This is a genomic window from Lentilactobacillus parakefiri (genome assembly GCF_002157585.1).
Lineage (GTDB): Bacteria > Bacillota > Bacilli > Lactobacillales > Lactobacillaceae > Lentilactobacillus > Lentilactobacillus parakefiri.
Window position 1 is genome coordinate 1 of the sequence record NZ_BDGB01000044.1, and the last position, 57,671, is coordinate 57,671.

General features: G+C 43.9%; 51 protein-coding genes (1 of these 51 running past the window's edge). 29 read left to right on the forward strand and 22 right to left on the reverse strand.

Annotation, left to right across the window (positions count from 1 at the left end):
• Positions 1–159: 159 nt before the first annotated feature.
• The gene (locus LPKJCM_RS04070) at positions 160–348 is read right to left on the reverse strand and encodes a hypothetical protein (RefSeq protein WP_057962577.1); all 189 of its coding nucleotides are present in this window, start codon (positions 346–348) and stop codon (positions 160–162) included.
• Between the two features lie 515 nt (positions 349–863).
• Here LPKJCM_RS04070 and abc-f point away from each other — a divergent pair.
• Together abc-f and LPKJCM_RS04080 are read left to right on the forward strand one after the other, a co-directional pair.
• On the forward strand, positions 864–2,378 hold the full coding sequence (gene abc-f, locus LPKJCM_RS04075; protein WP_057962576.1) for a ribosomal protection-like ABC-F family protein: 1,515 nt from the start codon (positions 864–866) through the stop codon (positions 2,376–2,378).
• Positions 2,379–2,445: 67 nt separating this feature from the next.
• Positions 2,446–3,183 carry an SGNH/GDSL hydrolase family protein gene (locus tag LPKJCM_RS04080; protein WP_057962575.1) on the forward strand — a complete coding sequence of 246 codons (738 nt, stop codon included), beginning with the start codon at positions 2,446–2,448 and terminating at the stop codon, positions 3,181–3,183.
• 159 nt (positions 3,184–3,342) lie between these two features.
• On the opposite strand, the gene LPKJCM_RS04085 is transcribed toward LPKJCM_RS04080, so the two are convergent.
• The 4 genes from LPKJCM_RS04085 to LPKJCM_RS04100 all read right to left on the reverse strand — a co-directional run bounded on the left by LPKJCM_RS04085 (position 3,343) and on the right by LPKJCM_RS04100 (position 6,979).
• Positions 3,343–3,891, reverse strand: a complete 549-nt coding sequence (locus LPKJCM_RS04085; RefSeq protein WP_057962574.1) for an RBBP9/YdeN family alpha/beta hydrolase — start codon at positions 3,889–3,891, stop codon at positions 3,343–3,345.
• Positions 3,892–3,927: 36 nt separating this feature from the next.
• On the reverse strand, positions 3,928–4,587 hold the full coding sequence (gene tenA, locus LPKJCM_RS04090) for a thiaminase II (RefSeq protein ID WP_057962573.1): 660 nt from the start codon (positions 4,585–4,587) through the stop codon (positions 3,928–3,930).
• 143 nt (positions 4,588–4,730) lie between these two features.
• Entirely contained in the window at positions 4,731–5,561 is an 831-nt protein-coding gene (locus LPKJCM_RS04095; RefSeq protein WP_057962572.1) for a DNA/RNA non-specific endonuclease, read from the reverse strand.
• A gap of 464 nt (positions 5,562–6,025) precedes the next feature.
• Entirely contained in the window at positions 6,026–6,979 is a 954-nt protein-coding gene (locus LPKJCM_RS04100) for an aldo/keto reductase (RefSeq protein ID WP_057962571.1), read from the reverse strand.
• Between the two features lie 116 nt (positions 6,980–7,095).
• On the opposite strand from LPKJCM_RS04100, the gene LPKJCM_RS04105 reads away from it, so the two are divergent.
• Both LPKJCM_RS04105 and LPKJCM_RS04110 read left to right on the forward strand, forming a co-directional pair.
• The gene (locus LPKJCM_RS04105; RefSeq protein ID WP_057962570.1) at positions 7,096–7,707 is read left to right on the forward strand and encodes a DedA family protein; all 612 of its coding nucleotides are present in this window, start codon (positions 7,096–7,098) and stop codon (positions 7,705–7,707) included.
• Positions 7,708–8,146: 439 nt separating this feature from the next.
• Positions 8,147–10,966 (forward strand): cation-translocating P-type ATPase, encoded by a 2,820-nt coding sequence (locus tag LPKJCM_RS04110; protein ID WP_057962569.1) that lies wholly within the window; start codon positions 8,147–8,149, stop codon positions 10,964–10,966.
• A gap of 83 nt (positions 10,967–11,049) precedes the next feature.
• Here LPKJCM_RS04110 and greA read toward each other — a convergent pair whose 3' ends face one another.
• Positions 11,050–11,517: a transcription elongation factor GreA gene (greA, locus tag LPKJCM_RS04115; protein WP_057962568.1), complete on the reverse strand. Its 468-nt coding sequence runs from the start codon at positions 11,515–11,517 to the stop codon at positions 11,050–11,052.
• A gap of 297 nt (positions 11,518–11,814) precedes the next feature.
• Between greA and LPKJCM_RS04120 the strand changes: the two genes are divergently transcribed.
• The 3 genes from LPKJCM_RS04120 to LPKJCM_RS04130 all read left to right on the forward strand — a co-directional run bounded on the left by LPKJCM_RS04120 (position 11,815) and on the right by LPKJCM_RS04130 (position 14,348).
• Positions 11,815–12,165, forward strand: a complete 351-nt coding sequence (locus tag LPKJCM_RS04120; RefSeq protein ID WP_057962567.1) for an aggregation-promoting factor C-terminal-like domain-containing protein — start codon at positions 11,815–11,817, stop codon at positions 12,163–12,165.
• A gap of 140 nt (positions 12,166–12,305) precedes the next feature.
• Positions 12,306–12,761, forward strand: coding sequence for a hypothetical protein (locus tag LPKJCM_RS04125; RefSeq protein WP_057962566.1), 456 nt, complete (start codon positions 12,306–12,308; stop codon positions 12,759–12,761).
• Between the two features lie 282 nt (positions 12,762–13,043).
• A complete protein-coding gene (locus LPKJCM_RS04130) occupies positions 13,044–14,348 on the forward strand; it encodes a nucleobase:cation symporter-2 family protein (RefSeq protein ID WP_057962565.1) in 1,305 nt (434 codons plus the stop codon).
• 73 nt (positions 14,349–14,421) lie between these two features.
• On the opposite strand, the gene LPKJCM_RS13455 is transcribed toward LPKJCM_RS04130, so the two are convergent.
• Together LPKJCM_RS13455 and LPKJCM_RS13460 are read right to left on the reverse strand one after the other, a co-directional pair.
• Complete coding sequence (locus LPKJCM_RS13455; protein WP_225364109.1) at positions 14,422–14,946, reverse strand: LysR family transcriptional regulator substrate-binding protein; 525 nt, start codon at positions 14,944–14,946, stop codon at positions 14,422–14,424.
• An 18-nt stretch (positions 14,947–14,964) separates the two neighbouring features.
• Positions 14,965–15,354 (reverse strand): LysR family transcriptional regulator, encoded by a 390-nt coding sequence (locus LPKJCM_RS13460; RefSeq protein ID WP_225364110.1) that lies wholly within the window; start codon positions 15,352–15,354, stop codon positions 14,965–14,967.
• Positions 15,355–15,701: 347 nt separating this feature from the next.
• Here LPKJCM_RS13460 and LPKJCM_RS04140 point away from each other — a divergent pair, with 347 nt between their 5' ends.
• Both LPKJCM_RS04140 and LPKJCM_RS04145 read left to right on the forward strand, forming a co-directional pair.
• A complete protein-coding gene (locus LPKJCM_RS04140) occupies positions 15,702–18,017 on the forward strand; it encodes a glycoside hydrolase family 65 protein (protein WP_057962563.1) in 2,316 nt (771 codons plus the stop codon).
• A 180-nt stretch (positions 18,018–18,197) separates the two neighbouring features.
• The gene (locus tag LPKJCM_RS04145; RefSeq protein WP_057962562.1) at positions 18,198–18,686 is read left to right on the forward strand and encodes an arginine repressor; all 489 of its coding nucleotides are present in this window, start codon (positions 18,198–18,200) and stop codon (positions 18,684–18,686) included.
• A 90-nt stretch (positions 18,687–18,776) separates the two neighbouring features.
• Here the strand turns inward: LPKJCM_RS04145 and LPKJCM_RS04150 are convergent, their stop codons facing one another.
• Entirely contained in the window at positions 18,777–21,878 is a 3,102-nt protein-coding gene (locus LPKJCM_RS04150; RefSeq protein ID WP_057962561.1) for a YfhO family protein, read from the reverse strand.
• Between the two features lie 542 nt (positions 21,879–22,420).
• On the opposite strand from LPKJCM_RS04150, the gene arcA reads away from it, so the two are divergent.
• From arcA to arcD, 5 genes are all read left to right on the forward strand, one after another.
• A complete protein-coding gene (gene arcA, locus LPKJCM_RS04155) occupies positions 22,421–23,653 on the forward strand; it encodes an arginine deiminase (protein ID WP_014939465.1) in 1,233 nt (410 codons plus the stop codon).
• 243 nt (positions 23,654–23,896) lie between these two features.
• Positions 23,897–24,928: an ornithine carbamoyltransferase gene (gene argF, locus LPKJCM_RS04160; protein ID WP_057962560.1), complete on the forward strand. Its 1,032-nt coding sequence runs from the start codon at positions 23,897–23,899 to the stop codon at positions 24,926–24,928.
• 123 nt (positions 24,929–25,051) lie between these two features.
• The gene (gene arcC / locus LPKJCM_RS04165; protein WP_057962559.1) at positions 25,052–25,993 is read left to right on the forward strand and encodes a carbamate kinase; all 942 of its coding nucleotides are present in this window, start codon (positions 25,052–25,054) and stop codon (positions 25,991–25,993) included.
• Between the two features lie 119 nt (positions 25,994–26,112).
• Complete coding sequence (locus LPKJCM_RS04170; protein ID WP_057962558.1) at positions 26,113–26,814, forward strand: Crp/Fnr family transcriptional regulator; 702 nt, start codon at positions 26,113–26,115, stop codon at positions 26,812–26,814.
• 28 nt (positions 26,815–26,842) lie between these two features.
• Positions 26,843–28,270 carry an arginine-ornithine antiporter gene (gene arcD / locus LPKJCM_RS04175; protein ID WP_057962557.1) on the forward strand — a complete coding sequence of 476 codons (1,428 nt, stop codon included), beginning with the start codon at positions 26,843–26,845 and terminating at the stop codon, positions 28,268–28,270.
• Positions 28,271–28,399: 129 nt separating this feature from the next.
• Here arcD and LPKJCM_RS04180 read toward each other — a convergent pair whose 3' ends face one another.
• The gene (locus LPKJCM_RS04180) at positions 28,400–29,179 is read right to left on the reverse strand and encodes a sulfite exporter TauE/SafE family protein (RefSeq protein WP_057962556.1); all 780 of its coding nucleotides are present in this window, start codon (positions 29,177–29,179) and stop codon (positions 28,400–28,402) included.
• Positions 29,180–29,328: 149 nt separating this feature from the next.
• Between LPKJCM_RS04180 and LPKJCM_RS04185 the strand changes: the two genes are divergently transcribed.
• On the forward strand, positions 29,329–29,985 hold the full coding sequence (locus tag LPKJCM_RS04185; RefSeq protein ID WP_057962555.1) for an HAD hydrolase-like protein: 657 nt from the start codon (positions 29,329–29,331) through the stop codon (positions 29,983–29,985).
• A gap of 112 nt (positions 29,986–30,097) precedes the next feature.
• Here LPKJCM_RS04185 and LPKJCM_RS04190 read toward each other — a convergent pair whose 3' ends face one another.
• Positions 30,098–30,436 carry a DsrE family protein gene (locus LPKJCM_RS04190; protein ID WP_057962554.1) on the reverse strand — a complete coding sequence of 113 codons (339 nt, stop codon included), beginning with the start codon at positions 30,434–30,436 and terminating at the stop codon, positions 30,098–30,100.
• 2 nt (positions 30,437–30,438) lie between these two features.
• The gene (locus tag LPKJCM_RS04195) at positions 30,439–31,857 is read right to left on the reverse strand and encodes a DUF2252 domain-containing protein (RefSeq protein WP_057962553.1); all 1,419 of its coding nucleotides are present in this window, start codon (positions 31,855–31,857) and stop codon (positions 30,439–30,441) included.
• A gap of 144 nt (positions 31,858–32,001) precedes the next feature.
• Here LPKJCM_RS04195 and LPKJCM_RS04200 point away from each other — a divergent pair, with 144 nt between their 5' ends.
• Entirely contained in the window at positions 32,002–32,577 is a 576-nt protein-coding gene (locus LPKJCM_RS04200) for a methylated-DNA--[protein]-cysteine S-methyltransferase (RefSeq protein ID WP_057962552.1), read from the forward strand.
• Here the strand turns inward: LPKJCM_RS04200 and LPKJCM_RS04205 are convergent.
• Positions 32,549–33,400, reverse strand: coding sequence for a hypothetical protein (locus LPKJCM_RS04205; RefSeq protein ID WP_057962551.1), 852 nt, complete (start codon positions 33,398–33,400; stop codon positions 32,549–32,551). The two genes, LPKJCM_RS04200 and LPKJCM_RS04205, sit on opposite strands and share 29 nt — an antisense overlap.
• A gap of 390 nt (positions 33,401–33,790) precedes the next feature.
• A complete protein-coding gene (locus LPKJCM_RS04210) occupies positions 33,791–34,198 on the reverse strand; it encodes a helix-turn-helix domain-containing protein (protein ID WP_057962550.1) in 408 nt (135 codons plus the stop codon).
• 123 nt (positions 34,199–34,321) lie between these two features.
• On the opposite strand from LPKJCM_RS04210, the gene LPKJCM_RS04215 reads away from it, so the two are divergent.
• Together LPKJCM_RS04215 and rny are read left to right on the forward strand one after the other, a co-directional pair.
• Positions 34,322–35,266: an alpha/beta hydrolase gene (locus LPKJCM_RS04215; RefSeq protein ID WP_057962549.1), complete on the forward strand. Its 945-nt coding sequence runs from the start codon at positions 34,322–34,324 to the stop codon at positions 35,264–35,266.
• 78 nt (positions 35,267–35,344) lie between these two features.
• Positions 35,345–36,943, forward strand: a complete 1,599-nt coding sequence (rny, locus tag LPKJCM_RS04220; protein ID WP_057962548.1) for a ribonuclease Y — start codon at positions 35,345–35,347, stop codon at positions 36,941–36,943.
• Positions 36,944–37,047: 104 nt separating this feature from the next.
• Here rny and LPKJCM_RS04225 read toward each other — a convergent pair whose 3' ends face one another.
• Positions 37,048–37,626 carry a hypothetical protein gene (locus LPKJCM_RS04225; protein ID WP_057962547.1) on the reverse strand — a complete coding sequence of 193 codons (579 nt, stop codon included), beginning with the start codon at positions 37,624–37,626 and terminating at the stop codon, positions 37,048–37,050.
• Positions 37,627–38,263: 637 nt separating this feature from the next.
• On the opposite strand from LPKJCM_RS04225, the gene LPKJCM_RS04230 reads away from it, so the two are divergent.
• The gene (locus LPKJCM_RS04230) at positions 38,264–38,722 is read left to right on the forward strand and encodes a helix-turn-helix domain-containing protein (RefSeq protein ID WP_057962546.1); all 459 of its coding nucleotides are present in this window, start codon (positions 38,264–38,266) and stop codon (positions 38,720–38,722) included.
• Here the strand turns inward: LPKJCM_RS04230 and LPKJCM_RS13880 are convergent, their stop codons facing one another.
• The 3 genes from LPKJCM_RS13880 to LPKJCM_RS04240 all read right to left on the reverse strand — a co-directional run bounded on the left by LPKJCM_RS13880 (position 38,723) and on the right by LPKJCM_RS04240 (position 42,950).
• Positions 38,723–38,971 (reverse strand): DUF5626 family protein, encoded by a 249-nt coding sequence (locus LPKJCM_RS13880; protein WP_225364111.1) that lies wholly within the window; start codon positions 38,969–38,971, stop codon positions 38,723–38,725. It abuts the gene before it with no gap.
• A gap of 343 nt (positions 38,972–39,314) precedes the next feature.
• Entirely contained in the window at positions 39,315–40,877 is a 1,563-nt protein-coding gene (locus LPKJCM_RS04235) for a bifunctional metallophosphatase/5'-nucleotidase (protein WP_057962545.1), read from the reverse strand.
• 81 nt (positions 40,878–40,958) lie between these two features.
• Positions 40,959–42,950 (reverse strand): cation:proton antiporter, encoded by a 1,992-nt coding sequence (locus LPKJCM_RS04240; RefSeq protein ID WP_057962544.1) that lies wholly within the window; start codon positions 42,948–42,950, stop codon positions 40,959–40,961.
• A gap of 192 nt (positions 42,951–43,142) precedes the next feature.
• On the opposite strand from LPKJCM_RS04240, the gene spx reads away from it, so the two are divergent.
• The 5 genes from spx to LPKJCM_RS04260 all read left to right on the forward strand — a co-directional run bounded on the left by spx (position 43,143) and on the right by LPKJCM_RS04260 (position 46,612).
• Positions 43,143–43,538 (forward strand): transcriptional regulator Spx, encoded by a 396-nt coding sequence (spx, locus tag LPKJCM_RS04245; protein ID WP_013727307.1) that lies wholly within the window; start codon positions 43,143–43,145, stop codon positions 43,536–43,538.
• 298 nt (positions 43,539–43,836) lie between these two features.
• Positions 43,837–44,631 carry a Cof-type HAD-IIB family hydrolase gene (locus LPKJCM_RS04250; RefSeq protein ID WP_057962584.1) on the forward strand — a complete coding sequence of 265 codons (795 nt, stop codon included), beginning with the start codon at positions 43,837–43,839 and terminating at the stop codon, positions 44,629–44,631.
• A gap of 20 nt (positions 44,632–44,651) precedes the next feature.
• Positions 44,652–45,296 carry a TMEM175 family protein gene (locus tag LPKJCM_RS04255; RefSeq protein WP_225364112.1) on the forward strand — a complete coding sequence of 215 codons (645 nt, stop codon included), beginning with the start codon at positions 44,652–44,654 and terminating at the stop codon, positions 45,294–45,296.
• 80 nt (positions 45,297–45,376) lie between these two features.
• Positions 45,377–45,502, forward strand: coding sequence for a hypothetical protein (locus LPKJCM_RS13730; protein ID WP_263851663.1), 126 nt, complete (start codon positions 45,377–45,379; stop codon positions 45,500–45,502).
• A gap of 39 nt (positions 45,503–45,541) precedes the next feature.
• Positions 45,542–46,612, forward strand: coding sequence for a M57 family metalloprotease (locus LPKJCM_RS04260; protein ID WP_225364113.1), 1,071 nt, complete (start codon positions 45,542–45,544; stop codon positions 46,610–46,612).
• Between the two features lie 395 nt (positions 46,613–47,007).
• Here the strand turns inward: LPKJCM_RS04260 and LPKJCM_RS04265 are convergent, their stop codons facing one another.
• Entirely contained in the window at positions 47,008–47,964 is a 957-nt protein-coding gene (locus tag LPKJCM_RS04265; protein WP_057962543.1) for a nucleoside hydrolase, read from the reverse strand.
• Positions 47,965–48,112: 148 nt separating this feature from the next.
• On the opposite strand from LPKJCM_RS04265, the gene LPKJCM_RS04270 reads away from it, so the two are divergent.
• The gene (locus tag LPKJCM_RS04270; RefSeq protein WP_057962542.1) at positions 48,113–49,195 is read left to right on the forward strand and encodes a PrsW family intramembrane metalloprotease; all 1,083 of its coding nucleotides are present in this window, start codon (positions 48,113–48,115) and stop codon (positions 49,193–49,195) included.
• Positions 49,196–49,205: 10 nt separating this feature from the next.
• Positions 49,206–50,201, forward strand: a complete 996-nt coding sequence (locus LPKJCM_RS04275) for an NAD(P)/FAD-dependent oxidoreductase (RefSeq protein WP_057962541.1) — start codon at positions 49,206–49,208, stop codon at positions 50,199–50,201.
• Between the two features lie 314 nt (positions 50,202–50,515).
• Here LPKJCM_RS04275 and LPKJCM_RS04280 read toward each other — a convergent pair whose 3' ends face one another.
• Genes LPKJCM_RS04280 through LPKJCM_RS04290 form a run of 3 tightly spaced genes read right to left on the reverse strand, consistent with a single transcriptional unit; the run spans position 50,516 to position 55,733 of the window.
• Positions 50,516–52,777, reverse strand: coding sequence for an ATP-binding cassette domain-containing protein (locus LPKJCM_RS04280; RefSeq protein ID WP_057962540.1), 2,262 nt, complete (start codon positions 52,775–52,777; stop codon positions 50,516–50,518).
• Positions 52,778–52,794: 17 nt separating this feature from the next.
• Positions 52,795–53,574: a potassium channel family protein gene (locus LPKJCM_RS04285; RefSeq protein WP_057962539.1), complete on the reverse strand. Its 780-nt coding sequence runs from the start codon at positions 53,572–53,574 to the stop codon at positions 52,795–52,797.
• Between the two features lie 14 nt (positions 53,575–53,588).
• Positions 53,589–55,733, reverse strand: a complete 2,145-nt coding sequence (locus tag LPKJCM_RS04290) for an LTA synthase family protein (protein WP_057962538.1) — start codon at positions 55,731–55,733, stop codon at positions 53,589–53,591.
• A gap of 161 nt (positions 55,734–55,894) precedes the next feature.
• Here LPKJCM_RS04290 and LPKJCM_RS04295 point away from each other — a divergent pair, with 161 nt between their 5' ends.
• The 3 genes from LPKJCM_RS04295 to LPKJCM_RS04305 all read left to right on the forward strand — a co-directional run.
• Positions 55,895–56,557: a histidine phosphatase family protein gene (locus LPKJCM_RS04295; protein WP_057962537.1), complete on the forward strand. Its 663-nt coding sequence runs from the start codon at positions 55,895–55,897 to the stop codon at positions 56,555–56,557.
• A gap of 18 nt (positions 56,558–56,575) precedes the next feature.
• A complete protein-coding gene (locus tag LPKJCM_RS04300) occupies positions 56,576–57,022 on the forward strand; it encodes a GNAT family N-acetyltransferase (RefSeq protein ID WP_057962536.1) in 447 nt (148 codons plus the stop codon).
• A gap of 175 nt (positions 57,023–57,197) precedes the next feature.
• Positions 57,198–57,671: the 5' end (the start) of a PTS transporter subunit EIIC gene (locus tag LPKJCM_RS04305; RefSeq protein ID WP_057962535.1), read on the forward strand. Its footprint extends 759 nt past the window's final position; only the first 474 of its 1,233 coding nucleotides appear in the window; it begins with the start codon at positions 57,198–57,200; the stop codon falls past the right edge of the window.

A 57,671-nucleotide genomic window follows, 5' to 3' on the forward strand; every position in this document is an offset into this window, starting at 1 on the left:
CTAGTTGAGACATCTATTCCTACCCCGCTTATCTTGAGTTTCGTCGCTTAAAGCATAGCACTAGGGAGGCTTAGATGCCTTTTTTTGTTATCAAAAAGGGCCTAGTACTTTTGGAATGGAAATACTTTCCAACACCAAAAATTCTAGACCCGAAAAAATCTAATGTTTGGATGCCAAGTGATGATCGGACAATCTAAAGCCGGCGACGACAATAATAGCTGCGACAAGGAATGAGGACAAGCCGAGCACCATACTGGTGAAACCGATGCTTGCCAAGATTGATGCAAAAATTGTACCAAATACTAAAGTCAACAAACCAATTAAAGTGATTTTTAAATTCTCATCCATGAGATTGCGCCCCCATACGATTAGTTGTTGTAAAATCGCAAGCAATTTACAGGTCGAACAAGCAGCAATTCCAATGAATTTGGCAAATTGTTTGCGCTTTCTTTACAACTTCATTGTAACGTACTCTACTATAAAATACAGCTGTTTTCTCATAATTAACCGCGTTTATTTTGAACGGATGCTGGGAGATTTTTTGCCATTCGGTTAACGCTAAAACTAGACAAAAAACTGATTGTATGCAAGAATAGTTGTGATTAAAATTCGAGATAAAAAGGAAGTGAAGCCCATTGAAGATTGCAAATCGTTAAGACGGAATTTGATAAGTAATCGCTGCTTAGAACAGGGGTTATTCTGTGCGATTTTGCAATTTTTAATGAGTTTTGGCGGCGCCATGTTTAGTCATCAGTGGAGCGGCCACTCACTTAGTTTGTTTAAGATCGCCTGCGGTGCCGATGGGTACTGCAGGCTTTTATAATGCATAGAATCCCTAACTGAGCCTTAATGAGGTGAGATTTATGGGAAGGATTCAAATAAGAAATTTGTCATTTAGCTATGACGGCATGTTAACCAATCTTTTTGATCGGTTGAATTTAAATATTGATGAAAGCTGGCGGCTCGGTCTGATTGGCCGCAACGGGCGTGGAAAGACGACTTTTCTCAAATTGCTGCTGGGTCAGCTGACTTATCGAGGCCAGCTGAAATCCAGCGTTGATTTTATCTATTTTCCCCAACCAATTCCAGATGCCACTCAAGTGACCGGGGATGTACTGCTAAGAATCGCCGGCCTTGACGAAAGTGAGTTATGGAAAATTCAGATTGAAATGGATAAACTGCAGTTGACCGATGAGATACTGAGTCGGCCATTTGAGACGCTTAGCCCAGGCGAGCAGACCAAGGCCGGCTTGGCAGTGATGTTCATTGACAATCAGACTTTTCAGCTAATCGATGAGCCAACTAATCACCTGGATATTGAGGGCCGCGAGGTGGTGGCCGATTACTTGAAGCAAAAGCAGGGCTTCATCGTTGTCAGCCATGATCGTCACTTTCTTGATCAAGTGATTGATCATGTATTATCAATTGACCGGGCAAAAGTACAGTTGTATGCAGGCAATTATGAAACTTGGGCGACAGCGTACCAACAGGAGAATCGATCTGAGTGGTTGGAAAAAAGACATCTCCAAAAAGAAATTGGTCGATTAAAGTCCACGGCTGATACGATTGAACGCTGGGCCGGCCGTGCTGAAAGTCAAAAGAGAAAGTCGGTTAAAAGTGATCAACACGCGGATCTGGACAAGGGTTTTATTGGCCACAAAGCCGCCAAAGTCATGAAGCGGTCGAAAAGTACTTTACGACGAACGGAAAAAGAGATTGAGCAAAAACAGTCACTGTTGAAAAACGTCGATGAAGCGGCACCGCTCCAACTAAACTATGAACGGCCCTATCAAAAATATTTGCTGCAGGTCGCGCACTTACAGGTCCAGCAAAATGGTGCTGTATTGAATCAGCCGTTGAGTTTTAATTTGATGCAGGATCAGTGCCTGGTTTTGTTTGGTCAAAACGGCGTGGGAAAAACAACGATTATTAAAGCAATTTTTGGCGATCATCAATTAGTGGCAGACGGAACCGTCGAAAAGCCTGCCGGTATACGGATTTCATATCTTAACCAAAATTTTGAACGTCTCAAAGGCTCTATCCAGGATTATGCCGATCAATTTAGCATCAAACTGAACGATTTACTGAACACTTTGAGAAAGTTGGGCTTTGAACGGTCTGCCTTCGCTGAAGACTTGAGTGATTTGAGTATGGGGCAGAAGCGGAAAGTCTCACTGGCACGATCATTGTGTGAGCGCGCTAATTTGTATATCTGGGATGAACCGTTGAACTATTTAGATGTGATTACTCGTCAACAAATTCAAGACCTGATCTTGCAGATTCGGCCGTCGATGCTTATCATAGACCACGATGAGGTTTTTATTGAGACAGTCAAAACGGGTCCATTGTTAAGAATTAAGCCAGGTGAATCGAAATAGGGTGTCTTTGTCGATAACTTTGTTATAATATGTTTTAGAAATTTTTGTTAATTGTAGAGGGGAAAAAATGCCAAAACATTCGTTAAAGAAAAAACCAATGAATCGATCCTTATTACTTAGCCTCGGGGCAATAATCGTTGTGGGCTTGCTGATGTTTACTGTCGGCAAGGTGTCCCAGGGCAATCAAAGCCATGTTTCGGCTACCCGCAGCGCCAAGCAGACGAAAAAGGCCAAAGTGGCCAAGTTGAATGCCAAAATTCATTTAACTAAACGAGAGAAAAAAATTGCTGCGCATTATAAATTGACAAAGCTCGAAACCAGAACCGCTTCTAAGACGTCTATTACGGCAATTGGGGACTCGGTTATGATTGATGTAAAACCTGATATTAAGCGGGTGTTCCACCCTAGTGCGGTGAGTGGTTCCGTTGGCCGTCAATTCTATTCACTGCCGGGAATTGTTCGTCAACTAAAGGCTAGGGGTCACTTAGCAAAATACATCGTTATTAACCTAGGGATTAATGGCCCACCAACCCAGCACGATATTAATTCGGTGCTGAAGACGGTGGGTAAGAAGCGTCAGATTTTCTGGATCAACACAAGAGTGCCACGGCATTGGCAGAATACAACCAACCGAATGATTGCCAGGAACGCTAAAAAGCATTCAAACGTTCATTTAGTGAACTGGTACAAAGCCAGCAAAGGCCACAAGGGCTGGTATGCAAGTGATCGGGTTCATTTGGATTTGACTGGTGAGAAGTATTACGCCAGAACGCTTGCTAAACGGGTATCGGAAGTCTTGAATTAAATCAGTTCAGCCACTTTGTCTTAATCTGGTTGTTCAGACACAAAAGCAGCAGTCACATTATTTGCGATTGCTGCTTTTGTTGGTTTGTTGAGCTGTTGTGAAGCGCTAAAATGTGACCCACATACAGGTCTGTTTTCTTCGCGTATCCAATAACGGGCCTTAACGCAAAATTTGCCTTAATTCCTCGAACGCGATTGGCAGTTGCTTGTCTTTACCGGCATCTGTGAAATGATGACCGGATGGCATCAGAACAAATTTAGCGTGTAGATGACGGGCTAACGTCAAAGTGTATGGATACGGCACGCTGTCGTCATTAATTGCGGAAATCACGGTTACTTTAAGGATTTTGGGCAGAACGTTTGAATAGTCGACTGGGTGATCCGTAAAAGAATTCAGTTCCGGCAACGTCCATATCGATTCATCAAATCCGGAAACCAGTAGGACATTGACGTTATGGATATCGTGTTGATCAAGATAGTGGAGAACTTGAATGCAGCCAAGGCTGTGTCCGACTAGTGTGATGCCGTCCTTGGGATTAATGTGGGTCTCACAATATTGATCCCAGACACTTTCAACGGGATGATCAGAGTCAGGAAAATCGAGTTTTTTAAAGGGGATATTTAATTCCGCTTCAACTTTTTCGGCCAGCCAAGGAAACCAGTGATCGTTGGCACTAGAGGTATAACCATGGAACATATAGATCGTCATCAGTTGTCGTTCCCTTCCAAGAATTAAAAGTCTGTACTACCACTGCTCATGTTTGTAAGCCATCTCCCAGAAGTGCAGTTCAAAATAACTACTGCGCAAAAAAGCAGTTTGCATCTGTTCTTGTTCTTCTGCACTAGCGGATGCGCCTAGTTGGTCCACGATGGCTCTCATTTTATTGGTAGCCGTAGTGAATGCGGGACTGTCATAGGTTTCGATGAATTGCTGATAAACTTTGATTGGTGATCCAGCTTGAATGAGACGCTGACCAATTTCGTTATACAGCCAATAACAGGGCAATAAAGCAGCCGCCGCCCGTGAAGGGGTCCCCTCATTCAATTCGTGATACATATGGGTAACGTAGCTGTAGGCATTGGGTGCGATGGGCGTCTGGACAATTTCTTTTTGAGTGATGTTTAGTTCTTCAAAAAAAGCGGTTCGAACTTCTTTTTCACTATCGTTAAAGCCTTGGGCACCTGCATACAAAAAATCTTTGATGTCGGGATCGGTCATTTGATCAGCAATTTTACTATGCAGGGCAGCAAAATTCTGTAGATAGTAACGGTCTTGTTTAAGATAATAACGAAATGTCTGCTGGGGCAAAGAACCGCTTGAAAGTTGTTTGACGAAGGGATGATTGAAGCTGGCTTCGAAAAGTGGTTCTGCTTGTTCACACATCGTGTCGGTGATTTTTGCCATTATGGTTAACTCCTTGTATTAGTTAGGGACATGTTTGAGATAATTCTACCATGATTATTTGGCGATAACGACTTGAATTGAAACGTGAACGAATTGGTCATGAGGTATCGAAACTGTTAGCAGCCATCGTGGGGACCACTTCCCTAAGGCTCCGGCACCTTCATGGATCGATCAATATGCGATCTGCCGCTGGCATAGTCAAACTGAATATCCGACTGGACATTGAATAAGTACACGTTAAAATTCAGTGATCGGTTGGTAGAAATTGCTTCAAGGTGGATACCACGGGCCATGAGTTCATTCCCCCGAAAAATTGGCTTGGCAAAGAAGATCACTCTGTTGCCGCGACGAAGGGCCTCTCGGATTTTGCTTTCAAAAATTGTTTGAACCCGTTGATTGGAAAAGCTGGTTTGGGTAAACAGGTTCTTTGGGTTGTTTTGATCGCCCACGCTGTTATTTGGATGATACCTGCCAGATGTATCGATTCCACCAGAAATTGAATAGGCAATTAGATGACCACGATTGATGATCGGCTGCCCATTAACAAATTTTTGGTGCCAAGCGGTTGGTTCAACGAATTGGCGAACACGATTGTTATCGGAAACGACATTGCGTGGCGCCAGATAGGCTAAATTACCGGTACTGGTGCGGTTAAAATTATCCAAATTGGCATAGATCACCCTATTGGTTTTCCAAGTATCAGGATCCAACTGTGCTTTGTTATGATTGACAAAGATATAACTGGGATCGCCAGAATGATAATCTAGTTTTGCAAGTTGATCTGATTTGACACTTTTATTTGAGGGGAATAATGAGCTGGCGATATGGTTCACAAAAGTATTCCAATTGGTCGGCTGCTGACCGACCCCCAGCCACATCCCCGCAAGGATAACAATGACTGCGATAATTGTTTTGATACTGGTATTTCGCTTACGGCCTTTGGACTTTCTAGCGGATTTATGATGTTGCCCCATGATGATGCCTCAATTCTATTTTTATGTAAACTCTGCCTTCAAACATACCAGAAAGGGATGGTTGAAGGCAAGAGCGTAAGGAGAGTATGCACACCTGTGTGCAATTTGCCGGGGAAAGCAAAGATGGTTTTGTGGCCATCACTTTATATATACGGAGAAAAGTGGGGAAAGTCTTTTTGTTTTTGGATTTTTTTGCCTTTAATTATAGTAGAGACGTGCTCAAAGCCCCAGGACCCGGCCACACAACCAATTAGAGCCAACGATGAACAAAGTGCGTTCATCATTGGCTCTAATTGGTTGTGTTCTGGGCCCTAAGCGGGGCTTTTCGCACTCTGATTGAAATGTGCTTCACAAACCAGCTTTCTCCGCTTTATCCAATAATCAGGTTCAATGCGTTGCCGCATCAAACCTGATTATTAAATAAATGCTCAAAAGCTGACCGGTTTGTTCCGCACTCTCTGATTTTACGGCAAATCATTCCCCGCCGCGAAGAACAGGTCGTACCACTCCTGCTTTGTTAAGTCGACATCTGCTCCTGCTGCACTATCCTTAATGTGTTCTGGGTTCATCGTTCCCAGCAATACTTGGACTTTTGCCGGGTGTCTTAGAATCCAGGCCGTGGCAATGGCATTCTTTGAAACGCCATACTTTTTGCCCAGTTCTTCTAATTTGTCATTTAACTTTTTGAATTTTGGATCATTGATGTACATTCCCGCAAACAAACCATAGTTGAATGGTGACCAGGCTTGGATCGTCATGTTTTTACGGCGTGAATATTCCATGATGCCACCGTCTCGCATGATGCTGGCGTCGTCAATCATGTTGACGTGCATGCCTTCCTTGACCATTCCAGAGTGAACCACATTGAATTGGAGTTGGTTGATTAGTAGGCGTTGGTTAACCCACGATTGAACCATTTCGACTTGTTGAGGGTTAAAATTCGAAACACCAAAGTGACGAACTTTGCCTTCGCGTTGCAAGGTGTCGAAAGCATCCGCAATATCGTCTGCTTCCATCAAAGAATCTGGTCTGTGAAGCAAAAATGAATCTAAATAGTCGATGCCCATTCGTTTCAAAATACCGTCGACTGAATCAATCAAATGCTGTTTGGAAAAATCATAACGTTGGCCAAATACTAAGCCGTCGTGACTTCTAGCAGGGTCCAAAATAATGCCGCCCTTGGATTGAATAAACAGTTGGTCACGCGAAATTCCGGAGGCTTTCAATGCCTCTTTGAATTTAGTTTCTGATTGACCGCCGCCATAAATATCCGCTGAATCAATAAAGTTAATGCCGGCATCTACCGCAGCTTCCAGTGTGTTGGCAGCGTCAGCCGTTTCCATACCCGCCATCCGCATGATACCCAACGCCACTGCAGAAGCTTCAAAATTTGTATTACCAATTTTTACAGTCTTCATGATTTTCCTCCTTTGTTACTTACTTTAATTATACGGCATTCAGGCGGTGTTTCAAAAGGGCGTTTGGCGGAATATGTTATAATTTCGTTACTGACAAAACGAAATGAGGAACCAATTTGAGTGAAAATACGATTACTGAATTAATTAATCAGTATGGCTACCTCGGGATTGCCTTTCTAATTGCAATTGAAAATATTTTTCCGCCAATTCCGTCTGAGCTGGTCCTCGTCTTTACCGGCTACTTAACCGTGACCAGTAAAATGACGATTTGGGGATCCATCTTGGCAGCAACGGCTGGAGCGTTACTTGGCGCAATTGCGCTATATGGCGTGGGACGGCTTTTAAGTGTTAGGCAAATTGAAAAATTCCTTTCAGGGAAACTCGGCAAAATCATGAGGTTAAAGCCGACCGATGTCGAAAGGGCGGCAACCTATTTTAACCGTCACGGTGGTAAGACAATTCTATTGGGTCGGTGTATTCCAGTGATTCGCAGCTTAATTTCCATTCCAGCAGGGATGACTGGGTATCCATTCAGTCGCTTTTGTCTGCTGACCACTACCGGAACGCTGATTTGGAATACGGTTTTGATTCTGATCGGCCATTTTGCTGGTCGGGCCTGGGATCAGATTCTGGGGATGATCGACCAGTGGTTGATGGTAATTTTGGTTGTGATTGTCGTGATCGTGGCTTGTTATTTGTATTATCGATTTTCTCGGAAGGCTGATTAGGTGGGGATTGTGGCTGACGTCGTGCTATCAATTTTCTTTTCTTGAGTTGCCATTTTACCTAGTTGAAACGTGCCAATGATGGCTGATCCCGGCCATATAAGGGGCTTAGTCAATTATTCCAAGAACCGGAATAATCGACTAAGCCCCTTATATTCTGGGATCAAAGCGCCATCATTGGCACTCTGATCTGAAATGTGCTCCCCAAGGCAGCTTCCTCCGCTTTATCCAACAAGCCGTCCGATGCCAAGACCGCATCAAACGGCTTGCTAAATAAATGCTCGGAAGCTAAACGCCTTGGCTCGCACTCTTTTACTTTTCCTTAAATTTCCACAAACTTTCTAATAATATCCCCACAAACTTCACAAACTGGGCCTCTATATTTGTTATGCTTATTATAAGTAATGCACCACGACAATGAACCCCCTAAAGGAGGCCCAATATGAAATGGTACGCTCATGAAGCAACAACGGTTCTCGAAACCCTTGATACAAGTCGAATTCGTGGTCTGACCGAGGATCACGCCCAACAGCGGCTGGCAGAGTTTGGACCCAATGAGTTGTTAAAAACGAAACGCGAACCTGCTTGGAAAATGCTGCTCAGCAGTTTCAAAGAACCACTCATTGTGATTTTGCTAATTGCAACCGGACTCGCCTTAGCCAGCGCAGCATATGATTTCTTTGTCAGCGGTGATTCAGGGCACGCGATGGCTTCTGTGTACGAAGCGATCGCAATTGTTTTAATCGTGATGATTAACAGTGGGGTGACTTTTCATCAGACCCGGACAGCCCAGAAGTCACTGGATGCGTTGGCTGACATGCGCCAGCACCATATGAAAGTGCTTAGAAACAACAGTTGGACGTCGGTAATCGCAACCCATTTAGTCCCCGGTGACATTGTCAGCGTTAAGGCAGGTGACTTTATTGAAGGTGATTTGCGCTGGTTAAAGACGGCGGAATTACAGATTGACGAGTCCCACTTGACTGGCGAATCCGATGCCATCCAAAAAACGATTGGTCGGCTTCCGGATGATACGGAGCTGGGCGATCGTACCAACATGGGGTACTCAGGATCTACGGTCGTCAATGGAAATGGGATCGGGGTCGTTGTGGCAACCGGAATGAAAACTGAACTTGGTAAAATTTCGGGATTAATGCAAGCCGTTGATAATCAAAAGACTCCCATCGAGAAATCAGTTCATGGCCTCAGCAAGAAATTGATGATCATTGCGGCTGTCATTATTGCGGTGACGATTGGCTACGATCTGGTTAAGCAGCTGTTTGAGGTGGGGCATATCTCAATGGACAGCTTTGGTGGGATTTCAGCAACGGCGATTGCCATCGCGGTGGCTTCGATTCCTGACGCCATGCCGGTTGTGCTGTCAATTGTTTTAACAATCGGTGCTAAAATGTTGGCCAGCCAAAAAGGATTGGTCAAGTCATTGAGCAGCGTAGAAACCCTTGGGTCGACAACCTACATTGCCTCGGATAAGACGGGAACTTTAACCAAAAACGAAATGGCTGTGACCCGATTTCTGGCAAATGGCCATGTTTACAACGTTGAAGGCGATGGCTATACACCAATTGGGGATTTTATCAGAAATGATGGCACCGCAGTCAATCCCAAAGATTACCGGCGATTCTTGGAAGTGGCCGTTTTAAATAACGAAGCCGAGATCAAACCGGATACGTTGCAAAATTGGCGGCCGTTTGGTAACCCAACCGATGTGTCGTTGGTTGTCCTGGGAGCAAAAGATAACGTTAAACGAGACGTGCTCTTGGAAGATAAGGGCGATCGGGATATTGATATTGTCCGCATCCTGCCGTTTGACAGTACCCGGAAGATGATGACGGTTGTCATCAAAGAAAATAAGCAGTATTATAGTTTGACCAAGGGAGCGCCGGATGTTATCAAACCCCTGACCAAATTTGCCATGATGGACGGACAGCCGGTCCCCATTCAGTCTGTGGCGCCAGAGATTGAAAAAACCATGCTGGCGTTCGCTAAAGATGCCTTACGTACAATCTCGATTACCCAGCGTGAAATTTCTAAAGAAGAAGCTTTGAATGCTTCGAGTGCCGAATTGGAACGTAATCTGACCTTCCTGGGACTGGTGGGGATTATCGATCCGCCCCGGGAGGAAGTCAAAGCGTCAGTCCGCAAATTAACCCAAGCTTCGGTCAATGTTGTGATGATTACGGGTGACCATGCGATGACCGCCAAAGCGATTGCCAAGCAGCTGGGAATTATCGAATCTGATGATGCACGAGTGATTACGGGACGTGATTTGGAAGAAATGGATGATCGACAGCTCGCTGATGTGGTTTTGGACACCCGGGTTTACGCTCGGGTCACCCCGGAACATAAGCAGCGGATCATTAAACAATTGCAGGCTCATGAACAGGTTGTTGGGATGACCGGTGACGGAATCAATGATGCACCGGCTCTGAAGGCGGCAGATATTGGGATCGCAATGGGGATCAATGGAACTGAAGTGACCAAAGATGCCGCTGATTTGATCTTGCTGGATGATAAATTTACCACCATTGAGAAGTCTGTCGAATCAGGTAGAACGATTTTTGCCAATATCTTGAACTTTATGAGACACGAATTGACGACCAATGTGGCCGAAGTGTTGTCACTATTGTTAGGTGTGTTCCTGATTACGTCGTCGATTGGAAATATTACCGAAGTGACACCAACCCTGACGGCGTTAATGGTTCTTTGGGTGAATATGATTAGTGATTCATTGCCATCCTTTGCACTAGGTTATGACGAGGCCGAATCCGATGTCATGAAGCAGCAGCCAAGAGACGCCAAGCAGTCTATTTTGGCAAATGGGATGTTGCAGCGAGTTCTACTCCGCGGTGGCGTGATGGGCGCCATGGTCTTTCTCGCCTTCATTTGGGCAGCCTCACAGGGATATACGGTTGCTCAAAGTCAAACGATTGTCTTTCTAACGTTAGTATTCGGGCAGTTGTGGCACGTTTATGATGCGAGAAGTGTGAAGACTTTGTTTGACAGGAACCCATTTTCTAACTCAAGATTAACGCTGGCAGTCGGGTTTGCGGCGACTTCGTCAATTCTGGTAACCTTGATGCCATTTTTCAATAACGTGATGGGAACGGCACCACTGACGATGACGATGTACGTTTTGATAATCGTCATTTCCGCCGTACCTACCTTCTTGATATCGGGGATTAAGAAATTGATGAACCGCGACCGATCCAAGTCTGAGTTAGTAGTTGAACGTGCTAAATAGATAGCGATAAAAAACAATCTAAGATTAAGCCTGGTAAGACGAGGGATGACCTCAGTTTCTCACTGGAACTAATCTTAGATTGTTTAGATTGAAATCGAAATGATTTTAATTTTGTAGGTTAATTGGGGTGCCGAGACGGTTACCACATCGCCTGAGTGGTGGTTCAATAAGGCAGAACCGATGGGCGAAGCGATTGAAATCTTTCCGTGATCAATGTCGACTTCGGGTGTCCCGACAATTTCATAGGTCTCAGTTGAATGATCATCTAGAAATTCGAATTTGACGGTCTTACCGACTTCAACGGTATCATCGTCGGATGGTGTATAGACTTGGGCGTACTGAAGTTGCTTTCGGAGAAACCGCAAGCGGCTCTCCAGATGGCGAAGGTCCCGTTTAGCAGCGCTGTATTCGGCGTTTTCGGAAAGATCACCGAGTGCTCTGGCATCCGCTAAATTTTTTATTTTAGCTGGCCGTGCATCTTCAAGCCCACGAATTTCTGATTCGATCTGGTCATAGCCAAATTTGGTAATTTTGTTGAAATGGGGTTCCATGAACGTATGCCTCCTGACATTTTTAAGTATACAACATGGTCAGATTATAGCCAATCAAACTAATTACTTATAAAAAACAGCTTAATTTTCGACTTTTTTGGCAGAAAACGTCAAAATCCTTTCCCAAAATCTCAATTGAAGAATATTGTTCTATAAGTGTTTGTTGATGATATGTTATGGGAATATTACTAAATCGAATTTGGCTTAACAAGGTTGTAATTTTCTGGACACGTCCCTGTAAATCGATTGGAGTATATTTTTCACTGTTGATTAAACACGAAAGGAAAAATATATTTCATGAGACTTAAAAAGATCATTATCGCATTAATGACTGCACTAACTTTCTACGGCACGATGAACGTTGCCGCATCCACTGAAATCGCTGAAGCTAAAACTACTAAAGTATACAAATCAAACTTATCAAAGGCTGATCAAAATGCTAAAAATTGGATCGCATACCACGAATCACGCGGTTCATACCATGCTCGAAATGGCCGCTATATTGGTCGTTACCAGTTAAGTGCTTCTTATTTACATGGTAACTACTCAAAGAGCAACCAGGAAAAAGTGGCTGACCACTATGTTAGCCAACGGTACGGTAGCTGGGTTAATGCGAAGAAGCATTGGAAGGCTTATGGCTGGTATTAAGATTTATACAGAAGCTTCTTACGAATATGTTGAGAGATCAAATGATGAACTGAAACTGTTCATTGTTTGATCCCTTTTTGTTTATTTGTGAGATCAGTTACCATCTACTGAGGTATACTAAATTTTTTTGGGGGGTTAACTTGACAAAATTTAAGAAGCTTAAATGGGTGTTAGTTTTCCTTGCAACGTTTACATGTCTCGCTGGTTTTGGTAAACCTGCATTTGCTAGCAAGCGTATGGGGGTACCGCCGATATTAATTAATAAGTATTGGAAGTATACTCCTCAAAACAGCAGTTTAACGCAATATTTCTATGGCACCCGTGGTAAGTTTTTCGCTAAGAATACCATACAAGGTAATTTCAATTCCAGTGTACTTTCTTGGGCATGTTTCTCCGGTTACTACACGATGCAAGGCATTGATTCAAAAAAGCCGAACTACTTTGACTGGTGGTTTATTAAGCCAAATAAAAATTATTCTAGGATTCGGTTTGGGTACATTACGATTCCTAAGACTAAGATTCCGAAGCACTCACCAAGCTACTATGCCAATAAGGTTGCTACTCGTACAAGTTCTGTAACTGCAATTCTTCACTAAACAACCGAATATAAGATATCAAAGCAGATTTAAATAAACGAGCTTTATACGCAAGCGCTGCTGTGCTGCCTATTAAGCTCCTTATTTTTAACGCTTTTTTGCAGTAATTGTGATGATTCATTCAGATATGATTTAGATATTAAGACATGGATTCACAGAGAATCTTATGTACAGTTGTGTGCCTGCTTCAATGAATTATTATTCGGAATCTCCGTTGTTATTCATTAAAATTCATGTTAATATAAAATTATTGTTTCAAACACGAATAAAAAGGAGAACGTAATGGAAAATGTTTCTGTTCCAGGCAAAAACTCGCCTGTTCGTAATGCAATCTTAGGCTTTCAGCATCTACTTGCCATGTACTCTGGCGATATTTTGGTGCCATTGTTAATTGGTGGGGCGCTGGGCTTCAACGCTGCTCAGATGACTTATCTGGTCTCAATGGATATCTTCATGTGTGGGGTGGCAACACTGCTTCAGATCCGCAGAACGCCGATTACCGGGATTGGGTTGCCAGTCGTCTTGGGGTGTGCGGTGGAGTACGTTGCACCACTACAATCGATTGGTAAGAATTTCGGCTTAGGCTATATGTACGGCGGTATTATCGTCGCTGGGTTGTTCATTATTCTGATTGCTAAGCCGTTCGCGCACATGCGTAAATACTTCCCATTAGTCGTGACTGGTTCGCTGATCACACTGATTGGGTTTACGTTGATGCCGGTGGCTTTTCAAAACATCGGTGGTGGCGATGCAACTGCGAAAGCATTTGGTAATCCGACCCATTTATTTCTTGGTTTCTTCACAGCCCTGGTTATTATTGTTTTAAATATTTGGGCCAAGGGATTTTTGAAACAAATTTCTATCTTAATTGGGATTTTAGTTGGTTCAGTTGTCGCCGTTTTGATGGGGACAGTGGACTTTGCAGCGGTTGGGCAGGCACATTGGGCTCAGTTGCCACAGTTCTTCTACTTTGGGGTTCCCAAGTTTGAATGGTCCTCCATTGCCACACTGATCCTGGCAGCTTTTACCTGTATGATCGAATCAACCGGGGTTTACTTTGCCTTAAGTGATATTACCGGCCGCAAGTTGGAAGATCAAGACCTTGAACACGGGTACCGTTCTGAGGGAATCGCCGCTATTTTGGGTGGGGTCTTTAACACTTTTCCATATTCAACTTTCTCCCAGAACGTGGGCATTGTCCAACTTTCTGGAATCAAGAAATTGACACCCATTTATTATTCGGCATTCATGCTGATGATTTTGGGACTGATCCCTAAGTTTGGTGCCATTGCGACCTTAATTCCAGCTTCAGTGCTAGGCGGCGCAATGTTAGTCATGTTTGGAATGGTGGGTGCGCAAGGAATCAAGATGCTCTCACAAGTTAAGTTGAATAACAAGAACTTGTTAATCATTGCCGTTTCGATTGGCCTTGGTTTAGGAGTGACAACCCAACCAAACTTATTCCAGTACCTTCCTGCAACCGTTCAGGTCATCATGAGTAACGGAATGGTGGTTGGAAGCTTCACCGCCGTGATTTTAAACATCTTATTGAACCACACAGCTTTGAGCAAAAAGGTCGAAGAATAATTAAATTAAGTCAATAATAAAAGGCCAGCGAATTTAATCGCTGGTCTTTTTGGGTTGACGACTGTCTCAGGCGTTATCGTTTTGGGACATACTCATCGACATATTCAGAAATGATATTCAGCAGATCAGTCACTGGCTCCGATGTCTGCTTGTTCTTGATGTAGGAAATACCGAAGTTGGCGGTCAAGACATCAGTTGGAATTTCGATGACGTTGATATGCTTTTTCTGCTCATCAGTTAAACGTCTTGGGTTGGCAAAGGGTTCAGGTGTGATGATTGCGCCGACATGTTCCAGCGCCAGATCTGATGCTAGATGCAGGTCAGGAACTTCAACATTAATTTCAGCTGTAACACCAATGTCATTCAAGAAGCTGGTGACTAATCGCTGATAGTTATCCTCTTGGGGCGTTCCGATGAATTCTTCACCTGAAAGCTTGGTCAAGTCAAGATCTTGATAATTCAGAAAGACTTTATCAGGATTATAGAGCTTGGACGTCTCAGGAATAATTAATACCAGCGGTAACTGCGCGATTGGCTTGTATTCGACTTTATGGCTTTGAAGGGCATGGCCAATGAAAAAGTCAAGGGTTCCTGACAAGAGTCGCTTTTCAGCATCTCAGCTGGTCATTCGCGTGATTTGAGCGTGAATGTTAGGATACTTGTTATAGAAACGAACCAACACGGGTTTGTACAAATCGTTCGTCACAACTTCATTGGATGCGATGGTTAAGTGACCATATTTAAACTGTGACAGATGCGTCATTTCCCGATCCAAATTGGCTCGCAAGCGATTTTCTTCCTGCAAAAAAGCCAGAAGTCGTTCGCCGGCATATGTCAGCTGAATTGGATGAGATGATCGATCGATTAACTTGACGCCAAAGTTAACCTCGGCATTTTTGATAACCCGACTGATATAAGGCTGGGTAACAAACAATGCTTGGGCAGCTTTTGACATGTTTCCTTGTGCCTGGATTTCTTCAAGAAACGAAAGTAATTTGCTGTTCATAATTGTAATTCTCCTTTGAAGACCTCTCGCCTTTTAGTTTATCTTCTAACCAGATTATATGATATCCTAGTAATATATGCATGAATAGTGACTTCTAATGTTGGTATTCAGCAAAAAAGCTACAACCAAGTATAGCAATTCCCCGTGAGCCAGTAAAGGACATGAATCTTTTACCCCGGGTATTATACTAATCTTAAGATTTCATAATTTATATTACTATTAGGTACTAATGTTGCGATGTAACTAACGAAGCAATAAATCATGCTAGCTTTGCATAAAATGGTAAAATAGTATCATGATTTTTATCCTTTCACTGGATACATAGCGGACAAAAGGGGGCTATAACAGTGAGAATTGAACAATCACCTGAATTTCAAATTCATTTACAAACATTAAGAAGCAAAGAAGAACTCTTTCTTGAAACAATTTATAATGTCGGCAACGGTCACCTGGGTGTCCGCGACTCGAATCCGCTCCAGGGAAACAACCATGACTATATTGGTTCTCCCGGCTTATTTATTAATGGCTTTTTTGATTACGAAGAGGTCGCCTATGGTGAGAAGTATCGTGGCTATCCCGACAATAATCAGGTTATCAACCGCTTATTTGATCCGCGATTTATCCGCATTAAAGTTGGTCATGAGGACTCAATGACCGATCACTTTAAAGTTGAAAATATCGATAAGAATCTGGACATGCAAACGGGGCTGCTCCACGAACTTTTTAGTGTCACAACGCCTGAAAACCGCAATTTCAATTTGGTGGTTGAAAGTTTTGCCAGTCTTAGTAAGCTCAATGTCTACGGCGTGAGATACTCAATTATTCCAACTAATTTTTCCGATGAAGTTGAAGTGATCAAAGTCCACGATTATGTGAATCAAACGGTTCATCAGCAGGATGAGGACGTTCGAGTCAGCACCGATTTGGGCCAAATGCAGCTGGACTTTATTCCAGATAACGGTCAGCCCAGCTATTTGGTTACGACTTTTCGAAGCCAGCAGGGGGCCATTATTACCTACGAGGCTAGTGAGAACTTTGCCCCTAACCCACCAATCGAATACTTCCGTGACGACAATCATCACTATGGTTATCGAAGTAAATATTACGCCAAACCAGGCAGCGCCAAGGACTTTGAGTTTTTGTTCGCGATTGGTGATATCCATCCATTAGTCAATGCCAATATGTATTCGGATCAATATTTATCATCGCTGAACAATTACATTAATGACACTTCCTTTAAATCAGAATTGATGGCGTCAGCGCAGGTTTGGCAGACTTTTTGGCTCCACAGTGACGTTGAAATTGACGGTGATCCTGCCCTGCAACTGTGCGTTCGCTTCAATCTGTTCGAACTCAACCAATCCGCCGGGCGAGACGAATTAACCAGTATTCCCGCGAAAGGACTAACTGGCAACGGCTATGGGGGTCACTTTTTCTGGGACACTGAAATATTCATGCTGCCTTTTTTTGCCTACACCCAGCCTGATGTCGCCCGGGAGTTATTGATGTTTCGATACCATACCCTTCAGATTGCCAAGGAACAGGCCAGTGATTTTGGCTTTGGCAAAGGGGCAATGTATCCTTGGCGGACGATTAATGGTTACGAATCGAGCGCCTATTGGTTGGCTGGGCAAGCCCAGTTCCACATTAATGCCGATATTGCCTTCGCAGTCGAACAGTATTATGAGATTACCGACGATGATGATTTTATCCGAAACTATGGATTCGAAATTATTTTAGAAACCGCCAGATTTTGGATGGAATATGGCAATTACGCTGATATCGACGGGAAACACCAATTTGTCCTCAACCGGGTAACGGGTCCGGATGAATATAGTGCCTTAGTTGATAATAATTATTACACCAACGTTTTGGCCCAACACAATCTACGCCTGGCAGTCAAGTATGTCCGGAAGTTTAAGGGTGACGATGGTATTTTAAGTCGCCTGCACGTTACGGATGAAGAAATTGCTGCCATGCGTGATGCCGCCGATGCAATGTATCTGCCCTACGATAAAGCAAAAAACGTTAAGCTGCAGTTTCAGAACTTTGAGCAGCTGCCGAAGATGGATCTGGCTGCCATTGACCAAAGCATGTTTCCATTATTGCTGCACTACCACCCGCTCATGCTTTACAGGCACCAAGTAAATAAGCAGGCTGACACTGTGATGGTTGATTTTATGTTTCCAGAAGGCAACACGGTCGATCAACTGAAAGCCGACTATGAGTTCTACGAGCCGATCACAACCCACGACTCCAGCCTCTCTAAAGCCATCTATGCCATTATTGCGGCTCGAATCGGTAAAGACCAGCAAGCCTACAACTTCTTCTCTCAGGCGGTGCAGACGGACCTGATGGATGTTTATCATAACACCAAAAACGGCATTCACGCTGGCAGTTTGGGAGCCGCTTGGGAAGGCATTATGTACGGTTTCGCCGGTATCGTGAACAACGCTAGCAGTTTTAGTCTTGAGCCGCATTTGCCTTCCACCTGGAATTGCTTGAAGTTCAAAGTTCATTTGTATGGAGATGAATTCAAATTTACGATTTATCAAGACTCAGTGGCAGTTGAACTAATGAATGGTGAGGGCGCAGACATTACAGTCTATAAGCAGCAAAAGAATCTTACACCTGAAAATCCCAGAGAAACTTGGAAGTATTAATGATTATTGTTGAAGAAAGTCTGAAATATGAAGGTCTTTTTTGGAAAACAGGCGAACTTTGGTTTATGATTTGTTATGATAGTGTTATGCAAATTCATCGTTGATTGCTGAATATTTACACAAGCCCAGGATCGTTTTGGGTGAGTCAATTTATCTGATGTGAAAGGGATGCACTTTATAATGAAGAAGGAAGCTCGTCAATCCAAAATTGAGCAGATTATTAATCAATATACGATTACAACCCAAGATGAACTGATGGAGAAGCTGAAGGTGGCCGGCATTAGTGTCACCCAGGCAACGTTGTCCAGGGATATTCGTGAGATGCAAATCGTCAAACAGCCCGATAGTTCGGGCAACTCACGTTACATGATTTTTAAATCAGGTAATCAAAACGAAATCGAACGAATGTATCGGATGATTAACGGCACGGTGACTGATATTAGCCAAATCCAGTTTGTGAACGTCATTCATACCCAGCCTAGCTACGCCAACCCATTAGCGGCCGTGATCGATGATCTTCACATGGAGAACGTTTCCGGGACTTTAGCCGGGTACGATACGATTGTGACGTTCAGCCCCTCAGTCGAGGCTGCTCGTGAGATTAACGATCTGTTTACCAAGCATGCCAACCCCGACTTATTGGTCTCATCGATTCAGGATGGGGAATAATGGTTCGAAGCTGTCGTTTTGGTGATTGATAATAGCAAAAAAATTAGGCTTTCTCAAAATTTGAGAAGGCCTAATTTTTTGTCCGCGTGATTATTTCGCAAAGCGTCGATAAATTCGTCGCCCAATCGCGCCAATTAGAAATGCCAGCCACCAAATGATGCCGACAATGGTGACAAGTTTGCCAAGTGCGAGTCCTGGTGTTTGATACTTTAATGAAATGAAGTGGCGACCAACCGGAATTCTGGCACCTACAAAGCCACGGTTAACCTTGAAGATGTCACCGGGTTGCCCATCGATCTTTAAGTGCCAACCGGTTGAGTAAGGAATTGAAGTTGTCAACACGCGGGTTCTGTCAGTTGTATCCGTATAACCACTGACAGAATTGTGGGTGACTTTTTGACTGGTTAGGCCTGCTCTTTGAAGCTGATGGATCTGTGTATCATATTGTCGGTTAAATGGAACCGCCATCAACCTGACCTGTTTGAACTTCAATTGCTTGACGCCGTTGAAGTGAATTGTCAGCGATTTTTGTATTTTGTCTGCATAGCCCAAATTCAGGACAATGTGCTGTCTGTCTTCGTAGTCCGAAAGGTTGTTTTCCGGTAATTGGCGGACGTAAGTGAAGTTATTGGGTGTTTGAACGGATAGCGTATACGCTCCCAGATCGGGATGCTGAAGAGCGGTTCTAATTCGGTCAATCTTTTCCAGTTTGGAAACCGGTGTTCCGTCAATAATTGAATCGGCAGTCAAACTGTTCAGCCGGTCTTTGGTTGAGTGGGCAGTATGGGAGATGCCGTCAATAACCAGGTACAGCTCTGAGTGACGAACCTTTTGCGGCTGCTTAATGTTCAACTGATAGGAAAGGTGGCGTCCTTGTGCGTCGTTATCCATGAGATGAAGGCCATTAGCGTTTTTAGCCTCATTTTGGACAACGATGCGATGGTTCTTAGCTAACACACTTCGCAACGGCTTCGCGTTTGGATTGATACCAGTTGCCTTTTCCCAAATTTTGACTTTATTAGCCGGCAAAGTGGTCTTATACTTCTTGGCGGTATCCCGATAACGGGCGTTTGGGGAAATCCGTAGACGATCTAGGACCGCCTTGACCGGGTTGTTAGCGATGTGCTGGTCAAATAATCGGGTGGTGTAAGGGACGGTCTGAACGTTATTTTGGGGTTCAGTCAATGAAACACCATCGACTGGTTTTTCAACCACTGCTCCGGACAGCATTGCCTGCTCACGTTGGAGCGGTGACATGTTATTGTAGTTCGCTGCTGAAATGACATACTTTTGTGTGTAGACCAGTGGCAGTGCCAGATTGGATTTTAACAAAATCGTTCCGGAATGGTTGCTGAGGCCACTGACTGGCTGCTCAGGAAAGTCGACAATTTTTCTGTTGCTTTCCCGAACATAGTGGAAGCCATACGGGATGGCCTGGGGCTTCTTGACGATATCGGTCTTGGCGAACATATATTTAACTCCCAGTAGGTTAAGTAGCGTTGTTCGGCCATCTGCCTCACCAAGGACTGAGTTGACAACCGCTTGTGAGTTGTCCAGCGATCGGCTGAATTGAAATAGGCTGCCATTTTGGATTGAGTAGTATGCCCCCAAATCATGGGTGCCTAAAACCATCGGAATGTTATTACCGGCCGTTCGGTGTGGATAATAGTTATGAATGGTGGTTGTTCGATAGAAATGATTATCGGACGCCAACTGGGTTTGAGCCCCGTCGTAATACTTATGAAGCCACTGTTCAGCGGATCCGGATGCCAAATTGGAATTGATATTCTTACTATTATTAGGACTGAACCAACCTTGCCCGGCACTGATCACATTGATGAAGACTAACCCGACCAAAATGTAACTCACCCGTTTAGGAGATATCTTGAGCGAGGTTTGGCAGGCGAACAATAGCAGAAAACTCAGTAATAGACCGTAAGCAACTAAATCGTTTTGCGGTAATTTCAAGGTAAATCCCTTGGTGATCCACACGAGGACAATCAAACCAGCACTGGAACCAATTAACCAGCGAAGATCATTTTGGGTCAAATTTTTGATTTGGTCGACGAGGATCATGGTTGCCAAACTCATTGGCAGAACAATCAGAAACAGCCAACGATTGGATGGCGTTGACATGGCATTGGCCACCGCGCTGAACTGTGGCAGCATTAATGCAATGACGGTGAGGGTAATGATGGTTGCCAGTGAACGGTAACGCTTAAAATGCCTGAGAACATAAACTGCGCCCAGAAATGTCAAGCCGCAGAAGTTCAGGACCAGCCAGTAGTCCTTGGTGGTGGTACTGGTAATCAGCTGGTTGGGCATTGCCAGGTAATATTTGAGTGGGTAAAGGATCAGTCCGTTGGCAAATTTGGCGTGATAGGCGATTCGAGTCGATTGAAAAACAGCTAAAAGCGTAGGAATGAGAATGACTCCGGCTGTCAGCAGGCCCGTTACGACCCCTTGGATTAAGCCGTAAATGATTCTGCCATTCTTCAGCCGTTCGGGATGATTGTGGTGGATATTGAAATATCGCGTCAGTAGATAAACAAACGTTCCGATTGCCAGCATGTAAGCAAAGTAAAAATTACTGATAAGCGCCAAGGCAACTGCGACGGCTAACGGCAGCCAATTTTGTTTGTGGAGGACTTTTTCGACCCCCATGGCCAGCAGTGGGAAAAGAATCATCGGAATTAAAAAGAATGGGTGATGCATCGATACATAAAAGTTGTAACCGGAAAAAGTATAAATCAATGTGCCGATCAATTTGCTATGGGTACTAAAATCTCGTTCGTTGGCCCAAGCAAGAAATGACAGTCCGACACAGTAGAGTCTAAGCAAAATCAGCACTTGAAAGCCCAACTCCAGTTTGGCAGCCGGGAACAGCGCGATTAGGTAGCTGAATGGATCACCAATTATGTAAAAAGCAAAGGTCGTCAGTTGATCTGCACCGGCACCAAAGTTCCACGACCAGCAGCTCATTGACTGGTGAGCAGTTCCTTGCAGCATTCGCTGAAATTGAGCCATTATTGGAAAATGTTGGGCAATTCCGTCGACATTCCAGATTAAGGTTTTACCGGCCAGCCAGGGGATCGTGTAGGTGGCAAGGCAGACAAGCAGAAAAGCGATGGAATAGATTAAATAAGTTCGAAACTGAAAGGACTTATTGCGAGTATCAATTCTCGTTTCCATGAAATTACCTCCAATACATATTCCATTTTGCCCGCATCGAGCCCAATAGACAAGGCTATTGGCATATTTTTAATGCTTGTAATATTGACGATCTGAGTCTAAAGCGATCTGCATGAACATTCATTGATAAACTTGAGCCAATTGAGTGAACCGCTTACATGGAGCGAGATTTCGTTGGGAGCTGCGAGTTTAAAAGTGAATTTTCTTTTACCAAACTGTGAATATTTTATGAAGTTAAAACATATTTATACCAAACAGATGAGAACAAAGTATGAATATTGTGAACAAAGTGTTATATTTAGGGTATTCGTAATTCTAATCAAAATCTTATGTTTTAATTTAAACATTTTACTTTGTATAATTAACCGGTAAAAGCCCTTTGTGAAAGGAATAATTAGCAGGATAATTCATAAAATGTAACCGCAATCATTTTCCGTCTTAATTGTGTTAGTTTTTTCACATTCGCAATGTTTAAAAACATACGGTAGCGTTTTCCAAAGGGGTTATGATGTAATTGTATTAATGGAAGAGGAGGTAACAAAATGACAAGTCCAATTCATGTAACATCGGAAATCGGTAAGTTGAAAACAGTTTTACTGAAGCGTCCGGGTAGAGAAATTGAAAACTTTACACCTGACATGATGCCCCGGTTATTATTCGATGACATTCCATATTTACCAATTGCCCAAAAGGAACATGATTACTTTGCCGATACTTTACGAGACAATGGTGTTGAAGTATTGTATCTTGAAAAATTAGCTGCTGAAGCGTTAGATGCAGCCGGTGACAAAGTTCGTAATGACTTCTTAGAGCAAATGCTGACCGAATCAGGATATGCAACGGGAACCATTCATGATGCATTGAAAGAATATCTTGGCAGTATGAATAACCAAGACATGGTCAACAAGATCATGGAAGGTATCCGTAAGAACGAGGTAGATTTTGTGCCAACAGACCTAGTAAGTGCTGCTGAAACTGAAAACTACGAATTCTACATGGATCCAATGCCTAACCTATACTTCACCCGTGACCCTTCGGCATGTATCGGTGAAGGATTGAGTATTAACCACATGACATTCCCTGCCAGACAGCGTGAATCACTCTTTAATGAGATTGTGATTAAGTATCACCCACGTTTCGCTGATAAAGGCGTTCATGTATGGCGTGATCGTAACCACGATACTCGTATCGAAGGTGGCGACGAATTAGTCTTGAACGATCACGTAATGGCAATCGGGGTTTCTCAACGAACTTCAGCTGATGCCATTCAAGATATTGCGAAGAGCTTGTTCAAAGAAGGCCACTTCGACACAGTGATTGCTATCAAGATTCCACATAACCATGCAATGATGCATTTGGATACTGTGTTTACAATGATTAACTACGATCAATTTACAGTTCATCCAGGAATTCTTGGCGAAGGTGGCCATATCGATACTTGGACAATTACGCCAGGTAAGAACGGCGACTTGAACCTGGACCACAGAACTGATCTCAAGCAAGTTTTGAAGGATGCACTGAAATTAGATGATCTGGATCTCATTCCAACTGGTAACGGCGACCCAATTATCGCTGGTCGTGAGCAATGGAATGATGGTTCAAACACCCTGGCAATTGCACCAGGCGTCGTTGTCACATATAACCGTAACTACGTTTCAAATGACTTACTCAGAAAGCATGGATTAAAAGTGCTCGAGGTTATCTCAAGTGAGTTGTCAAGAGGGCGTGGGGGTCCACGTTGCATGAGCTGCCCAATTGTTCGGGAAGACATCTGATAAGAGCGCGACTAGCAACGGGTGAGGCGGTTTCTAAGAGTACTTTGCTTAAAGTCCCTGGGTTTGGGACTTTAAGCAAAGTGCACTTAGAAGTTAGCCTAAGTTGCTTCGGAGCGTGTTTCCAAAGCAGCCTCATCCAGGCAGTTGACAAAAAACCACCTACCAATTAACTCAACTCTACATTCACAGCGCACAATCATAACGTTGTACCCAAAAACAATCATCATCAAGGAGAATTCGATTATGACAAAAGATTTTAGACAAAACGTATTTCAAGGACGCAGTGTATTAGCCGAAAAAGATTTCACTGCAGCCGAACTCGAATATTTGATCGACTTTGGTCTCCATTTGAAGGCTTTGAAAAAGGCCGGTGTGCCGCATCACTATTTGGAAGGCAAAAACATTGCCTTACTCTTTGAAAAGTCATCAACCCGTACTCGTTCAGCATTTACCACTGCAGCCATTGACCTTGGTGCCCACCCAGAATACTTGGGTTCAGGCGACATTCAATTAGGCAAGAAGGAATCGACTTCAGACACTGCCAAAGTGCTTGGCAGCATGTTCGATGGAATTGAATTCCGTGGCTTCAAGCAAAGTGATGCTGAAATTCTTGCCAGAGACAGTGGCGTTCCGGTATGGAATGGATTAACTGACGAATGGCACCCAACTCAAATGTTGGCAGATTTCATGACTGTTAAGGAAAACTTTGGCAAACTTCAAGGTTTAACCCTGACATTTATGGGGGACGGCCGTAATAACGTTGCCAACTCACTGTTGGTAACTGGCGCAATTTTGGGTGTCAACATCCACATTGTTTCACCTAAAGAATTGTTCCCAACCGATGAAATTCAAAACATTGCTAAGGGCTTTGCTGCAAAATCAGGTGCTAAACTGTTGATTACCGACGACCTTGATGAAGGTATGAAGGGCTCAAACATCGTTTATACCGACGTTTGGGTATCAATGGGCGAAAGCAACTGGGAAGAGCGTGTCAAGTTGTTAACACCATATCAAGTTAATATGGAAGCCTTGAAGAAGACCGGCACTCCTGACGATCAATTAATCTTCATGCACTGCCTGCCAGCATTCCACAATACTGAAACCGAATATGGTAAGGATATTGAGAAGAAGTATGGCATTACTGAAATGGAAGTTACTGATGAAGTGTTCACCAGCAAGTATGCTCGTCAATTTGAAGAAGCAGAAAACAGAATGCACTCAATCAAGGCTATGATGGCCGCAACACTTGGAAATCTATTTATTCCACGTGTATAAGACAAAGTAAAATTTCAGCCTAGTACCCACCTTGAAAAATAGCTCAACAATACAAGGGACTGGCAACAAAACATTTGTTTTGTCCCAGTCCCTTATTATTTTCTAAGACGGAGGAGAATTATTATGGGACGTAAAATCGTGGTTGCCCTCGGAGGCAACGCCATCCTATCAAAAGATGCTTCAGCTGCCGCTCAACAACAAGCGTTGCGCGATACGGCCGAGCACTTGGTCAAATTTATTGAAAACGGTGATCAGCTGATTATTTCACACGGGAATGGTCCCCAAGTTGGTAATCTGTTGTTACAGCAAGCCGACGGCAGCACCAATGATAATCCAGAGATGCCACTTGACTCCTGTGTTGCGATGACGCAGGGCAGCATCGGCTACTGGATGCAAAATGCAATGGATCAAGTCATTAAAGAAAAGGGGCTGGACAAGACAGTTGCGACGGTTGTGACCCAGGTGGAAGTCAGCCCTGACGATCCGGCGTTCGCTAATCCAACCAAGCCAATTGGTCCATTTATGAGCGAAGAAGATGCCGATTTGGCTAAGAAACAGAACCCAGACTTCAGCTTTGTGGAAGACGCCGGCCGTGGCTATCGGCGAGTTGTTCCTTCACCAAAGCCGATTGGTGTGGTTGAAACCAAGGCCGTGAACGCGTTGGTTGATGCCGGTATCGTGCCAATTTCAGTTGGTGGCGGTGGTGTTCCGGTAGTCAGTGACGGTAGCCGACTGGTTGGTAAGGAAGCGGTTATTGATAAGGATTTTGCCAGTGAAAAATTGGCGGAGTTGGTTGGCGCTGACGCATTAATCATTCTGACCGCCGTTCCAAACATCTTTGTCAACTTCAACAAACCTGACCAAAAGAAATTAGCACACGTTTCGGTTGCTGATTTGCACAAATACATCGGTGAAAACCAATTTGCACCCGGAAGTATGTTGCCTAAGGTACAAGCAGCGATTGATTTCGTCGAGGCAACCGGCAACGAGGCTGTTGTGACTGCGTTGGACAATATTGAAGGCTTTATTAATGATGGGTCAGGGACAATTATTTCGGATAAATAACACGTAAATGTTATTTTGTCCTTAAAATCATCTTAGACTTTGTTTAATGTACAATCAGGTTATTTGAGGTACACTTCTAATAAGAACACAATTATGTAACCGTTTTTGGGAGTGTATTTATGATTTTAAAGAATAAGAGTGATTATGAGTATTATGCTAAAAAACTGCGCAGCCATCCTGAATTTAGTCCGTTGAGCGACAAGTACGTCAATCAGTTGATTGACGAAATGACTGTTAAGACCTATCAACGTGGTCAGATTCTGTTTGACCAGGGGGATCCCCGCGATCGATTCTACTACCTAATCGACGGTGTTTGTAAATCGTTTCACTGGGATAAAGACGGCGGAGAACAGCTGTATTTGTACATTCGACCGGAAAAGGCATTTCCGTATATTGGCTTATTTGAGGACGATCATTATGCATATACGGTCCAGACAATGTCTGAAGTCAAACTCGCCGAGTTTCCAATGCCGATTTATGAGGAGATTTTACGTGAGAACTCCGAGCTGATGGTTAATGCTGTCAAGGACATGAGTCAAATCATTAACACCTCTGAGACACAACTCCAGCGAATGGTAACCACCAGCGCAAAATGCCGGGTTTGGAACGCGATTCTCTTCATTGGTCAACAAATTGGTGATTATCAAGAAGATGAGACAATCCTTGTCCCGTATCCAATTACATTGGTTGAGCTGTCCAAGGTGAGTGGTACCACGCGGGAAACGACCAGCCAGATGGTTCAGCAGCTGGTTTCCGAGAACAAGGTTCAATACAATCGTAAATATTTCAAAATTTTAGAGTTTGATGATGATTCATATTAATTAAATAATATTCGAGGGAGTGAGCTAAATGAAAGAGCATGATGGTAAATTAGGGCTGCTCGAACTGATCGGATTGGTTGTTGGATCAATTATCGGTGGTGGCGTTTTCAACCTGATGCACGATATGGCCAAAGGGGCCGGTGCTGGTGCGATTATCATTGGTTGGGTTATTACCGCCATCGGAATGGTGATGCTGGCCTTGACGTTCCAGAATTTGACCATGAAGCGCCCGGATCTGGATGCTGGTGTTTATAGTTATGCAGAAGCTGGATTTGGTAAGTACATGGGATTTAACTCGGCATGGGGATACTGGCTGTCCGCTTGGCTTGGAAACGTTGGCTATGCAACACTGTTAATGAGTGCGGTTGCCTACTTCCTACCCGTGTTTGGGGATGGACAAAACATTTGGTCCATCATTGCAGCATCGTTTATTTTATGGGCCTGCCATTTTATGATTTTACGAGGGGTCGAATCTGCCTCGTTTGTTAACACAATTATTACCATTGCCAAATTGATTCCAATCTTCCTATTCATCATTATCGTGTTATTCGCATTCAAGATGAATATGTTTACCAGCGACTTCTGGTTTACACCAAGTGGGAAATTTGAGTTTGGCAGTGTCATGGCACAAGCCAAGAGTACCATGTTAGTAACCGTTTGGGTCTTTATCGGAATTGAAGGGGCGGTCGTCTTCTCTGGCCGGGCTCGGAAACGTTCCGATGTTGGTAAGGCAACGGTTCTTGGAATTATCACCGTTATTTTGATTTATATGTTAATCACATTGCTATCATTTGGTGTTATGAGCCGCGCTGGATTAGCACATTTGACCCAGCCCGCAATGGCTGAACTGCTTCAAAGTTTGGTTGGTAAATGGGGCGCCATGGTTGTTAATGGCGGGTTAATCATTTCCGTTGTTGGTGCCTGGTTATCATGGACGATGTTTGCTGGTCAACTTCCATATGAAGCTGCTAAAGAAGGATCGTTCCCGAAAATGTTTGCTAAGGAAAATAAGAATGGGGCACCTATTACCTCATTAACGGTTACCAATATCTGTGTGGAAATCTTTATGTTCTCTTACCTGATTACGGCTTCTGCTTATAATTTCTTCTACTCAATTGCCAGTGCCGCAATTTTGATTCCTTACGCATTTTCGGCATTTTATCAGTTGAAATATTCATTCATGGAAGATCATGGCAAGGGAAGAGCTGGCAATATCATTGTCGGAATTATCTCCAGCCTGTATGCCTGCTGGTTGTTATTCGCAGCTGGCGCCAACTTCCTTCTCCTGATGTCATTACTGTTTGCTGCTGGGATTCCAGTATTCTGGATTTTACAGAAGAAAGATAACCATGCTGAGAAGGTCTTCGGACCAATTGAAATGCTGTTGGCAATCTTTATTGTCATTGCTGCGATCTATGCCATTTATGGATTGATTGTTGGACAGATTACGTTCTAACCTGGTCTCCTTCTTAATTGCAAAGCCAAATTATATTCAGATATCAAGTTTTGAACGTCAAAACGAGTTATCCCCATGCAAGAGTGAATACGCTTACTTAGGGATAACTCGTTTTTGTTAGTATAGTGATTAAAAATAAGCTGTCACAAACAAATACCCCGCCAATCCAAACGCTGCTAACGAAATCAAGATTCGCAGCAGATGGATATTCGAGTGACGAACAATGATGGGACCGGTATATCCGCCGATCAGTAAACCAAATCCAAGTGGGATCACGAGAAGCCAGTCAATATGAGACTTGAAGATAAAAATCACGGTAGCAATCAAATTACCGCCAAAGGCAATCACATTCTTCATGGCATTTACCACAGTAAACTGATCGTCAGTGATGACTGATAGGATTGCCAAAAAGATGACCCCGCCCGCGGCACCAAAGTAGCCCGTGTAAGCTCCGACAAGCACAATTCCGGTCAGGCTGACCAGTGACACCCAAAAGTGTTTGGTTGGTGTTTGGTGAGCCTGCTTCAATTTGGCAGTAGAAACGTCTTTTTTTCGGCCAGACATAAATAATAGAATTCCAGCAAACAGGATGAAGAACGGGACAACTTTTTCAAACGATGATGCTGGAGCAATTAGCAACAGCACACTTCCACCAATACTTCCGATTAACGAAAGAATGACGTATAGCGTTAACCTTTTCCAGTGGCCTCGGAGTTCTTTCAGTGAAGAAGCAGTGGCACCAATCCCGGAAAAGATTAATGCGGTGGTATTGGTGACGTTGGCGATCACCGGCGGTAGGCCGACTGCCAACAAGGCTGGGTAGGAAACAAGTGATGCCAGCCCGGCAACTGAGGCGAGCAGTCCCGCTGCGAAGCCAGCAATGATTAAGAAAATAAATGTGAGCACCATAAGTTGGGCTGACCTCTTTTCAATTTTTGGATACTTCTAATATACTACATTTTGAAAAGCAGTTGAATTCGTCTTGTAGCCGACTTGATTTCTAACACAAAATCATTGATAATATTTAACTATCAACTCAAGATGAAAGCAGGTTACTCATGACACAATTATTTTTTGACTTTGACGGTACAATTGCCGATTCAGAAACCGGCATTCTCAAGTCGCTCAAATACGCAGTCGGCAAAATGAAACTGCCTGAACTGACCCATGATCAATATTTAAAGTTTATTGGTCCGGCACTCAAAACCAGTCTGCAGAAATTTTACCCAGAACTATCTGAGGCGGATCAGATGAAGACTTTAAAATATTATGCAGATTACTATCGTAGTGAAGGAATGTTCCAACTTGATCTCTATCCCGGCATCGTTGAGGAGCTACAAAGGCTCAATGAGCAGGGCTATGGTGTCAACATTGCCTCTGCCAAGCCAGAAGATTTGATCCATGACCTAACGGATCAATTAGACCTGACCCAATACTTTACCGGTCGGTTTGGAGCTGGAACGGACGAGAAAACCCGGATGACCAAGACGGCGGTCCTAAAATATGCCTTGGAAGAAACTAATGCCAATCAAAACGACAGCATCATGATTGGTGATCGAGACACCGATATGCTTGGCGGCTACAATAACCATGTCAAGACACTGGGCGTTACCTATGGATTCGGAGATGTTCCCGAGTTGTTGGGCGCGCATGCCAATACGTTAGTGGACAAGCCTGAAGAGATTCAGGGCGGGGTTCAGAAATTAATTAGCTGATAACACAAAACGGATCGGGGGAAATTTCCTCGGTCCGCTTTTTTCGTTAGCTATTTGATGTTTAACTGACCCAGCCTGCTTCGACGCAGCGGAAATTGTTGCCGAGCATACTTTAAGGCTTGATATACGCAAAGCCTTGCTCCTGTAGCGAAACTAAATCAGCAACTCCTGCAGCGACAATTTCAACGTTTGCCGGTAACTCTGTTTCCTTAATCGAATGACTGTTCATCGAATTACTGCAAGCGTGGAATCTGACACCTTCTCTGCTAAATTGTTCGACGGAATTTCGCAGATGCTCATCCAGATAACCTTTGATGGCATCACCATTGACCAAGACAACGATATGATATTCTTCCTTATTCATGCGGCCATAATCCAGTAGATTGGTGATGTTACTTAATGTGTGATCCCACTTATCCAACTCATCAATGTGAAAGACAACTTTATGCATCATTATTCCCTCGTTTCATCAGCGTCTAATGAATCTAAGAATTCTTTGTAATCGGTGTGGACCTGTTTTGAATAATCGTTTGCCCAATTCATTAAAGCTGAGACCAACTTTTTCTTAGTTCCAACGTAACCGTGGACAATCGCTGCTGTGGGGCTTTGGGCGTGTCCCCGTGCTAACAGCAGCCCACAGATTTTAGCGTAAGTGGCGAAATTATCGGCGTCTAATTTATTCAAGTTAATCGATTCTTTCATATCCCAAAATTGGCGGACGTAGAAGCTGCGGCCGGTATCATCGTTGTGATAGAAGCCAAGTAGGGGATCGGACGCACGTTGGAGAATCTGCTGGCAGGTGACAATTCGCTCACCGTTGTCCGGTTTGCTTTGACTAAAGGGCGTCGTGACATCAAATCCTCTGAATCGTCGGGTCTGTAAGGCTTCCTTAATTTGGAGGACTAAATGGCTGCCGTCAATCGCAGTTAGTAAAACCAGGTAGCAGCGGGTCCCAAAACTCCCAACACCGACGCTGTGGCGAACAATATCACTGATATGAAATTGAGAGAGCAGAACGGTGACGTCCGGCCCGACCGATCGGGTATAACTGTGTAAGTGCTCACGAATTTCGTTGAACCGGCGCTCACTCACGTGGACGGTTCGAGGAGCATTTTCTTTAAAGACTAAATGCCCACGGGAATCCAGTGTCGTGAATTTTTTAACCACTTTATCAGAATTTCGCTGTTCGGCACTGTCGCGAATTTTCCACCATACTTTTGGTAGGGTGTGGTCGGTGTCTTCCGACTGCAGGAAAGATTCCACTTCAGTTGAGAAGTAGTAGCGTTCCATCGCTGAGTGGTTATCAAAACACTCGCTAAGGATCTGCTGGTAGGTTTCGACCGTTCCCCGCATAATCTCGTTAATCTGGTCACTGTCAAGTCCCAGCTGTTCTCCCTGGAGGACAATGCTGACAAGCAGTCGCCGCAGATCCCAGTCCCACGAGCCGATGGTAGATTCGTCGAAGTCATTGAGGTCAAAGAGAAGTTTTCGCTCCGGCGACGCATAAAAACCAAAGTTACCCAAGTGGGCGTCACCAGAAATAACGACTGGGATGTTGGTGGAAGTCTGCTTGGACAGGTCAAAGGCCATCAATTCGTCAGTGCCGCGGAAAAATGCGAAGGCGGAAGCTGCCAGGCGCTTATGTCGCAGCGGCATCAAATCCGTGATCATCTTTTCTTCAACGTGAGAAATTCCTTCAACCACGTTTCGTTTGACTGGGACGAATTTTCCTAGCTGGTCAAATGAAATCTGATCACGGATTTTTTTACCGTTATCAATCAGTTCATGAATTGATTTATCGATATTAATCTTTCTTAAGTCATAATGTAGGTTCCTGGTGGATTGGGCAAACGTCTTACTAGTGGCTGCCATTCAGGTCGACTCCTTTTTTTGACAATCTATAACCTCATTGTGGCAATTCCCAGTCCGTGAGTCAAGCGAAGCCAACTCATCTGCCGGCTTGATATGTTACAATGATACAAATGACCGATTTGAACGTAATGGAGAAGTAGTTTTATGAAAAAAATGTATTGGGAAAGTCTCGAAGTGAATAATCAAAAATTTTTCTTCACGGTGACTCAAAAGGGCTTGAATTTTGTGTCCAGCCCTGGGAAGTACCTGTCTGAACTTTTTGATTTTTATCCGGATCTCTATGATTTCCAATTTATGTATGACGATTCGGTGACCGCTGATTATTTAACTGAATTCACGGACTATTTTGATCAAAAGCGCAAAGACTTTGATTTGCCACTGGATTTGGAGAACATCGGAACTGACTTGCAGCATCAAGTCTGGGCCGAAATTCAAAAAATACCCTATGGCCAGACAATGACGTATAAGCAGTTAGCCGAAAACATTGGCAAGCCCAAGGCAATTCGGCCGGTGGCTCATGCCGTGGCAATGAATCCGGATCTCATCGTGATTCCCTGTCATCGAGTGGTGAAAAGCAGTGGCGACGTTGGGGACTATCGCGGTGGTAAAGAAACAAAAAAAGCCCTTCTCGAATTGGAGAAGAAGCCGATTGAAAAGCATGCCTTGATTGGCAAACTGCCATTACCCAAGCTTAGTCAACTAGGTAAATCTGATCTTTAATTAAATCAAATGGCTGATGATGCCGGTTCAATTGTTTGGCAGTCTCTGGCTTAATGAAGTGAGCCTGTTGCCAAAAGGCTTTCGAATCGGTTGCACCATTCTTTTCGCCGATAACGATTAATTCCAAATCGTTATCGGCTTTTCTAATCGCGTTGAGGACATCGACATCAATGGTTTGTTTGTCTGGTGACCAACTCATGATGACGTATTTAACCTGGTCTTTATATTTGGCGATTGCCGCCACTGCATCCAGCTTTTCGACGTGAATTAGCTGATGCTGACCCGTTTGATTTTCCTGAACCCACTCAAGGCTGTCAGTTGGAAAGACTTTGACGTTGAGATCACTCAGCCCTTTGGAAATATAACCGTTGCCTGCCATGACTTCCAATACTGGTGCATCACCAATGTAGTCAGCGAGATCTTTGATAAATGGGGCGGAAATATAAGTCCACATTCCGTATTGACTCTCCAAATAATCACGGAATGACCGCAATTGTTTATCGAGTTTTGGCAGGGCGTCCGACAACTCGGCCCAGAGCTTGTCACCTTGTGGATCACCGGGCTTGAATCGATTGTTGATATCTTTGAAAATCTGAACCTGGATATCGTCTGGGAGGATTAACTCCGGCAAGTCCTGCGGGAGTAATCCCTGTTTAATTAAGTGGTCACTTTCGACGACATTATTGATCAGAAATTTAACCTGGGGATAGGCACTGAATTGGTCGCGGTATTTTAGCATCTGCGTGATGTAGTTGGACTCAACCGATTGCGTGTTTGGGTGCTTTCTCTTCAGTAGTTTTTTCTTTTGTTTGTTGGTTAGCATGGTGAGCTCCTTTTGATGGGCGCAAGTTTGATTTGGATGTGAGGTTGTCTAGTTACCTGACGATCGGCCAGAGGGTAGTTTCTAAGTTCACTTTAATTAGGGTGTGCTTAGAAGCACGTTTGTTAGGTTATTATGTGCTCCCTTCTGCCATTAAAATACGCTCCGACGGGCCAGAGGCTAACTTCCAAGGGGACTTTAATTAAAGTTCCAAACCCAGGAACTTCAATCAAAGTCCCCTTGGAAACCGCCTCTACCAGCCCCCGTCGCGCTCTGATTAAATACGCTTCCTAGGGTAGCAACCTGCGCCTAAGCCACTTCCAACGAAAATCAGACTCGATTTCCGTTGGAAGTGGCTTAGACTACGGTTGCTAACCGCCCTATTCCGCGCTCTTAAATGTCAAGCCTTCCCTGCTCCGTTCGTGGGCCTTGCTCATGTGGCACATTGCTTCTTCCGTGGACGTATCCGGAAATCAATTGATAAATTTCGTAACGGTCCTTTGAGCTTAAATCTTTGCCATTGAATTGCAAGCTCTTGTCGGAGATAAACAATTTTGCAAGATCATATGTGTTGTTTTCAGTTAAGCCCGTTAAATAATCCATGGTGACATCGAAGAACTTGGCGAGCCGCTGGATTTCAACATAATTGGGCGTTCTGATGCCACGTTCCCAGTTGCCGATCTGAGAGCCGGTACTTTCGTGCTCCTTGTCAGTTGGGGAATCTTTGTTGATCGCGCGGGCGAGTTCTTCCAAAGTTAATTGTTGGCCTTTTCTTAATGCTCGTAATCTTTCTGGAAACATGTGATCACCGTCCTGTTCGTTACTTATATTATACGACTTTTTTGCTAATCACCAAATTTCGGCGGTAAAATTCAGAATGTGGTATATTTAACACGAGAAAAATTGAATTGGTGGGATGGATGAATGAAACGAAAAACAAAAGTCATCATTGGGCTGGCATCTGCTGCGGTCATTATTGCAGGCGGCCTATTTGGTGCTGGGATGTATTTCTACAATGTTGCAGTCGTGCCGGCACCTAAATCATTTTTAAGCAAAACTCAGCCCATTAAGCCCGGTAATTCGCGCTATCCGGCTCACAAATGGTATCAAGACGCCCACAAGCAGCATTGGTTTGAAATGTCTGCTACTCGACACCTGAAGTTAGATGCTAATTACATATCAGCTGATAAGGCCACCAAGAAGACCATTATTATTGCCCATGGCTTTATGTCCAACAAGAACCGGATGTTTGACTATGCGTACCTATTCCATAACCTTGGCTACAACGTCTTATTACCCGACGCCCGTGGCCATGGTCAAAGTCAGGGGAACTATATTGGTTATGGCTGGCCGGATCGTTTGGACTACGTTAAATGGGTCAAAAAGGTGATTCACCAAAACGGTCAGAAGTCTGAAATTGCGATATTTGGAACCAGCATGGGCGGTGCCACGACAATGATGGTCAGCGGTGTCAAGGGATTGCCCACTCAGGTTAAGGCGTTTATTGAAGACTGTGGCTACACCGATGTCTATTCTGAGATTGCCTATCAGGCCAAAGAATTGTATCACTTACCTAAATTCCCATTGGTTGATATTGTTTCTGGCATTAACCATGTCAAGAATGGTTATTCTTTCAAAAAAGCCAGTGCGTTGAAGCAGGTCGCCAAAAATAAACGGCCAATGCTGTTTATTCATGGTGCTAAAGATCAATTTGTCCCGACTAAAATGGTGTACCCATTGTATCGGGCGGACAGGGGACCAAAGCAGCTGTTGATTGTCCCGGGAGCTGGGCACTCACGATCATTTAGCACCCACCCGAAACTTTATTCCGACACCGTCAAAAAGTTTTTGAATCACTATTTGAACTAAGAATAAACTTTGACGACTTCAATCAGGGAGCAGTATGTTAAACTATTACTAGGACTGTTTTAGAAAGGAGGTTCGCACTTGCTACTAATCATTATACTAGCTATTTTTGCGGCCATTGTTGGCGTTATTTGTGGCTTGCAGCTGCAGAAACGTCATTTTCAACAGGAAATTCAAAATGCCAAAGCGGCTGCTGAACAGCTGCTAACCAACGCTAATAAAGATGCCCAAGAAAAATCTGCCAAGATTATTTCCGATGGTAAACACCAAACGATTGACTATCAAGATTCGATTGAAGAGGAACTTGACAGTTATCAAGCGGATAATGTCACGCGACAAAGCCGTATTCAACAACGTGAAACTGGGTTGAAACAAACCGAAGCCCGTTTGGATCAACTTCATTCTAAACTGGCTGAGGAAAGCCATGAAATCAACCAAAAGAAAGATGAAATTGAGCAGCTCCATCATAGGGCAACCGACTTATCCAAGGAGCGGCTGAAGACACTACAGGAACGCGGTTCGCTCAGCCTAGATGAGGCTAAACAGCAAATTCTGGATGAATTAAAGACGGCGTTAAAACGTGAAAAAGATATTGAATTGAAGTATCAAGATGACGAAGCACAGGTCAATGCTCCTAAGGTTGCTAAAATTTTGGCTGACGACGCCATCCAACGCGGACCCGTTGACATGCCCAGAGAGCACATTGAACATTCAGTTCAAATTACTGATAATAACACCAAACAAAAGTTAATTGGTCGCGAGGCTTCTAATATCCGCTACATTGAAAGCTTGACCGGTACTGACTTGGTTTTTGATCCCGATGACCCACATTTGTTACACGTGGTCACACAAGATCCTTTGAGACGTGAAGTTGCCAAGACGGTGATTACCAATTTGGCGGTCACCAAGCAGATTAATCCCCAATCAATTGAGCACCAGGTTGGGGTCGCCCAATCGGATTTGATGAATGAACTGCGACGGACCGGTGAGAAAGTGGTCGGTTCGCTTCACATCGGCTGGATGCATCCGGATCTCTTAAAGATTGTCGGCCGGCTGAAATATCGAACCAGCTATGGTCAAAACGTTTTGAATCACTCGATTGAAGTGGCGGATATTTCGGGGATGCTGGCGGCAGAATTGGGCCTTAACGTGAAGATTGCCAAGCTGGCTGGTTTACTTCATGATATTGGTAAAGCAATTGATAGAGAAGTCGATGGTACCCACGTTGAATTGGGAGTCAAAATTGCTGAGACTTATGGTGAAGATCCGCAAGTTATCAATTCGATTGCCTCTCACCACGGTGACGTGGAAGTGACGACGCCAATTGCCCATCTGGTTGCTGCTGGGGATTCCATTTCCGGTGGGCGTCCAGGTGCTCGAAGTGAGTCTGTGGAAGAGTACGTTAACCGACTTAAGAATTTGGAACGAATTGCCAGCTCCAAGCAGGGTGTCAAAGAAAGCTATGCCATCCAAGCGGGCCGCGAAATTCGAATTGTGGTTGATCCCAAGAAGCTGGACGACCAGCAGAACCAACAGCTGGCTAATGAAGTCAAAGATGAGATTGAAAATGAGTTAACTTACCCAGGTAAGATTAAGGTCACTTCGATTCGGGACTTCAAGGCAGTGGCTTATGTTGGCGCCGAGAAGAAAAAAGGGCATCGTAAATTGAAGAAAGCATAACAAAAAAGCCAATCCGAGTATGGATTGACTTTTTGAAAATGTATCATTTGTTTTCGAATTATATCGACTCGGTGCAATCCAGTTCAATGTTAGCTAAGAAGGATCTATTTTGAACCAGCTAAAAATCCTTGGTAAAAAGCGTTTGAAACATTTGAGGAGTCAATTAGAATGATTCCAAAAACATTTTTTCCACATTTCCTTAAGAATGATGTTGCAGTTGGATGATTTGATTTCATCCATTTTCCAAACGCCTTACCGCCTTTATAGGATGCCTCAAATCCGGTAAGAATTTCTCCTAGATGCCCCCAGTTAATCCCCTCGGGTTGCCCCCAAATGCCTGATTGTGGAGAGATTGGGCTTCCATCACCATTTGTCGGGGTAGTTACCGATGGGACGTCCGGTTGCACATAATAAACGTAATTTGTGTCCGGAATTTCAATTACTTTTTGTCCTGATTCGAGTTCTTGTGCGATTTCATAGTATTGAGAATCACTGAGAGAAATATCTAAGCTATCTAGATTTGTGATTATCTGTTTAGATGCTGATGGATTATCAGGATTCTGACTATTTTCGGATTGAGTCGCAGTTTCATCCGCATGTGCCGTGTAAGCTGACGGAACAGTAACACCAGTTACGATTAGGGCTGCGAATACAACACTGAAATGTTTAATGATAGATTTCATTTTCTATACCTCCATTTACTTGCTAATAATTATTGACAGTAACGAGTAAGCAAAGGAAAGAAGTAGGCAAACCACACATATGTTCCGCATTAATAGAGGGATTTTGTATGCGGGGACATAGGAATCTAGTTTCATAATTTCACCAGACCAGAAGTAAAGCGCCATAATGGTGAACACATAATATTGAATTTGATCTAAGGTATTCATATTAAGTATTACGAATGGAATGCAAATTAACACGAGGCCGCAAAATACTTCGAACAAACTTAACTGTGTCTTGAGGCTATGATTTTTTTTCACTATTACCAAACCTTTCCTTTGCTAAACTATACGAGATAACATTGAACTCTCATGCGCTTGATTCTGGATTATTGAGGTTGATCATAATTCGAATTCAAAAAAGCACGTGACCTTGACATTATATTTTACAAATCATTATTTGCAATTGTCATTAAAATCTCTTCGCCCACTTTCTTTAATCACGCTGACTTAATTATGCAGTAATGACAAGTATAACAAGAAAGCAAATGTTGCAATAGGAGGATAGAATTGCTTTCCCTACATGAACAATGAAAAAATAAAGAAGAGCGGCTAATACGTATGTGGCGTCGATTAATGTATGAAGGGATGTACAGAGATGCAATTGGGAACTAAATTGAAAACCTTACGAAAAAATGCAAACCTATCTCAAATAAGAGTGGCAAAGGAATTAGGAATCTCTCGTCAAGCAATTTCGCACTGGGAAAATAATCGTAATTACCCTGATATTGAGAAAATTCGAGATTTAAGCATTCTATACCATGTTGATCCTAAAGAATTACTTAGCTTTACCAATGAAGGTAATGACGTCATCAAGCAGTCAAATAATATGTCGTATCGAAAAACCGAAGTATTATTATTGCTGACGTGTGTACTTTTTATACTTGCTCCGTTAAGTATTTTTGCGATTCCCGTAATTATGAAGATAAATAAAGTTAGCTGCGCGAATAATCCACTTGTTTTTATAATGTGTCTTCTCAGCTCGCTTTACAACCTATTTATTTTGATTGTCATTTTGCTTAATGTATTAAATGTTGGATTTGCGGTCGTAAAGTGATCATTTAATAAAAATCCTGTGTTCTTTTAGTAACGTTGTGCAAGATACTTTCAGACTTACCACTCCAATCTTAATGACACCGGTCCACTTTGCTTTCTTTCCAGAAATCTTTTTGAGGGTGGACTCTTGTAAACTGCCAACGGCAGTATTTGATTTCAAATCGTATACGTTACTGATATGATTGTTTTTTACTTGCACTTTATATGAGCATGACCAGCCGATGCCATGTTTTGACACACGGTAAATCATTTGGTTTTTAGTAATTGGCTTTGACCTGGTACTGGTAATTCCTTAAGTTTGGAACGAATTAAGTGAGATGCTTGATGCGTTTATAGTTGATGTGGAGATACCTGTTTTTGGTTCGACAGTTATTTCTGGAGCTGCCGATTTTGCTAATTTGTTAGCTTGAGCGGGGGTTCCTACTGGTAGTGAGAAAAAAAGTGAGACAAAAGTTATTACACCAGTTAAAAACTGTTTGTTCATGTTATTCTACTTTCCTTTCAAATATATAAGTGAATGGCAGAAGCATCATAATACTTTTTGGCAATTTAGATAAAAAACGGCAAGCCATTTTTGACTTGTCGTGAATAAACTAATTACGTTCCTCGGAACTAGCAATAATTTCAAAATTATGGTTAACGGTAGCTTCAATCACAGGATGTTTCTGTAGGTATTCCATAATCACATGACTGATCGTCATATCACTTGATTTGACAATCTTGTCACTGGTATACATGGGGTAGTGGCCGCCGCCACTCGCTCGGTACCGGTTAAGCGCGATGGTTAAGACCTGATCATCCTGAACGTCTTTTCCGTGGTATTTCAAACGGGTGACGCGGTGGCCAACCGGTTTTGAAATATTCAAGGTATAATCAATTCCTTCGTACATATCGTAGTTATAGAAGCGCTCTTTTGGAAAGATGAACTTTTCATTCACCACGACGTCACCGTGACGAACGGTAAAGTACTGAGCAGTAACTTCCAAAGCACCGCGCAAATCTGCCCCCGTGATCTTTGAAGTCACCAGGGTATTTGGATAAACATAGTTGGTGATGATGTTTCTCATGGTAATCGGGTCTTCAAACCCGTGGGCTTCGTTATTGTAAAGGGCGGTTGCTGAGAGGTCAGTGCCCATCTTATCCATTTGGATTTTTTGAATCAGTTCAATAAAAGTCGATTCGTGAATTCGAGCTTTGAAGGGATCATCGAAAGTTAAACTGCCCTTGATTCGCGAAAGCGGCTTATCCAGCCAGGCTTCCAGATGTTTGGACAAGTCAGTTACCGTGTTCCTGATCGTCTGATCGGGTTCACTGTCCTTAACGTTTAGTAATTCGGACTCGCTTCTGATGACATTGTGATCTTTCACTTCAATTGAAATTTTGGCAACGTATTGGCCGCGTGAACCTGGTTGAACGATTGGCACGTTAAATAATTGACTGGCAATTTTACGGTGCTGATGACCAGAGATGAGCGCATCAATCCCCGGGATATTTTTCAAGATATCATAGCCGCGGTTTTCACCGGGGTTGATATCGTTCCAATTGCCGGTATGATCGCGTTCAAAGCCACCATGATAGACGACCACCACCACGTCAGCCTTCTTGCGGATTTCGGGAACGTAGCGTTTACAGGCATCTAACTCCGAAATTAAATTAAAGTCATTCAGGTCATTGACATTCTTCCATTTTTTAGTGGAAGTGGTTGTCAGGCCCAAAAAACCAATTTTAACGCCGGCTACGTCTAAAATGGCGTATGGGTCGGCCAATAACGGTTCGTTATTGTTATCAACGATATTGGCGCACACGAAACGCCGGTCTGAATTCTTCATCATATAGTTCAGATAATCCAGTCCGTAATCAAATTCATGATTGCCGATGGTACCCAGTTGATAGCCGACTTCGTTATAAGCAGTAAAGAATGCTTCTTGGTCCTGCTTGTCCGCTCTTTTGGCCACGTAATAGGCCATCGGTGATCCCTCAAGAAAATCGCCGTTATCTAGCAGGATAATCTTTTCATCGGGATGGGTCTTTTGATAGCTTTTAATCGTTGAACACGCCTTCTCAATGCCGAAGGGTTTATCAAGACCGGAATCAACGTAGTTAGTAGGTTCAATAAACCCGTGCGTATCGCTGGTCGCTAATAGCGTAATTTTCATATTTTCACCCACACAAAATCAAGTATATCGTCAAGTATAGTCAATTATGCCATGATTGTAAATTCAGCTTGACTAAAGTAGTTAAGCGAGTAAGAAATCGGTTCCGGATCCCTGCTCCATGTAAGCCATTTGATCAGTCGAAATGCTTTGGCTGAGCTGATCTGATAGGTTTCTGGAAATCTTGCCTGCTTTAAAGGCATCTGCCACGTAGGCGTATTCATATTGAAAGGATTTGATCAGTAACGTATTTTGGGCACTGTCAGCTTGAGTGTCGCCGACAGAACGGCTTTGGCGGAAGTTATAGGAGCTGCGGACAAAATTGACGGCATTGCTATTTTGCTCGTCCTCAATTTGGTCTAAATAGTCGTTGGCAGTGGTAAACATGGCATCTTTGATCAAATGATTAGTCTGTTGACGCTGGTCGTGAATCTGTTGGCGAGTTTGTTGCGGGATGGTTTCTTTCATTCGTTGTCTAATTTGTTTCGTCCTTTTCCGTGACTTAAAACGTCGCAACTGGTATTTAAAAATATATTTGATTCGTGTCCCGAAGCCCAGGTGGTTGTTGGAAGCGGTGATCATTCCTCGCGAAAATCGATTAGCAATTTTTTGATCAATTTTGACTTCTGCCGCCAAATCCACAATTGCCTGGACACTGACTTGCTGGGTGGCGGCCATAATTTCTTGCACCTGTTTGCGGTCAACTTCAGGGTTATTTTTCTGGCTGTTCAACATGTCAATTACATAGTTCCGGTCCAAAAGTGAAATGGTCGGGTCCTGCTTGACTTGAGAAATGGCGTAATTCACCATTGCACCACGATACTGGTTGAATTGGCCTTGGTCCTTCACCTGCTTTTTCGGACACAACAGTGGCAGGACAATCGTTGGAACAATCAGACTCAATAAGATGACGATTGTTGCAATGTAGATCAACTGATCTCGGAATGGAAATGGCTGGCCTACTGACGTGAGTGGAATTGACAGGGCCATTGCCAAGGTAATAGTTCCGTGGACGCCGCCAATCGAACTCACCAGGGCTTCACGGGTTGTTGGCATTTTAGCTTGGACGCCAAAAAGATTGGTTCGCACCCAGATGTAACGGATGACAAGCATCACGAGATAGATTGCCAAAGCATCAAAGACTAGTTTGATGATCAGGGTATTTGAATACGGGATCATACGCTTGATAACCTTGGGCAGGGTGACTCCCAAGAGGACGAAGACGACCCCGTTTAACAGGCTGGTGATCACGCCCCAAGTTGCGTTGGTGACCAACCGGACATTTGTCGAAGTCAGCTTTAGTCGGCTTTGATTGATCCCATAAATGATGCCGGCGGAAACCACAGCCAGAATCCCGGAACATCCCAGTTCTTCGGAGAACAAATAAATTGCAATGGGCGTCATGATACTGAACGGCACGATGACGCTGGCGGTGTCCATTGATTTGTTGACCAGCAGTGTTTGAATTTTCACGAAGATCAAGCCGGCAATTACCCCAACCAACAGGCCGCCGAAGAAGCTGGTAAGAAACCGGGTTAACCCTTGAGCAAATGAGAAATCTCCGGAGACAAACGATGCCAGTGCCATATTAAAGATAACGATTCCGGACGCATCGTTAAATAATGACCCGTTTTCCAATGCGCCAGAAATGGTTTCCGGCAGCTCGATATCTTTGGTGATCGATTTAAAGGCCACAGAGTCCGTTGGGGTGACAATTGCAGCGACCGCAAAGCACAGTGCCAGGGGAATCGATGGCAGCAGTAAGTGGGCGATTAGGCCGATGATGACGGCGGTCGCCACTGCGAGGATGACTGCCAGATTCAGAATTTGTCTAATTGAATGGCGAAAATAACCGGCACTGGTGTTTTGACCGTCATTGAACATCAATGGCGCAATCACCATCAGCATGAAAATTTCCGGTTCTAACGCGTAATTTTGGAAGAACGGCAGCAATGATAATAAGAAGCCGCAACCAATCTGGTAAAAGGTTAGGGGGATGTTGGGAAAGACGGTGTACAAGATGTTGGCAATGATCACTGCCACAATTAGAAGGGTGAGTGAATAGAAGACTAGCATTTTTTTCTCCTTTAAAATATTTTATTACCAATATTATAGTTGATTGAGTGGATAAACGGTGTATAATAAAATTCACAAGTAAGTTACTATAAGTAAGTAACCGTATTGACAAATATTATCAATATGATAATATAGTAATCGTAGGATGTTGTTTCTCGTTTGTATTTTGTTTCTGAGCAGGGGGGAATTGTAATGCTGAATTTATATGTAGCACAAAGCAGCGCTTCAAGTCGGAAGGCACGTGCATGGTTGAAGAGCCATCACATTGATTTTAAGGAGAGAAATATCAATTCCAACCCTCTTAACGCTGATGAGGTAAAACAAATTTTACGTTTAACCGAAAACGGCAGTGAGGACATTATTTCTACACGGTCTAACATCTACAAGAAGTTGAACTTAGACCTTGACAACTTAACTGTTTCACAGTTGGTTGACCTTGTCGTTAAGTACCCTGATTTGATTAAACGTCCAATTATATTTGATGATCATCGTCTTGAGGTTGGATTTAACGAAGAAGAGATTCGGAGATTCCTGCCGCGAAGTGTTCGTGAAGCGGAACTTCGTGAACTGGAATCACAAATCAGCTAATTCATAAAAATAACTAATTAGTTATACGGATCAATTGAGGAGCTTGGGTTATTACATACCCAAGTTCCTTTTTTAGTTTGTAAAATCGGCCGGAATCACTACTCCCCCGCGCAGATGAAATTATCGATAGCTTTGGGGTAAATTTAATTTGTACGGAACAACATTAAAGCAAGCTAAGGAACCACTTATTATCCTCACAGAATGTAAGTGCTCACCAGAATTCCAAGTGTTGTGTTTCACGGCTTTGTTGCTTAAAATCAAATCAGACAAACTAAAGGAGACGGATAAGTTGATTAAAATGGTTGCACTTGATTTAGACGGTACCTTATTAACCAGTGACAAAACAATTTCCAAAGGTAATGAGCAGGCTTTAAAGAAGATCCATGATGCCGGCGTTAAAGTCGTCCTCTGCACCGGTCGGCCAATCAATGCCATTTGGCGGTTCATTGAACAGTTAGGATTAACTGAAGACACCGATTATACAATAACTTTTAATGGGGCACTAGTGGTTCATAACAATGATAAAGCTGAGTTGGCAAAAAGCGGTATCGAGAAGGCCGATTTGATTCCGCTGCATAATTTTGTCAAAGCTGAGCACGCGCCATTAGACATCTTGGATTTTCAGCAGGTCTATCCGATGACCGACTTAAAGCCATCGATGTATCAGCAGCAATTTAAGGGCAATATTAACTTTGTTCCCCGGGCGTTTTTTGATTTAAGCACAACGGACGAATACTCGAAAGCAATTGTCAGTGACAAGCCCGAGTTGCTGGATTTGTACCAAAGCGCAATTGATGATAGCTTACGCAGTCACTACCATATTGTTCGTTCACAACCGCAAATTATGGAATTTTTGGCTGCGGGCATGGATAAAGTGGTTGGGTTAAAGGCATTGCTGACACACTTTGGCCTCGATTTCAGCAATTTAATGGCGTTTGGCGATGCCGAAAACGACTTGGGCATGATTCGAAATGCTAAGGTCGGCGTGGTCATGGAAAACGGCCAAGAGCCAGTCAAACAAGCAGGCGATGTGATCACCGGGAACAATGATGAAGATGGTGTCGCTCAATATGTTCATAAATATTTTGATTGATCCTAGATTGAGGTGTTAGTTTGTTTAAAGCAAATCGAATTCAAGCAATGAGTGATGGCATGTTTGCCATTTTGATTACGATTTTGGTGCTGGATTTTAAACTACCAAGTTATCAGGAAGGGCATCTTTTTGAAGCGATGCTTGATCAGTGGCCAATCTTGCTGGCTTACGTGGTATCGTTTTTGTACATTGGCACGTTGTGGCTATTTCACCATGATTTCTTTAGTACGATTGCCAAGATTACACCGTTGCTCAATGCGATCAACCTATTAGTCTTATTTTCAATTACGCTGATTAATTACCCAACCGCCTTAATTTCAGAAACACTGGCGAAATCAAATGCAACGGATATCCGAACGGCTGTCGTAGCTTACGCTTTTGTTGCGCTGTTTATCAGTTGTACCTTCGAAATTCTGTACCGTTATGTTTATAGGCACCCAGAGCTTAAATTAAAGCGGGAGAAGGTGGATGAAGAAGCTTACTTCATCAAAAGTGACCCAATCATTAGTGTGGTGATCTACATTGTTGCAATAATCACGTCATTTTTCTCCGTGTGGGTTGGCGGCTTTTTCTTACTGGCCGGCATTATTTGGCACGCAATTGCCTACCTGCGTTTAAGTCGGAAGGTAACTGCCGGGCTGCCAAAAGTTCGGAAAAACCAGTAAGATTGAGGATAGTACTTTTATATAGTGCGTGCATGTACTATTATGGAGGTATCAATAATTCATTAATCGGGGGAATCAGTATGAAACGTAGACGTGGATTGTTAACCATGGTATTAGCAGCGGTCTTTTCACTTGGCATTCTTGGTGCGGTGAGTCCTGCACCCAATGCAGCAGCCAAACAGACTGTTAAGGTTGTTAAAGTTTAAAAGGTAGCTTCAAAGTCTTACCGAGCCACCAAAGGCTATATGTACAATTCGGCCAAGCTGACTAAAAAAATTCATAACTTAAAGAATTATAAGCACACGACATTCTATTCCAAAAAGCAGGTCACCGTTCAAACGCCAAAGAATCGGAAAGCTTATTATCTATACGTTGCCAATAAAAGCGGCAAGGTGAAGGGCTACGTCTACGCAAAGTACTTAAAGCGCTACGAACCAAAGACGATCACGATTGTGGGGATGCCGACTTCACCCAGCACCACCCAGGAAAAGCCAACTGCGCCTCAAGTGATTTCCAAGCTTGATTTGGAATCTTTGATTAACGCCTCTCCTGACTTGGATCCAACCGGCCAGTTGCTGAGTTTAACGGCGGCGGATTATACGACCTATCGATCGGTATTTGATCAAAACTTTAACGTCGGGGACTACGCCGACAACGGGGTCTTTAACCAGGATCAAGCATCAATTTATGTGAAGTCGGCCCAATTGGTTCCATATGTTCAAAAGGCGATTGATAAGTGGAATACGGCACTTGGTAGTACCGTGTTCACATTAGGAGATGCTCAAAATCATAGCTTAACGCTTGGATTTGGTGATGGTCAGGCTGACGGCTGGGACGGTGTCTTTGACGGCAGCAGCGTGGAAGTTGATGACACTTCATTCCATGATACGACCTACCCATATGGACCGATGCCGCTTGGTTCGCAACGAACTGTTTCGGTTCAGCTTTCTACTGACGATTCCGGTGTTGGTGATGGACTAGCCGCCCACGCAGCCATAAGGCGCCATGCAGACGCCACGAATCACTATTTGACCACGACAGTGACCGGAACGCCATCGCAGCTGCTGGAAAATTACTGGGTTGGTGCGATCACCCATGAACTCGGCCATTCGCTGGGGTTGGATCATACGCCTTACTTCTCAGATATTATGGCTGCTCAAGCAAGTGTTGAAGATGGGCAAAGCCAAGAGAATGAAAAGTACGATTGGACCGATTTTAAGGATAGCGATGGAACCCAGGGCGGGGCCCTCACGGCAACTCTGAGCCAGCGAGATATTGATCGGGCTAAGTTGACTAAGTTGTTGGGGTATTGGTAGAAGAGAGCGCGACGAGGGCCGGGAGATGCGGTGTGTAAGGCCGGGATGATTAAAATCCCGAACTTGGATTTAAATCATCCCGGCCTTACACGTTAGCATCTGGCCCGTCGGAGCGTATTTAATCAGAGCGCGGACTAGGGCGGTTAGCAACCGTAGTCTAAGCCACTTCCAACGAAAATCGAGTCTGATTTTCGTTGGAAGTGGCTTAGGCGCAGGTTGCTGCCCTAGGGAGCGTATTTGAAAGGCAGAAGGGAGCACAAACAGAAGCTAAGAAGTGTGCTTCTAGAAACTGCTTTATACAAAACAATCTAGGATGAGCATCAGCTAGAAGCCGAAATCAATCAGTTTCTAACTAGCGCTAATCCTAGATTATTTTTTGTGTCGTTTTAGTTAAATTAATGCTTGCTGAATAAGTTGGTCAAATGCGTCATAAATGCATCCAGATAGGCTGGAACATCCGCGTTCACAGCAACCTTAACGTTGGTATTTGGATCATCCAAACGGGCAGGGTCGCCAGTGGTTCGGCCGTAATAGGTTTCATCAGTTGTGACGTACATGTTCAAGTCGATTGTTTGAACGAAGTCAGGGTTAATTGCCACGCCAACCGCAAATGGGTCGTGAAGGGCGCAGCCGTGAAGATCCGGGCTGGTGACTTCATAGGCCTTAATGTAATAATCGACGATGTCAGCGAACGCCTCACCCGATTTGGTGTGGAGATCACGCCACTGTTGAGTTTCTTTATAGGTCAGCAGGGTTCTAAGCGTCACGTCCAAGCCAACTTGAGTCAGTGGGGCTTTTCTAAAGACGTGGTCAGCGGCGGTTGCATCTTGTTGAATGTTAGCCTCAGCGACGTTGGTAACGTTGCCGGGAACGGTAACGGCACCACCCATGATGGTGATATTACCGATTTCTTTGGTGATTTCCGGGGCCTTATTAATGGCAGCGTCCAAATTGGTCAACGGGCCGGTTGGCACCAAAATGAGATCCTTGCCATATTGTTTAACGGCATCAATGAAGAAATCAATGGCATCGCCAGTCTCGGGTTGACGTTTTGGATCGGGCAGTTGGACATCCCCGATACCATTTTCACCATGAATTTGAGCACTAACCGGCATTCTGTCGAAATGATCGGATTCAGATGAGTGTGATAGTCCTTGGTAGACCGGAACGTCCGTTGCACCCAAGAGCTCAAGAATTTTCAGTGAATTTTGTACCCCATCTTCAACGTACACATTACCGTATGAACCGATAATACCAATTAAATCAACGTCTGGATCGGCGACGGCATAGGCAATTGCCATTGCATCATCAATACCGGTATCCAGGTCAAGAATCATTTTTTTCTGAGCCATTCAGAACTACCTCCGTTTGTGTATTATCAAGGATGAAAACCCTTTACCTAATCATAACCGAATTTAATTGGAAACTCAATTCCGCTTCGACCTTGAAACCCATTAATTTGTAAGTTACGCTTAATGGTATCAACCATAGGAGTAAATTATGAAAAAAAGTGTGAAGCGTATTGGTAGTCATTTTTTCTCGCTGGTGTGGACCGGTGTTCGTCGAAATTATGATAATTTGGATGATAACATTGCTAAACACCTGGGGGAGTCCGAGCCTAACAGCCCGGTTGAAATTCATTTATCCCGGATGCTTTCGGAGGTTTTTAAGCGGCACACCCGAGATGAGGCAGATCGCTTATTTATCGTGGGCACGAAAAGTACGACACCGAGTCTGCTTAAAGTCTCCAGTAGACCGGTGACACCATGGTTCTTTACAAGGGTGTTCTTGGTTTTGGCGATCAGTTTTGTCATGCTGGTGGCTTTGCTGTTTGTCTTTAAAAGCAACAAGGTGATTCCCGGAATTATTTTTATCGGATCCTTGGCGGTGCCGTTTTCACTCATGATGATGTTTTTTGAAATCAACGTCTACCAAAATATTTCTGTTCGGCAGACGATGGTCATCTTTTTAGTGGGCGGGATTCTATCGCTTATTGTGACGATGACCTTTTATCTAATTCTGCCGATTCGGACCGAAGTCAGCATTGAGTCTGCCTTAATTGTCGGGGTCGTCGAAGAGCTGGCTAAGTGCGTTGTGATTATTTTGTTCATCAACACTTATAAAGCCAACTATATCTTCAATGGGGTGTTGATTGGGGCGGCGATTGGAGCCGGCTTTTCCGTTTTTGAAAGTTCCGGTTACGTAAGTGAGTACGGACTGGTTACGATTTTTACCCGCAGTTTTCAGGCAATCGGGACCCATGCAATATGGGCGGCAGTTATTGGTGGTGCCGTGATTCTCGGCAAGGTGCGCAAAAAGCCGTTTACCGTGCGGGACTTCTTTACCAAACCCAAGTTTTTTATCTTCTTTCTTGTGACGGTCTGTTTGCACACGTTTTGGGATTGGGATATCCCCAACACTGGAATTGGCGTATCATTATTGCAGGAATTCATTGATATTGTGATCGGCTGGTTCTTGATATTTGTCATGATTGACGCGGGTTTGAGAGAAGTCAAGACGCTTCAGGGCCAACAGATCATCATTCATCGAAGCAAGCAGAAAAAAATCGTGAATAAACGCTAGGAGGATTCTGATGACAGAAGTTGATTCTTTTTATGACATTACCATTATTGGCGGCGGCCCAGCGGGGATGTTTGCCGGTTTTTATGCCGGATTGCGGAACGCGAAGACCCAAATAATTGAAAGCTTGGCCGAAATGGGTGGTCAAGTGACCGCATTATACCCTGAGAAGACAATATTAGACGTTGGCGGCTATCCAAGCATTAAGGGAAGAACATTAGTCGATGAATTAGAGAAACAGCTCAGCGGCTCTGATACGGCCGTTAAATTAAATCAAACCGTGATCGATGTACAACAGATTGAAGGTGGCTATCAGGTCACCACCAACCAAGAAGTGACTAAGACGAAGTCAATCATCATTGCCAGTGGGGTCGGTGCCTTTAATCCGCGCAAGTTAGCAGTTGATAACAGTGAGGATTTTGAAGGCAAGAGTCTCTTTTATAGTGTCAAACACTTGGATCAATTTCGTGATCAAACGGTGCTGGTGGCCGGTGGTGGCGATTCTGCCATTGATGAGGCGTTGCTCCTGCACGGGGTGGCCAAAAAGGTCTACCTGCTGCACAGAAGGGACAAGTTCCGAGCTTTGGAACATAACGTTGAACGATTGATCCAATCGACCATTGAACCGGTTACCCCTTATCTGATTAAAGGCCTCACCCAATTGAATAATGGTCAAGTGGAAGTCGAAGCAAAGAAAATGAAGACCGAAGAGATCAAGAAGCTGGCCGTTGACAAGATTGTCGTCAACTACGGCTTCATTGCCCAAGATGATGCGTTGAATAAATGGCAGGCGCATCCGGAGATTAACCGCGGCATCATTGAAGTTCAGCCCAGCGGCAAGACGAATTTACAGAACGTCTTTGCGATTGGGGATGTTTCAAAGTACGAAGGCAAACAGCCACTGATCGCCGCTGCTTTTGGCGAGGCACCCATTGCCGTTAATTCGATTATGAAAAGCTTGTATCCGGATCGCAGAGGTCCGATTCATAGTACATCTATTAGAAAATAAGATTGGGGAAAAAGGCGTTTTGATCCCAGAATTTAACACAATCAGGCCCTCATTCCAAAAACAGGAGTGAGGGCCTGATTGCATTAAATGGCCGGGATCAGCCGTTTGTACCAAGTTTTATCAATATAAGGGGGATGTAAGTTGACATACATTAACGACTAATCCGTACTTTATCATTTTGAATATTCTATAGCAGAAAACGTGGGACTTAAAGCAGTTTCCAGAATATAAGCCAGCAATCCAAATATCCAAAACCGGGATATTCGGATCGCTGGCTTATATTCTGGAAACTAACCGCTTTAATCCCCACTCTTTTATTTTCTATCGAAATTATACTGTTTCAAAGCCTGGCCAGTCCGAGATTTTGATTCTTGTTGAGAATCTTTCGGGATACCGGAGAACAGAATCCGACCGCCATATATCCCGGCATCCGGGCCGACGTCAATCAGCCAGTCCGCCTTACTAATGACTTCCAGGTTGTGTTCAACGATAATCAGGGTGTTGCCGGCTGCCACCAATTCATCAAATAATTTGATGAGCTTGGCGACATCTTTCATGTGCAGGCCGGCAGTTGGCTCATCCAGTAGGTAAATGGTGCCGGTTTTGTTTAATTGAACGGCCAACTTTAATCGCTGCAGTTCACCGCCGGACAAGGTCGTGAGTGGCTGGCCGAGGGTGAGGTAATCCAAGCCGACCTTTTGCATGTTGATTAATTTGTCGTTAATCTTGTCGACATCTTTGAAAAAATCGATTGCTAATTCAATCGGCATGTTGAGGACTTCACTGATGTTCTTGCCATGATACAAGTAGCTAAGCGCCTCGTCATTGTAACGTTTGCCGTCACACATCTCACATTTTTGAACAACCGGGTCCATGAACGCCATGTTGGTAATCGTAACGCCTTTTCCTTTGCATCGGGGGCAGGCACCTTTTCCGTTGTAACTGAAAAGGCTGGTGGAAGCTCCGGAAACTTTGGCAAAAATTTTTCGAATATCATCCAAAATGTCGAGGTAGGTGACTGGCGTTGAGCGGATATTAGTGCCAATTGCCCCCTGAGCCAGGTCGATGTAAGGCTCATGGAGCTTTGGTCGTAAGGCATCAACTAACGAGCTCTTTCCTGAACCGGCGACTCCTGAGATGACCGTTTCAACACCGAGTGGGATGTCGACGCTGACGCCTTTTAGATTATGAGTTGTCACGTCTTTGAGCGAAACTGTTGATTTAAATTGTCTTGGGTTGCGATATGTCAGCGGTTGTTTGAGGTATTCGCCGGTCATCGTGTGCCCACTCAGCAGTTGGTCATAAGTACCGGTAAAGGTCACCTGACCGCCGCCACGGCCAGCTTTGGGACCAATTTCCACCACGTAGTCGGCAATTGGAATCAGTTCGGGGTTATGTTCGACGACCATGATCGTGTTTCCTTTGTTCTTCAAGTTGATCAGGGCATTCTTAATCAGTTGAATATCATGAGGATGCAGGCCAACACTGGGTTCGTCCAGGATATAGACCATGTCCACCAGCGAACTGGTCAAAAATTTGGCAATTTTAATGCGTTGTGTCTCACCGCCGGAAAGGGTTTCGGTACTCCGATCCAGGGTGAGGTAACCCAGCCCAATGTCGATCAGCGATTGAATCTTGGTTGCGACTTCGCGGATGACGTCTGAGACCAATGGAACATTGATGGCATGGAGAAACTTTAAAGCGTGAACTAAGTCCATCGATAAGACGTCGGCAATATTCTGGTCATTGATCATACAGGTTAATACTTCAGGGCGCAGGCGAGTGCCATGGCAGGCTGGACAGGGCTTTCTGGTGACAATCTTTGCCAGGGCTTCTTTATGGTGTTGAGCCTCGCGTTTGCCAATAATTGAGCGGCGAATTCTCGGAACGATCCCTTCGTATAGTGCCGTTCGCGGCCACTTTGCGGGAGCGTTCTTCAACTGGTGCTGCGGCGCGTATAACAGCGTGTCCATTTCGTCTTTGGTGTAATCTTTCAATGGTTTGTCATTATCGAATAATCCACTATATGCGTATCGCCGCCAACGCCAGGTGTTTGGACCAAAACTTACAAAAGTGATCGCCCCTTCATTCAACGACTTTTCAGGGTCAATCAACGCCTTGGCGTCAATGTCGTCAACGTAGCCTAAGCCTTGGCACTGTTGACACATTCCTTGAGGCAGATTGAACGAAAAAGTGTCTGAATAGCCGACAAACGGTTTGCCGGCCCGTGAAAATAATAAGCGCAGCAGAGAATAAATGCCTGTGTATGTTGACAAGGTTGAGCGGGCGTTCTTGCCGATTCGTTTTTGCTCAATGACAATCGCAACGGGCAGATGCGCGATGCTTTTGACGTGTGGTTGACCATACTTGGGTAGATACTGCTGGGTAAAGCTGGGGAACGTCTCGTTAAGTTCCCGTCTGGAAGCAGCAGCGATGGTGTCAAACACCAGTGATGATTTGCCAGAACCGGATAGTCCTGCAAAAACGGTAATTGCATATTTTGGAATCTTCAAATCAACGTGCTTCAAGTTGTTTTGATAAGCATCGTGAACTTCAATGGCGCCCTTCTCGAACATGGCTATTTAAGAACCTCCTACTTACGTTTGTGATTTTTAACTGAGGACAGCTTTTGGTCGTTCTCAGTTTTTTTGAGTGTTTTTTGCAACTGGTTGACTTGCCTGGACAAATGATTGACCTGCTTCGTTAAGTTCTTGAGGGCATCGGTTTGGTCATCGTGATTGTCCTGTGATGTAAAGAAGTCGGTAATGGTTGAGGTTAATAAACCAATAAAACCAATTCCACCAAGCATCAAGATGGCCGAAACGATTTTGCCGCCATCGGTTTTTGGCGTGATATCGCCATACCCAACTGTGGTGGCCGTTGAAATAGCCCACCACAGAGAATTCTGGAGAGAATCATGTTCAAATGAGGCGAAAATCAGCGAGCTGAAAATAAGGATGACTAAACTAATGGATAATAGGTAAATGAAGCCGGTATCGTAAAGAAATTTGTGCAGGGCGGTAGTCCATTTACCCGATAAGCCGAACCGCCACAAAAGATTGTAGTAGCGGACGATCGAATAGATTCTGGCAATCCGAAAGAAGATAAAAATCGGGTGGGAGGGAATCAGTGCGATTAGGTCAAACAAATTGGAGATTAAGAAATCCTTTTTTGACTTGGCCCGTTTGAAACGAATCAAATAGTCGATCAGGAAAAAGAGCCATATGAGTGCAAAAATCACTCGGTATGGCCCTTTACTGAGGGTAATTTTAGTCGTAAGGGCAAGAATTGCCAAGACAAAGGAAACCAGTGCCAATGAAACCACAAGAATATTATAAAGTAAGATTGGCGTTTCCTTAGTAGCTTGTTTCATCTCAGATTTCCCCCTTAACGGCTGCTGTCGTTATTATTTGCATCTGGATTGGTAATCTTGATTCGGTTGCTGTCAGTTGTTTTATGGTGAATTTCCGGCGCGTCGGTAAAGTATTCCTTCCAAGTCGATTTATCGCCGTTCTTGGAGTAGATACTGGTTGACTTCTTACCCAAGCGGTTCTCAATCCGCTTTTCTTTTTGGTAAAGGTCGGCATAGTTGTAATTGCGTGGATCGATGGCGGTAAAGCCCTTAGGATGATAGAAGCGCAAAAGGTTCTTTTCATTTAACGAGTCCGACAGCGAAAGTTCAGTCTGAACCCGTTCCTTGTCCTTCTTGACTTGAGCCTGTTGGCGCTTGGTTAACTTCAAGAGCTGACCAGTCTTATTGGAATAAATGTCGCCGCTCAACGAAGTGAACGCTGGGCTGACCCAATCCTGATTTCTAAAGGCCACTACTTGGTCATGCTGTTTGGATAAAATGTCGGTACCAAATTGGACGTAGCGCTTGCTGCTAATACCTAAGAGATGCATTAAAGTCGGCAGGACGTCAATTTCACCGGCATATTTTTTAGACACAAAGCCGTTTTTTTGACCAGGCACGTCAATGATCAATGGTACCCGCTGAAGTTGGGCGTTGTCAAAATCATTCCAGTCGTCAGGATTCTTGCCTAATGCCTTGGCCAAATTGGTGTTTTCCGAGTTGGAAATCCCATAGTGGTCACCATAAAGCAGAATCAAGGAATGTTTGAGCAGGCCGGTTTTTCTGAGGTAGTTATAGAACTCATGGACGGCTTGATCGAGGTAGTGGGCGGTCAAGAAGTAGTTGTCCACCACATCATCGCCGGTATTGGTTGTTTTGAAATTGGTATCTTCCTTATCCAAATCGTATGGGAAATGGTTGGTAACGGTGATATATTTGACGTAGAACGGCTGTTGAAGATTCTGAAGATACTTAACGGAATCTCTGAACAACAGCTTGTCTTTTAAGCCATAGCCTAAGGAGCGGTCACCAGTGGTGTTGTAATAACTGGCATCAAAGAAATATTGATAGCCCATGTTCTTATAAACGTTGTTGCGGTTCCAGAAGCTCGCAATATTTCCGTGGAAGACAGCGCTGGTATATCCACGGCGCTGTTTTAAGATGGCGGGAGCGGCTTGGAAGGTGTTGTCACTGCCAAGCTGGGCGAACAACGATCCCTGAGGTAAGCCATAAGTACTGGTCTCCAGCATGTTTTCGGCGTCAGAGGTCTTTCCTTGACCAACTTGGTGAAAGAAGTTCTTGAAGGCGTAGGAAGATTTGCTCTTATAAAGCTTGTTTAAAAATGGCGTGACTTCTTGACCGTTGATTTTCTTGCCGATCAAAAATTGCTGGAAACTTTCCAGGTGAATCACAATGACGTTTTTACCCTTGGCAATCCCGTAGAACTTTTTATTGGGCTTTGCATAGTGCTTGCGGGTGAATTTTAAGACGTCGTTTAATTCTGATTTAGTGGCCGTGGCCCGTAAATCGTTATTGTGCTGTGACTTCAGCCCATCATAGACCGTAAAGGCATCCAAGCCGAGATATTTGACTATGTAAGCACGATCGAAGGTCCGAGTCAGCAGTTGGGGCCGATCCATTTCGGCTAATGACAAGTTAACGGCGAAAAAGAGCACCGAAAATGACGTCACTGCCAGCCCAATCCGGCGATTGAGTGGCCGTGGATCGATCTTAATTTTCCGAAAGACCAACAACCCGATAATCACAATCAGATCAATCCAATAAAGAATATCATGGACGTTGGTTAGCGCCAGTGAACTGCCGCTGAGCCCCTGGTTGACTTTCGAGTAGCCGGTCATGGTGCTGACGGTCATGAAATCAGTAAATTCCCGAAAGTAAATCACATTTAAATATAGCAAAACCGTATTCAAAATTGAAATCAAGATGGCCAGAGGATAGAAGAACCGGCTCTTCTTGAAGTAAAGCGCAATGCTTAACAGTAAAGTGGTGGTTGCCAGTGGGTTAATCAAGACAATGAGAAATTGAAAGGGATTGGTGATTCCTAGTCCGAGGTCGACAAAATAGGCCAACATAGTTTTGGCCCAAAAGCAAATGATTAATAAAACGATGAACCCTTTTCGAGTGCTGCATTTTTCCAAGGCCCAGCTTAAATATTTCAAAACAGTAAGCTCCTTACAATAATTACTTGTTTCATCTTATCAAAAAAAGCGCAGAAATATTAAAAATCAAGTGATTTTGCAGAAATCTTAAGTTGATTGGTGTGCGCGGATTCTCAAAAAATTGTTATACTTTACGTATTAAGGGTAAAGGATGTGTCATCATGAGTAAATTTAATTTGTACATGGTTCGTCACGGTCAGACCTACTTTAACATTTATAACAAACTACAAGGGTGGAGTAACTCGCCACTGACTGAAAAAGGTATTCAAAATGCGGTTGATACTGGTGAAAAATTAAAAAACACCAAGTTTGCTGCGGCTTATTGCAGTGATACCACTCGGGCAGAACAGACGGCTCAAACAATTCTAGACAAAAATGACGCCTCAGACATTGATGCCCCGATCACCTCAATGTTTTTCCGTGAGGAGTTCTACGGCTACTTTGAGGGTAACGATATGAGCCAGGCCTGGTATTTGGCAGGCGCCCCCCATGGACTGCCCACCTTCAGAGATATTGTTGAAAAATATTCCATTGGTAAAGCGAAGGATTATTTGAAGGAAGCGGATCCCTTCCACCAAGCTGAAAACAACCAGGAATACTGGACGCGTTTAGACCAGGGATTTGACCTGATCAAGCAGAACCCGGATATTAAGGATGGCGACAATGTCCTGTTAATCAGTCATGGTAACACCTTGCTGAGTATTGTGGAACGCTATGGCAAGGGTCAATTTGATGTGACTGAGCGGCCAGCCAACGGCAGTTTGACGAAGCTTACCGTTGACGGAGATGACATTCAAGTTGTTTCGTTTAATCAGCAATCCTAATACGAGGTAGGTATAAATGTGGAGATTAAATTAACTGATCAATTGGATCAAATTTATCAAGATGCCAGAACAATCCGTCATCATGTCTTCGTCGAGGAACAGGGGATTCCTGAAACGGCTGAATTTGACGGCACTGATTCCGATGCCATTCATTTTGTTGGTTATGTAGATGGTGAACCGGTGGTGACTGCGAGAACCACCGTCACCAAAGAAGGTGTCCATATTCAATGGGTCGCAACCGAAAGGACTGCCCGACATCAAGGCTATGCCAAGCAGCTGCTGGAATACTTGCTGAACCAACCAATGTTTGAAGATGCCCAGATGTTTTATCTAGGTGCGCAAAAAACTGCGGTTGGCTTTTATCGAACCCTGGGGTTTGAGGAATACGGAAAGCCGTTTGAAGAGGTGGGCATTCCCCACGTGAATATGCGGCGAGCTCAGTCGGCTGCTGGCAATCATGAATGAGTCTAGATTAACAATATTAACGAGTGAGATTCAAACGGTCAATTCAAGCCGTTTGGATCTTTTTTTGGTATTGAGTCGGTCAAGGCCATGATAGCAAAGTGGCCTTTTGCTTGACAAAATGGCCAAATAAAACAGAATAAGAGTGATTAAATGAACGATTCCAGGGGGGATTGGCATGGATCGATTAATGGCCCATTCAATGAAAGCTTATCAAAGCAAGTTTGCCGGGGTGATTCAGGAAACCTTGGCGCTTTTGTTCCCAATTATGTTGCTGGGAAGTTTTGCCGAAGTCTTAAAATATTCTTTTTTAACGCCGAGTGGTTTTGTGGCGACAATCTTTGGGATTACCAAATGGCTGCCCGCCGCCAAACAAATTTCGCAACTGTTGGGACTGATTGTTCACTGTACAGTTGATATGATCGCACTATATGGCGCATATGGCGTTACCTACAGCACGACTAAAGCGTACGGGAGGCAAACATCGGCTCTTTCGGGCGCCATCGGTCTATTGGCGTTTTTGATGGTTACCTATCAGCCGCATAGCCATGGACAACTGCTTTTCAATCGCACTTTGATGGGGCAGGGGCTGTTAATCGCCCTCATGATTGGCTACATTGTTGGACGCATCATCGTGACATTTGAGAAACGG

Coding starts and splice junctions, on each gene's coding strand:
- LPKJCM_RS04205 (WP_057962551.1), bottom strand. CDS start 33,400: ATGCTAACCAACAAACAAAAGAAAAAACTACTGAAGAGAAAGCACCCA.
- LPKJCM_RS04200 (WP_057962552.1), top strand. CDS start 32,002: ATGAAAAAAATGTATTGGGAAAGTCTCGAAGTGAATAATCAAAAATTT.
- LPKJCM_RS04145 (WP_057962562.1), top strand. CDS start 18,198: ATGAAGAAGGAAGCTCGTCAATCCAAAATTGAGCAGATTATTAATCAA.
- LPKJCM_RS04195 (WP_057962553.1), bottom strand. CDS start 31,857: ATGGCAGCCACTAGTAAGACGTTTGCCCAATCCACCAGGAACCTACAT.
- LPKJCM_RS04280 (WP_057962540.1), bottom strand. CDS start 52,777: ATGTTCGAGAAGGGCGCCATTGAAGTTCACGATGCTTATCAAAACAAC.
- LPKJCM_RS04240 (WP_057962544.1), bottom strand. CDS start 42,950: ATGCTAGTCTTCTATTCACTCACCCTTCTAATTGTGGCAGTGATCATT.
- LPKJCM_RS04190 (WP_057962554.1), bottom strand. CDS start 30,436: ATGCATAAAGTTGTCTTTCACATTGATGAGTTGGATAAGTGGGATCAC.
- LPKJCM_RS04100 (WP_057962571.1), bottom strand. CDS start 6,979: ATGAAGACTGTAAAAATTGGTAATACAAATTTTGAAGCTTCTGCAGTG.
- spx (WP_013727307.1), top strand. CDS start 43,143: ATGCTGAATTTATATGTAGCACAAAGCAGCGCTTCAAGTCGGAAGGCA.
- LPKJCM_RS04080 (WP_057962575.1), top strand. CDS start 2,446: ATGCCAAAACATTCGTTAAAGAAAAAACCAATGAATCGATCCTTATTA.
- LPKJCM_RS04095 (WP_057962572.1), bottom strand. CDS start 5,561: ATGGGGCAACATCATAAATCCGCTAGAAAGTCCAAAGGCCGTAAGCGA.
- arcD (WP_057962557.1), top strand. CDS start 26,843: ATGAAAGAGCATGATGGTAAATTAGGGCTGCTCGAACTGATCGGATTG.
- LPKJCM_RS13460 (WP_225364110.1), bottom strand. CDS start 15,354: ATGAACAGCAAATTACTTTCGTTTCTTGAAGAAATCCAGGCACAAGGA.
- LPKJCM_RS04120 (WP_057962567.1), top strand. CDS start 11,815: ATGAGACTTAAAAAGATCATTATCGCATTAATGACTGCACTAACTTTC.
- LPKJCM_RS04150 (WP_057962561.1), bottom strand. CDS start 21,878: ATGGAAACGAGAATTGATACTCGCAATAAGTCCTTTCAGTTTCGAACT.
- LPKJCM_RS13880 (WP_225364111.1), bottom strand. CDS start 38,971: ATGATTTACCGTGTGTCAAAACATGGCATCGGCTGGTCATGCTCATAT.
- LPKJCM_RS04070 (WP_057962577.1), bottom strand. CDS start 348: ATGGATGAGAATTTAAAAATCACTTTAATTGGTTTGTTGACTTTAGTA.
- LPKJCM_RS04260 (WP_225364113.1), top strand. CDS start 45,542: ATGTACAATTCGGCCAAGCTGACTAAAAAAATTCATAACTTAAAGAAT.
- LPKJCM_RS04230 (WP_057962546.1), top strand. CDS start 38,264: ATGCAATTGGGAACTAAATTGAAAACCTTACGAAAAAATGCAAACCTA.
- LPKJCM_RS04185 (WP_057962555.1), top strand. CDS start 29,329: ATGACACAATTATTTTTTGACTTTGACGGTACAATTGCCGATTCAGAA.
- LPKJCM_RS04210 (WP_057962550.1), bottom strand. CDS start 34,198: ATGTTTCCAGAAAGATTACGAGCATTAAGAAAAGGCCAACAATTAACT.
- greA (WP_057962568.1), bottom strand. CDS start 11,517: ATGGAACCCCATTTCAACAAAATTACCAAATTTGGCTATGACCAGATC.
- LPKJCM_RS13730 (WP_263851663.1), top strand. CDS start 45,377: ATGAAACGTAGACGTGGATTGTTAACCATGGTATTAGCAGCGGTCTTT.
- LPKJCM_RS04270 (WP_057962542.1), top strand. CDS start 48,113: ATGAAAAAAAGTGTGAAGCGTATTGGTAGTCATTTTTTCTCGCTGGTG.
- LPKJCM_RS04275 (WP_057962541.1), top strand. CDS start 49,206: ATGACAGAAGTTGATTCTTTTTATGACATTACCATTATTGGCGGCGGC.
- LPKJCM_RS04235 (WP_057962545.1), bottom strand. CDS start 40,877: ATGAAAATTACGCTATTAGCGACCAGCGATACGCACGGGTTTATTGAA.
- LPKJCM_RS04180 (WP_057962556.1), bottom strand. CDS start 29,179: ATGGTGCTCACATTTATTTTCTTAATCATTGCTGGCTTCGCAGCGGGA.
- LPKJCM_RS04285 (WP_057962539.1), bottom strand. CDS start 53,574: ATGAAACAAGCTACTAAGGAAACGCCAATCTTACTTTATAATATTCTT.
- LPKJCM_RS04110 (WP_057962569.1), top strand. CDS start 8,147: ATGAAATGGTACGCTCATGAAGCAACAACGGTTCTCGAAACCCTTGAT.
- LPKJCM_RS04295 (WP_057962537.1), top strand. CDS start 55,895: ATGAGTAAATTTAATTTGTACATGGTTCGTCACGGTCAGACCTACTTT.
- LPKJCM_RS04250 (WP_057962584.1), top strand. CDS start 43,837: ATGGTTGCACTTGATTTAGACGGTACCTTATTAACCAGTGACAAAACA.
- arcC (WP_057962559.1), top strand. CDS start 25,052: ATGGGACGTAAAATCGTGGTTGCCCTCGGAGGCAACGCCATCCTATCA.
- LPKJCM_RS04225 (WP_057962547.1), bottom strand. CDS start 37,626: ATGAAATCTATCATTAAACATTTCAGTGTTGTATTCGCAGCCCTAATC.
- argF (WP_057962560.1), top strand. CDS start 23,897: ATGACAAAAGATTTTAGACAAAACGTATTTCAAGGACGCAGTGTATTA.
- LPKJCM_RS04265 (WP_057962543.1), bottom strand. CDS start 47,964: ATGGCTCAGAAAAAAATGATTCTTGACCTGGATACCGGTATTGATGAT.
- LPKJCM_RS04130 (WP_057962565.1), top strand. CDS start 13,044: ATGGAAAATGTTTCTGTTCCAGGCAAAAACTCGCCTGTTCGTAATGCA.
- LPKJCM_RS04085 (WP_057962574.1), bottom strand. CDS start 3,891: ATGACGATCTATATGTTCCATGGTTATACCTCTAGTGCCAACGATCAC.
- tenA (WP_057962573.1), bottom strand. CDS start 4,587: ATGGCAAAAATCACCGACACGATGTGTGAACAAGCAGAACCACTTTTC.
- LPKJCM_RS04215 (WP_057962549.1), top strand. CDS start 34,322: ATGAAACGAAAAACAAAAGTCATCATTGGGCTGGCATCTGCTGCGGTC.
- abc-f (WP_057962576.1), top strand. CDS start 864: ATGGGAAGGATTCAAATAAGAAATTTGTCATTTAGCTATGACGGCATG.
- arcA (WP_014939465.1), top strand. CDS start 22,421: ATGACAAGTCCAATTCATGTAACATCGGAAATCGGTAAGTTGAAAACA.
- LPKJCM_RS04170 (WP_057962558.1), top strand. CDS start 26,113: ATGATTTTAAAGAATAAGAGTGATTATGAGTATTATGCTAAAAAACTG.